This window comes from Rhodospirillum rubrum ATCC 11170 (assembly GCF_000013085.1).
Lineage (GTDB): Bacteria > Pseudomonadota > Alphaproteobacteria > Rhodospirillales > Rhodospirillaceae > Rhodospirillum > Rhodospirillum rubrum.
This window is the reverse complement of the sequence record NC_007641.1, coordinates 1-53732: the sequence shown is the minus strand read 5'-3', so window position 1 is coordinate 53732 and position 53732 is coordinate 1. Positions and strand designations below refer to the sequence as shown.

The following is a 53732-nucleotide window of genomic DNA, read 5'->3' as shown; positions in this document are numbered from 1 at the left end:
TCCATAAAGGGAACATGCCTTTGATAGCGCCTTGAAAGAGAGTAGAGGACATGACGGCGGGCGCCATGATAGGCCTTGATTGGCTTGGGGGACTTGGTGCAAGACAGACGATCAATCCGCTAAATTCATGTTCTGGAAGGGCTAAGCCGTGAAGATTCTTGTCACAGGAGGCGCGGGCTTCATCGGTTCGGCAGTTGTGCACCACCTTATGAGCGCCACCGATGCGTCCGTCGTCAACGTGGATGCCCTGACCTATGCGGCTAATCTGGCCTCTCTGGCGGAGGTTGCCGGAAGTTCCCGGTACCAGTTTGAGAAGGCGGATATCCGGGACGCGGCGGCCCTTGATCGCCTCTTCGCCACCCATCAGCCCGATGCCGTCATGCATCTTGCCGCGGAGAGCCATGTCGATCGCTCGATCGATGGTCCCGCGGCCTTCATCGAAACCAACCTTCTCGGAACCTATACTCTTTTGGAAGCCGCCCGCCGCTATTGGTCGGCGCTGTCTGCCGAGCGCAAGGCGGCCTTTCGCTTTCACCATATTTCTACGGACGAAGTCTACGGCTCGCTCGGCGAGATCGGGGCTTTCACCGAAGCCACACCTTATTCGCCGAACTCGCCCTATTCCGCTTCGAAGGCGGGATCGGATCACTTGGTCAATGCCTGGCACCATACCTACGGGCTGCCCACGGTGATCAGCAATTGCTCCAACAATTATGGTCCCCGTCAGTTTCCCGAGAAATTGATCCCGCTGATGATCCTCAACGGACTGGAAGGGAAGCCGCTTCCCGTCTATGGCCAGGGCCAGAACATCCGGGATTGGCTTCATGTCGAAGACCATGCCAGAGCCCTGTGGGCGGTGCTGACCAAAGGCCAGCCCGGGGAGAGTTACAATGTGGGGGGAGCGGCAGAGCGCCGGAACATCGATATCGTGACGACCGTGTGCGATTTGCTTGATGAGCTTGTGCCCGCTGAGAAGCCGCGGCGCGCGCTGATCACCTATGTCCAGGACCGGCCGGGGCATGATTTCCGCTATGCCATCGATGCCTCGAGGATTCATGGCGAATTGGGCTGGCAGCCCGTGGAAACCTTTGAAACCGGTATCCGCAAGACCATTCAATGGTATCTCGACAACGAGGCATGGTGGCGCCCCTTGCGGGACCAGGTCTACGATGGCGGTCGGCTCGGCACCTTGGCAGCCCGATAAAAATGACCGATCTCGGGCGCAGCCGACCGGTTCTCATTCTCGGTACCGGGCAGGTGGGAAGCGAGCTGGCGGCCGCCAAGTGGCCCTCCGGGCTTGTCCCCGTCGTCCGTGACCGCAAGCGGATCGATTTGAGCAATCAAGGATCCGTGAGCGCCGGCGTTGCCGATCAGCCTTGGGCTTTCGTCATAAACGCCGCAGCCTATACGGCTGTTGATAAAGCCGAGACCGATCCCGAGGCCGCCTTTGCGGTGAATCGGGATGGACCCCGGTGGTTGGCGGAGGCCTGTGCTCGGGCTCACATCCCCCTTCTTCATCTCTCTACGGACTATGTGTTCGACGGACAAAAGCAAGAGCCCTACCGGGAGACCGATCCCGTCGCTCCCCTTGGAGTCTATGGGGCGAGCAAGGAAGCGGGGGAAGCGGCCCTGCGCGCGGTTTGGGAGCGTCATATTATCTTGCGCACCGCCTGGGTCTTTTCAGCCCATGGTCACAATTTCGTAAAAACAATGCTCCGTCTTGGCCGAGAGCGTGACGAGCTGCGCGTGGTCGCTGATCAGTATGGGTGTCCAACCGCGGCCTCCGATATCGCCACATCCATCATCGACATCGTTCGCCAGCTTACCGATGACAAACCTCGCGGAGGCGGACAGCGCGAAGGCTGGGGCACTTACCACTTTGTCGGAGCCGGTCCCACCACGTGGTATGGCTTGGCCGATGCGGTGATGGCTGGGCTGGCCAAGCAAGAAGGGCGACGGCCCGTCGTCCTGCCGATCACAACGGCCCAGTATCCCACGCCGGCCCGTCGGCCAGTCAATTCGGTTTTGGATTGTACCCAGATCGAAGCGGTCTTTGGCATTCGTCCCCGTTCTTGGCGGGAAGGCTTGGACGAGGTGCTGCAGACACTCGGAACCTCAGGAAAAAGAGAGTCACGATGAAGGGAATTATTCTGGCCGGGGGGTCTGGTACGCGTCTCTATCCGATGACGCATGCCGTCTGTAAGCAGCTTCTGCCAATCTATAACAAACCAATGATCTATTATCCTTTGGCTGTTCTGATGATGGCGGGAATTCGCGATGTCCTGATCATTTCAACGCCCACCGACCTTCCGCGTTTTATCGAAATGTTGAAAGACGGTAGCCAATGGGGCCTGAACCTCTCCTATGCGGAGCAAGCCGAGCCTCGAGGACTGGCCGAGGCCTTCCTGATTGGTGCGGACTTCGTTGGCGGGGAGCCTTGTGCGCTGGTTCTCGGGGATAACATTTTTCATGGCCACGACCTGCCGATGATATTGCGGCGGGCCGCTGCACGGACCTCCGGAGCGACGGTATTTGGTTATCATGTCCAAGATCCGGAACGTTACGGCGTTGTGGACTTTGATAGTGATGGAAATGCTCTTTCCATTGAAGAAAAGCCAAAAAACCCAAAGTCAAACTATGCGGTCACTGGTCTGTATTTCTATGATGATAAAGTTGTAGATTATGCCAGGGACGTTAAGCCCTCGCCACGCGGTGAGTTGGAAATAACAGATATTAATAATATGTATCTAAAAGAAAAAAGCCTTCGCGTCGAAGTCATGGGAAGAGGCTTCGCTTGGCTTGATACGGGAACGTATGACAGCCTGCTTGAGGCCGCGACTTTTGTCCGAACGGTGGAAAGCCGTCAGGGTCTCATGGTGGCATGCCCCGAGGAAATTTCCTGGAGATTAGGCTATATCAGCGATGATCAGCTTGAAAAGCTGACCTATAATTTACGTAAAACATCTTATGGACAATATTTATTGCAAGTTCTGAAAACAGAAAAGGGGCATATTTCTTAATAAAATAGGTCTTTTTTTATAACGCGATCGTGGTCTCTCTCTGTCATCTGGGCAATGAGATCTTCAAAGCCCATTCTTTGCCGCCATCCCAGCACGGAATGGGCTTTTTCTGCGACCCCGGTTAGCAGCTCTTTTTCTATGGGGCGGAAAAAAGCCGGATCGACGACGACAATTTTTCGGCCGGACGATCGTTCGATGCCGACCATTTCAGCGCCGGTCCCTTCCCAGAGAAGATCCATTCCCAAAGCGCCGGCCGCGAGATCGACGACGTCCCGCACAGAACGGGGTTTTCCCGTCGCCAAAATATAATCGCTGGGAATCTCGTGCTGAAGCATCCGCCACATCCCCTCGACATAATCTCCAGCGAAACCCCAGTCCCGTTGGGCCTCCAGATTGCCAAGTCTTAGAATATCCTGCTGCCCTTCTTTGATGCACGATAGTCCCAGGCTGATTTTTCTTGTGACGAAATCCCTGCCGCGCAAGGGCGATTCATGGTTAAACAGAATGCCGGAGCATGCGAAGAGGTTGTGGGAGTCACGGTAGTTCACCGTCATCCAGTGGCCATATAACTTGGCCACTCCATAGGGATTTCTGGGATAGAAGGGCGTGGTTTCCGTCTGCGGGGTGGTCTGCGCCTTGCCAAACATTTCTGACGTTGAGGCTTGATAAAAGCGGATGTCAGGATCGGCTGCCAAAATAGCCGCGAGAAGGCGCGTGACAGCCAATCCTCCGGCATTTCCAGCATAAATTGGATGTTCAAAAGAAGTTCCGACGAAGCTGGGAGAGGCAAGATTATAGATTTCATCCGGATTAGTCGTCTTGATGGCATCGTAGATGCTGTCATAATTTAAAAGATCTATTTCAATTAGATTTGTTTTATCCAGAATTTCAAGCTCTCTCAATCGCCATATATTAGCGGTAGCCAAGTGGCGTACTGTTCCGTAGACACGATATCCTTTTGAAATCAGAAGCTGAGAAAGATAGGCGCCATCTTGCCCGGTGATGCCTGTGATAAGGGCACATTTACTCATACAGACTTCTCCGGGAGATTGGATGTAAATAACAGGAAATTATTATTCTGTTTTATTTTCTAGAGAAATAAGAGGCGGCTCTTTCTGTGGGAGAGTTCTCCCATAACCATCTTCGAAGCGAACGATATCGTCTTCTCCCAGATATCCACCCGACTGCACCTCGATCAAATGCAAGGGGACCTTGCCCGGATTTTCCAAACGATGGGTTTGGCCAGCCCGAATATAGGTGGATTCATTTTCGTGAAGCAGGAAGGTTTCCGCCCCACGGGTTACAAGGGCGGTTCCAGTGACGACGATCCAATGTTCGGCCCGGTGATGGTGCATCTGCAACGAGAGCCGCTCACCGGGTTGGACGACGATGCGTTTCACCTGAAAGCGCTCACCGCGATCGATGCCGCGATAATGTCCCCAAGGACGATGGACGGTACTGTGCAGCGCGTGCTCGTCCCGGTTCGCTTTTTTAAGGCGTTCGACGATCTGTTTGACGTCCTGGACCTTGCCGCGATCAATCACCAGGACCGCATCGTCCGTCGCGACCACCACGACATTGCACAACCCCGCCACGGCCACGAGACGGTGATCGGAGCGAATATAGGACCCTTCGACGTCCTGGAGCAGAACGTCGCCAAGAGCCACGTTGTCCTGCGCGTCCTTGGGGCCGATTTCCCACAAGGCCGACCAGGCTCCCAGATCACTCCACCCCATCTCGACGGGAAAGACGGCGGCATTGGCCGTTTTTTCCATGACGGCATAATCGATGGAATCCGCTGGAGAAGCGGCGAAGGCCGCCGCATCAAGCCGGCAAAAGCTCAAATCCCGCTGACCCTGGGCAAGAGCTTGGCTGCAGGCTTCGATAATTTTGGAGTTCGTGCGCCCCAATTCGGCGAGATAGGCCTTGGCGGAAAACAGAAAGATGCCGCTGTTCCAGAGATAGGACCCTTCGGCCAGATAGCTTTCCGCCGTCTGCAGATTGGGCTTCTCGACGAACCGCTCGACCCTGAGCACGCCGGTGAAAGGGGCGAAAGATCCGCCGGCTTTGATATAGCCATAGCCGGTTTCCGGGGCGTTGGGAGTGATCCCGAAGGTCACCAAGGCTCCGGCGCGCGCCGCCGGCGCCGCTTGATCAATGGCGGCGAGGAAAGCGTCGGCGTTCTGGATGACATGATCGGAAGGCATCACCAACATGATGGGATCGCTGGCGCTTTCCAAAAGTTTGAGCGCCGCCACCGCCACTGCCGGAGCGGTGTTGCGGCCGACGGGTTCGAGAATGATCGCCGTAGGCTGACAGGCCGCGGCCCGCAATTGTTCGGCCACGATGAAGCGATGCTCATCGTTGCAAATGACCAGAGGGGCGGTAAACCGCTCGCCAGAGGCCCGAAGGGCGGTCTCCTGGATCATCGTCAGTTCGCTGACCAGGGGTAGGAACTGTTTGGGGTAGAGGGCACGCGACAAGGGCCATAGGCGACTGCCCGAGCCCCCCGACAAGATCACCGGGGTTATCGGCGCGCTGGCGGACTGAGAAGCCATGGTCGTTCCCTTCTCCTGATCATCCTGATCCATCATCTTAGCCGTGGGACGTCGGGGTGGTCATCAGGTCTGGTGGTGTCAGGCCGGCGTCGACCAGATAGTCGGCCAGGTCTTTGGTCAGGATCGTCAGGTCGGTCTCCGTTTTGGCCTCGGCGCGGGCCACCAGAACCGCCTGGGTATTCGATGCGCGCAAAAGCCACCAGCCCTGGGGGCGCAGAACCCGCACGCCATCGACTTCGGACATCTCGGCGCCTTCTTTCTTCAAGCGGGCGCGCACCGTTTCGATCACCCCGACCTTGGCGTCATCGGCGCACTCAAAACGCAATTCCGGGGTATTGACCAAGCGGGGCAGGGTGTCGAACCACTCGCCCAGGGTTCCCGGCAAGCGGGCGACGATCGACAGCAGGCGGGTTGCGGCATAAAGGGCATCGTCGAAGCCGTAATAGCGATCGGCGAAGAAGATGTGACCGCTCATCTCGCCGGCGAGGGGCGAGCCGATTTCGGCCATCAGGGTCTTGATCAGGGAATGACCGGTGCGCCCGACAACCGGGCGGCCCCCCATCGCCGCGATCTGATCAAACAGCAGCTGGCTGGCTTTGACGTCGGCGATGATCGGAGCGCCCGGATGGGCGGCCAAAACCTCTTTGGCCAGCAGAACCATGAACTGGTCACCCCACAGAATGCGCCCACGGTCATCGACCACGCCCAGGCGGTCGCCGTCGCCGTCGAAGGCGATGCCAAGGGCGGCTTTTTCGCTGGCGACGGCCTCTTGCAGTTGAACCAGGGTATGGGGGTCGGTGGGATCGGGATGATGGTTGGGGAAGTGGCCATCAATGGCGGCATTGATCACCACATGGCGTCCGGGCAGCCGGGCGACCAGCGCTTGAAGCATATCCCCGGCAGCCCCGTTGCCCGGGTCCCAGACCACGGTCAGATCCTTGCCGCCGGCGGAAAAGCCGCCCAGCAGGGCTTTCAAATAATCGGCGCGGACGTCAACCGTCTGGACCGTGGCCGAGCCGGAGGCCCAGGACCCGCTCGCGGCCATCTCCCCCAGGGCACGGATGCCGTCCCCGAAGAACGGCTTGCCGCCCTTCATCATCTTGAAGCCATTGTGATTGGGCGGATTATGCGAGCCGGTGATCTGGATAGCGCCCGCCGTGCCCAAGGTTTTTTGGGCGAAATAGAGCATCGGCGTGGGGCCAAGGCCGATCCGGATCACGGCGGTTCCAGAGGCCAGGAGCCCCTCCACCACGGCTTCTTCCAGTTCAGGCGATGACAATCTGCCATCACGACCCACGCAAACCCGCGTTTCTCGTCCTTCTTCGCGCACCATCGTGCCAAAGGCTTGTCCGATGGCGCGGGCATCGGCCGTCGACAGGGTTTCGCCGATGATTCCCCGGATATCGTATTCCCGCAGAATGGATGGGTGGAACTGGTGCACGGGGTCGTCCTTTCGTGACGAAGAGGGCGCGGGCCAGATCTTTGCCCCTGAAAAGTCCTACCCCTTAATTAGGCGCTTCAACCGTTCCTGGAAAGAAACCGGAATACGACTGACCAAAGGGAAGAGGCTGGGGTGGGCCAAAAGGGTAATCAAAGAGCGCCAGATCCGTTGCCGCACGACTTTCAGATCGCCCCAACACTGTAGGCGTCGCCGGCGCGCCCCGGCGCGATCGAGGGCTTGCCCAATAAGCTCGCCGATTTCCCGCTCTGGAAGGCGCGCGCGTGCTTTCTCCGGAAAAACCTCGGCAAGATAGCCTTCGCGATAAAAATCCACCCGGGGCGTGCTTTGCGGCGAGAGGGCAGGGGCCTCCGGGGAGGCGGGGATTTCCCCGGCGCGCAGCCTCCCGAAGAACGCCGCCGCTGTGGAAGCATCGACGTTCCAGGGCAGAACCCAGGACAAAGGGCGGCCGAGGATGCGCTCTGGTGGGGCGCCAAGATCGCTGACCACCACCGGCAATCCGGCGGCCATGACCTCGCTCAAAGTGTAGCTGTAGGTTTCCGGCCAACCGGCCGGCAGCCAAGCCACATGGGGAGCGATGCGCTCCAAATGCCCGGCGATCTCCTCGGGGTGGTAGCGGCCATGGGCGGTCAGTCGCCCCCGCGCGCGATGCAGCGGTCGGTAGCCATAGCCGAGAAGGTGGATTTCCAAGGGAAGATCGCCCCGGGCCGCCTCGCGTGCCGTCGCTTCGACCAGATCGGCGCCCTTGGCCCGGCTCAGGGCGCCAAGCACCAGGATACGCAAGGGTTCGGTCGTCCCACAGGGACGCAGGAGAGGGGGCGGCGCGTTGGTGGCGAGGCCCTGGGCGTCGGGATGGGGGATGGCGCGAAAGGAGAGGGCGGGCAGCATCCGCTTCAGGCGGTTCGCGGTATCGGCGCTGGGCGCGAACAACCGCTCGGCCCGGCTCAAACGGGCGACCATCGCCGCGCGCCAAGACGTGATATCGCCGGCTTCGGTCTTCGGCGCCTGGGCCAGACAAGCATCGCAGAGCGCCCGCTCTTCGGGCTGGCCGCAATAGCGGGAGCCTGGACCGCAGAGCATGACCCGCGGACAGCCAGCGTGAAAATCATGGGCGGTGAAGTCAAAGGGAATGGAAAGCTGTTCGGGCAGATCCAAAAGCCGTTCGGGAACGCCCAGCATATGGTGAAGATGCAGGCGGTTCACCCCCGCATAGCGCAACAGATCAAGCAGCCCGTCCCAGTCTTGCTCCAGATCGAAGGGCAGGGCGTCGCCGCCCAGGGAAGCGGGTAAGGTCACAACGGCGGTATTACGCGGCCCCGGCGTCAGCAAAAGCCCCCAGGCCCGCCCTTCAAGGGCCTTCGCCAGTTCGTGGACATGGCTCAGGGTGCCGCCGCCATGGTTATGGGTAACGAACAGCAGCACCGGCAAGGCGCTTTGGCGCAGGATGCCGAGGGCGGCGCGCCAGCGCATGTTTTGGGCCGGATCCTGGTTGATATGGAGCTGGACCACCCGGCGATAATCGGGATGAAGGGCCAGCAACTGGCGCATGGCGCTATCCAGACGCTCCTGATTGACCCCGAAACTGACGTTGCCCGAGTGATAAACGAAGGTGTCGGCGGCGAGCACGTTGCGCCACCCCCGGTGATGGGCCCGGCGGCAGAAGTCGTTTTCCTCGCCATAGCCCTTGCCGAAGGCCTCGGCATTGAACAGGCCGACCTCATCAAGGCAATCGCGGCGGATGTAAAAGGCGAAGCCCACCCCGGTTGGAATATCGATGCTCAGTCCGGGATTGGCGGCGGCGAAGGCCCTGTCGACCCCGGCCACGTCCAGCCCGGGGGGCAAAGGATTGTCCTGGCAGAACCGGGGCCAGCTGCAGATCGTCGCGTTATTGGAAAAGGGCGTGACCGTGCCGATCCGCCGATCGGCATAGGCCGCCGCGCGCAGCCGCGCCACCCAGTCGCCGGCAACCTCGGTATCGCTGTTGAGCAGCAGGACGTCGCGCTCGGGCTCCAACGCCATGCCCCGGTTGACGGTGCCGACGAAACCAAGGTTTTCGGGGTTGTGGAGCAGTCTTATCCGCCGATCGCCGGCCGCGCGGTCCTTCAGATAGGCGACCAGGGCGGGGTCGGGGCTGTGGTCATCGATAACGATGAGACCGTCGGCGGCGGGAAGCGTCGCCAGAACGCTCTCCAGGCACAGCCTGGTTTCCTCCAGCCCCTTATAGACCGGAATGATGATATCGACGGGGCGGGGGCGCGGCGGGGTGGGGAGAGTGGACATGACGAAGGTTTGGCCCGCGCCGGGCCAAGAATCAATGGTCTCGTCGCCTTCGCCCCGCGTTAGACGAGCGCCGCCAGATCGTCAAAGCCGATGCCGATCAGCTTAATCGAGGAATCCACCCCGAAACTCAAAAGGATATCGCCGTCCGTGGTTTCGGAGATTTGGGCATTGGTCACGTTGATGGTGTCGGCGACAACGATGGAATCCGTGCCCACCTGATAGCCGGTCAAGGCGATATGGCCGCCGGTGTATTGGACGACTTCGGTCAGGCTGGCCGACAAGGTGGTCAGAGGGCCATTGACGGTTACGCTATGGGAGGCACTTTCCGATGCCGGCGTCAGGGAGGTTTCCGGGACGGTCAGTCCCGACTCCGTCGCTTTATCTTCAACGGGTTTGGTGGTGACAAGGCTGTCGGAGTCCGACGGGCCCTTCAGGAAAGTCAGCTTGAGAACGGCCAAGTCCTTTGCTTCGGCCGCATTGGCCAGGGTCAGCGAGGAGGCGGCCGTCGTCGAACTGACCTGCTCGGTAACGCCCGAGGCGACCACCGCCACGCCGGCCGTCTGGGCGGCGCTGGCTTCGGCGCGGGCCGGCGTCGCGGTACTGGTGGCGGTGGCTTCCCCTGTTTGGGCGACCTTGCCTTGCGGATCTCCCGGATGGGGCTCGCCGGGGATGGGGGTCTGCTCGAGGGCGGCCAACTCGCTCAGGGTCATCATCGGGTGGTTCTGGAAGGTCTCGGTCCGCTCCAGGGAGACGGTCTGGATCTCGGTGCTGACCGGAACGCCATGGCTGGGGACGGGGTGATCGGTTTGGGCGTCGTTATGGGCAAGCACCGTCTTCAGCGCCTCGGTCTTCAAGGGCGCGTTCGCCTGCCCGTAAAGGTCGTCGCTCCCGTCGAACCCGGTCTTCTGATCGTTGATCTGGGCCAGCGGCGTGATCTCGTGGTGCGTGGGATCCTGGCTGGGCGGCGCGGCAGGGGCGGCGGTTTTTTTCGGCCAGGGAATGGGCTAGGTCGGGGGCGCGATCCTCGCTCAGGCCGATCTTTTCCAGGAAGGACGGATCGGATTGCGCGGCGACCATGGCGAAGGCCAGGGCCGAGGCCATGCTGGTGGCCTGGAACAAGAAACCGCTGCCGCCGCCTTGATGGCCGGCGTCCGTCGCCTGCCCCGAGCCCTCCGAGCCCCGACCGCGACCATCGGATTTGTGGTCGCCATCGCCGTCATGGCCGCCGTCGGCCAAGGCCTTGCGACTGTGCAGCAAAGCCGTGGCGATAAAGGCGGTGAGGACGATCGAGGGGTGGAGGTGGAGCTTGCGGACATTGCCCGGGCGCTCGGGCTTGGGGAAGACCAGCGGCTGGCTTTCGACGATCTGATCGATCAGATGGCGGAAATCGCGGCCGCGCAAGGTGGTGCCGGCGGCCGAGGCGACGACCACGAACAGGCCATCGATGCGGGCGAAATGGGCGATGACATCGCCGCTTTCGGGATCGTAGAAGACGAACCACGGCTCGCCCTCGTCGGACAGCCCCATATCGGTCGCCACCGACATGCCCGAGCGGCCGAGAAGATCGGTGATCCGATACAGCTCGGCCAGCTGCTGATTCGTCCAGCCTTCGACCTTGACGGTCTTTTCCGCCCGGTGGGCCCGGCCGAAGGAAAGAATCCGCGACGCCATGATGGCACCCTCACCTTATGTCGGACAGGCGGTCTTAACGCTGATGATCGATCCGGCCGAACAAGATGTCATAGGTGACGGGATCATAAAAGCTCATCATTTTCTTGACGAAGGGAATGACGTCTAGATTGAGAGCTTTCGCCCAGGATTCATAACGGTCCGGCGGCACGCGGCCGCGACCGGCCTCTACCTGGGAAATAAAGGTGTAATAATCAACGCTGATGCGTTTGGCCAATTCCCGTTGAGAGATGCCGTGAGTCTCGCGCATCGTCTTCAACCAACGACCAGCTTCCTGACGCAACTTCAGGGCCTCAGGGCCACCGCCTTGTTGTGGATGGGAATACATGGTGACTCACCCGAAAGGCCAAAGGAGCTATCTTTTTTGGGGGAAAGGGCGCCGGAGCGCCCCAAGATTACTAGGATACTAGTTGCTGTACCCCGGGAAGTCGAGCCCATTCTTGCCATAATCGAGTCCACGACCATGCTGGCCGGCTTACTCCTCGATCAAACCGTGGAACAGGGCGTCTTCCAGGGGCTTGAGGAAGTAGTGAAGAACGGTGCGCTCGCCGGTTTTGATCATCACGTCGACGGGCATGCCGGCGCGCAGGGCCAGTCCGCCCAGCTTGGCCAGTTCCTCGTCCGAGACCTCGATCCGCGCCTTGTAATAAGATGAGCTATCGCGCTCGTTGACGAAACGGTCGGCCGAAACCTGGGACAGCACCCCGTCGATGATCGGGATGGTGCGGGAATTGAAGGCCGAGAACCGCACTTCGGTGTCCATGCCGGGAACGACATTGTCGATGTCGCGCGGCGAAATCTGGGCCTCGATGACTAGGCGATCGTCTTCGGGCACGATCTCCATCAGCGTTTCACCGGGTTTGATGATGCCGCCCAGGGTATGAACCGCGAGGTTCTGGATCACCCCTGCCTGCGAGGCGAGGAGGACGGTTCGGCTCAGCACATCGGTCGCCACCGTGCCGCGTTCGCGCAGTTCCGACAGTTTGGTCTGGACCTCGCGCAGCTGGCCGACGACGTCTTCGCGGAATTGCTGGCGGGTCTGGATGATCTGCAGTTCCGCTTCGCCAACCGCTTGTTCGGCTCGCGCCATCGACGAGGTATCGGTGCCGACCTCGCCTTCCAGCCGGGTCATTTCCCGTTCCATCGCCAGGATGCGGGTGCGCGGGGTATAGCCCTTGGCCAGCAATTCGCGCAGGCCGACGATTTCGTCTTGGAAGATTTCAAGCTGGCGCTTCTTGGATTGGCGCTGAACCTTCAGCCCTTCGATCTCCTGGCGGCTTTGGGCGATGCGCTTTTGCAAGATGGCGACTTGGCCTTCGATCGACTTATGGCGCTCATCGAACTGCTGCTGCTGGGCCTGAAGGATTTCCGCCGTTTCCGGCTTGAGCTTGGCGACGGCGATCAGATCGGGGGGGAAGGTGATGGTCTTTTGCTCGTCGCGTTCGGCGACAAGGCGGGCCTCCAGGGCCTGATAGGTTTCAAACTGATTGCTGACCACCGCCGCGCTGGCCAGGGCCTGGGTGGTTTCCAGGCGGATCAGCGGATCGCCCTGGTGCACCCGGTCGCCTTCCTTGACCAGAATTTCCTTGATGATGCCGCCTTCAAGGTGCTGAACGGTCTTGCGGTTGCTTTCAACAACGATGGTGCCCGGGGCGCCCACGGCGCTTGACAGCGGCGCCGTCGCCGCCCACAGCCCGAGGCCGCCAAAGGCGACCAGGATGATCAACCAGCCCGCCCTGATCGTCTGGCGCGAATCGGTCACGACCTTGGGAATGGACAGCATCCCCTCGGTCCAGCGCGCCGGCGTGGTGTCGCCCGGCATCTTGGCCGATGCCTTGGCCGGCGTTTGGGCCGGCGCCGTCGTCGACGGGGCGGGGGGCGCCGGGGGCTCGGCCGGCGGCCGGGCCTCGGGCGGGGGGACGATGGCTTGGGGGGTGAGGCTAGACGAGGTCATGGTCGCTTAAATCCCCGGCGTGGCGGTGATCTGAACGGGAGCGTCCTGGCTGGCCACCGCCCGCGGTCGGGCGAATTTCGACAGCACATCGGCGCGCGGCCCCTTCATTTCAACCAGCCCGCCCTTGAGCACGAGCACCGTATCGACGGCATTGAGCAGGGTCGGCTTATGGGTGATCACCACCACCGTCTGGCCGGCCGCCCGCATGCCGTCAATGGCCACCATCAGGGCGGCTTCGCCATCGGCATCAAGGCTGGCGTTGGGTTCGTCAAGCACCACCAGCACCGGATCGTTATAGACCGCCCGGGCCAGGGCGATGCGCTGGCGCTGGCCGCCCGACAGGGCCTGACCGCCGACGCCGATCTTGGTGTCATAGCCTTCGGGCAGCTTCTGCACCATGTCGTGGACCCCCGCCTTGCGGGCGGCGGCGATCACCTTGTCGGGGTCGATATCGCCGAAGCGGGCGATGTTTTCGGCGACGCTGCCGTCGAACAATTCCACATCCTGGGGCAGATAGCCAAGATGGGGGCCGATCTCCTCGGATTTCCAATGGCGCAGGTCGTTGCCGTCCAGGCGGACGATCCCCTGAACGGGCGGCCAGACCCCGACCAGGGCGCGGGCCAGGGTCGATTTTCCCGCCGCGCTGGGGCCGATGACGCCGAGAACCTCGCCCGGGGCGATATCCAAGGTCACGCCGCGCAAAGCCGGAACGCTGCTGCCCGGCGGCACGATCACCACCTGCTGCAGGCTCACCCGCCCTTCGGGGCGGGGCAGGGTCATGGTGTCCTTGCCGGCGGCGTTATTGGCCAAAAGATCTGTCAGCCGCTCATAGGCGCCGCGCGCGGCGACCAGCCCCTTCCATTGGCCGACGGCCATTTCAACGGGCTGCAGCGCCCGGCCCATGATGATCGAGGCGGCGATCATCGTGCCCGGCGAGATTTCGCTGTGGATGGCCAGATAGGCGCCGGTGCCGAGAATGGCCACCTGCAGCCCCATGCGGAAGGATTTCGACGCCGCCATCACCGCCGAGGCGCGGTCCGAGGCCTTGGCCTGCAGGCCGATCACCGCGTCGTGCCGCTCGCTCCACCGCCGCTGGATGTTGGACATCATGCCCATGGCTTCCAACACTTCGGCATTGCGCAAGCTGGAGCTGACATAGTTGTTGGCGTGCATCGACACCGTGCCGGCGTCTTTGAGCAAGCCGCGGGTGCCCAGGTTGTTCACGATCGCCAGGGCGAAAACCACGATGGCGCCAAACAGCGACACCAGACCCAGCAGCGGGTGCAAAACGAAGCCCAAGGCGATGAACAGCGGCGCCCAGGGGGCGTCGCAAAACACGATCAGCCCCGATCCGGTCAGGAATTCGCGCAAGGTGTCCAAATCGCGCAGGGCCTGGGTATAGCCCGCCGCCGGCCGCCTCACCGCCTGCTGGAAGACCGAACTAAACACCCGGGTGTTGAGCTCGGTATCGATCAGGGCGCCGGTGCGCACCAGGATGCGCGAGCGCACCGCCTCGATCAGCCCAAGCACGATCAGGGCGCCGACGGCGGCGAGGGTCAACACCACCAGGGTCGAATTCGAGCGGCTGGTCAGCACCCGATCGTAAACCTGCAGCATGTAAAGCGGCGAAACGAACAACAGAAGATTGATAAAGAAACTGAACGCCATGGTCGACACGAAGCCGCCGCGGGCCTTTTTCAAGGCCTCCTGCAGTTCGGTGACGACCTTTTGGCTTTGCGGTTTCGCCTTGGGAACGAGAGCCACCTCTGCCGATCCCTTCTTTCTTAGCCGATGTCATGGGGAAGGCCACACTTGTGTGGCGTCGGCCGCACCCTATCAGTCCGCGTAAAACGGCGCGAGCGATATTTGCCCCACCCCCTTGCCGCTTAAGGATAGGTGAAATAAGCCGGCAGATCGGCCAATACCGGCTGGCGGGCGTCCTTGTCCGACAGGATCGCCGCCCCTGGGCTGACCGGCCATTCGATGCCGAGCGCCGGATCGTTCCACAAAAGCCCCTTGTCATGATCGGGGGAATAGGGGGCGCTGACCTTATACAGCACCTCGGTATCGGGCTCGATCGTGCACAGGCCATGGGCGAAGCCGGCCGGAATCAGGATCTGGTTCCAGGCCGCCGCCGAGATCACCGCCGAGACGGACTGGCCGTAAGTCGGCGAGCCCACCCGCAAATCCACCGCGACATCGAAGAGGGCGCCGCGCACGACGCGGATCAGCTTGTCCTGGGCGAAGGGCGGGGTTTGGAAATGCAGGCCGCGCACCGTGCCGGCCTTCGCCGAAAAGGAATGGTTGTCCTGGATGAACTCCAGGGTGATGCCAACCTCGGCCAGGGCGACCTTGTTATAGGTTTCGGAAAAGAACCCGCGATCATCGCCGAATTTGGCGGGGCGGAGGATCTTGACCTCGGCGATATCCAGATGGGTGACCTCGACGGCCATGCGAGCCTCCTGCAGCGGCGGAAAACGGAACTGCGGCTGGCCTAACCGAGAGCCGGCTCAAAGGCAATAAAAAGCAAGACAGGGGGATAAAAGGGGTCAGACCCCAAATTTAAGGGGTCAGACCCCTTTTATCCCCTTTTTATCCGGCCGGCTTTTACCCCATTGGTCAAAGCCTTGCCGGGCCGGAAAATCCCTTGGGAAAAAGAAGATGTCGTCCTTTGTTCACGCAAAAAGGGTTTGTGAGCCCCCCTCTTGTGTGATAGTTACCAGTGTGTCAGTTGCTATACGGGCTCTGGCAGCCACGGGTCCATAGTACCCCAGGACCTGCTCGGGGTCGACCTTTTCGGCAGCGTGGGGTTCCCCGCTATCGAAGTGGTTGATCCCACTTCGGAAAGGTCCTGATCTGTCCTTTCCTTTGGTTTAGAGATCTCAACCAAACTCTGGAGCATATCCAATGTCTCTCGCTTTTAACGCCACCTACTACCTGACGGCCTATCCGGACGTCGCCAAGGCGGTGTCGCTGGGCCAGTTCGCCAGCGCCGAGGCCCATTACAACCTGTTCGGCGCCAAGGAACTGCGCAACCCCAACAGCTATTTCGACGCCAACTACTACGCCGCCCAGAACCCCGACGTTCTGAACGCCGTGTCCAATGGCGCCTTCCCCAGCGTTTGGGCCCACTTCCTCGCCTACGGCGCCGCCGAAGAGCGCGCCCCCTCGACCGCCCTCGCTGCTTTCAACGAGACCAGCTATCTGGCCGCCAACCCTGACGTCGCCGCCGCCGTGACCGCCGGCAGCATGCCGTCGGCCCTCTACCACTTCCTGGCTTTCGGCGTCGACGAAGGCCGTAGCGGCTCGGGCGTGACCATTGGCGAGAACGTGGGCCAGACTTACACCCTTACGACGGGTGTGGATGCTCTGACCGGCACCGCCAATAACGACACATTCAATGGCTATGTGAACGTCACTGCGAACTCTACTAACAGCACCTTTACTGCTTCTGATTCGATCGACGGCGGTGCCGGCAAGGACAGCCTGCATATCACGGTCGAAGGGAATGCCGCTGGATCGCTTCCCGCCGCGACCATCACTTCGGTTGAAAATTTCTTCGTCCGTGAAGTTGGCGGTACGGCTGGTTCCTACGATTTTGGCACGGTTCTCGGTGAGGAGCAGGTTTGGTCGGATCGTTCGACCGACGCCGTTACCTTCGCCAACCTTGCCGCCGGAACGACTGTCGGCCTCAAGGGCGACGGCGCAACGGTTCTTGGCAATGTGACCTTCGAGCAGGTGACGGCTGCCGCGGCTGTCAACATTGCGATCGATGGCGTAGGCACGACCGGTGCGCCGACGATCACCAATGGCGTTGCCGCCAATGCGATCACCACCAACCCGACTGTAGCCACCATCACCTCGACGGGTGTTGCGAACACGGTTGGTGCTATTGATCTGACGGAGACCGCTGGCTCTGCTACGGCCGGTATCGCCACGCTCAACATCAATGCGGAGACCAATCTGACCGCCACGCTCGTGGCGGCTGATTTCAACACCACCGGGGCCGCTCTGAAGGTTGCTGGGCTTGCTTCGAGCGTTGATGTTGGCTCGTTGGGTGTGTTCAAGACCATTGATGCAAGCGGTCTGACTGCCGGCGGTGTGACCGTTGGCCTCAACGCTGTGACGACCAGCTTCGCGGGTGGCGCGGGCAACGATGTCGTTACTACGGCGGCTCTTGCTGCGACGGTTGCTGCCTCGGCGATCAATGCGGGTGCTGGTACTGCGGATCGCCTTGTGGTGAATGCTACCACTGATGTGGATACTGCTGCTGAGGCCCAGCACTACGCTGGCTTCGAGGTTCTGCAGGTCGGGGCTGGCGTCACGGCGGATGCGAGCCTTTTCACCAACTCCGCCATCAACGCTGTCCGCTTTACGGGCTCGGGTACCATCAATGGTCTGAATGCCACACAGGCCGCTAACGTGACGGTGACCGCTAACGCGACCCCGGTGATTGGCATTACGGGGGCATCCGACGTTGGTCAGATTGACACCGTAAAGATCACGGCTGACGATGGTGCCGCCGCCGTCAGCACTATCACACTCGCCAACGTTAATGCGGCTGGTGTTGAGAACCTTCAGTTCGTTGCCACTGACGCGATTACCGTTAGCTCTCTGACAAGTTCTGCGGCCGTGACCGGCATCACCGTCACCGGGGCGCACGATGTCTCGATCACGACCGGGGCGCTTGGTGTAAACGTGAACACGGCCATTGATGCTTCGGCCTTGACTGGTGCGTTCACGCTTGATGCTTCGGCGGCAACTGGGGCAAATGGCTTGTCTGTTACCAGCGGAACTGGCAACGACACCATCACCGGAACGGCCAACGCTGATATCATCCGGGTTGGTGCGGGCAACGATACGGTCACTGCGGGTGCGGGAATCGATAGGATCGATCTCGGCGCTGGCAATGACACGGTCGTCTTCGGCGAAGCCTTCGCGGCTGGCAACGCCAACCACGATGTCGTCACTGGGTTCACTTTCGGCGCTGCGTCGGAGGACAAGTACGACATCGGCTTTACCGTTGCGAACGGTACGACCAACGCGACTGCTAACCTTGCCGCGCTTGCGCCGGTGGCTGTTGCCGACAACGGTTCGGCTTCCGCCAATGACGTGATCTTCACGTTCAGCGGTGCTAATGATAAGCTCGCCGCGAATACGACCGCGACTACCGCTGTCGCTAATGCAGTGACCGCCCTGACCAGCGGTGGTGATTTCGCTGCGTCGAATGTTACTGCCGGTGATAGCCTTGTGCTTGTGCTGGATAATGGAACCGACTCGTTCATCTTCCATTATGTCGCTGATGCGACTCCGGCTACGACGTCGGCTGCCGATCTTGAGTTGATCGGAGTGGTTACGGGGCAGCTTGCCAGCCAGGTTGTCACGGGCGACTTCATCTAATATTGGACCATTTTAGGCCTGCCCTTTTGCGGCAGGCCTACCACTTTCTTAAAATGGCAGGAGGTCTATACAGACCTCCTGCCATTTTTATGATAGAAAGAGGGAATAAAAAGGGGTCTGACCCTTTTTTATTCGATGAATCCCGGTTCCACGTGGTCTAAACTGGGCTCTCGCACTCGCCTTGATCCTTTCTAGCCGGACCCCGCGTCGTGACCTTTGCTGAGCCGGATGCCAAGCCCCGATCGGGGGCCCGGCGGCTTTTGCCCAATGAACCCCGCATCCTCCATCCCGTTGCCCAGGCGGCATTGACCGCCCGCCACCTGCTGCCGGTTCTCGACGCGGTGGAGGCCTGCCTGCTGGCCGTGCGCGGCGACTTGGATAGCCAATTGCGTCGCCTGCAACCGATGAAACTGGGCAAATCCTATCCGCTGGGCCAATGCCTGGAGATCGCCCAGGCTGTTCATCACCGCCTGCGTCGCCTGGACGAGGCTGGGCTATCGGCCGAGGCGATAACGGGCCTGCGCGCGCTGCGCGCCTTTCAGCGGGCCGGCGGCGCCTTTCGCCAAGTGTGGGGTGATTTGCGCGGCGAGTATTTCCAGAACGCCTTTCAGGTCGGCACGCTTTATATCGACGTGGCCAACGACACGGTGACGCCGACCAAGCCCAAGGTGGAAATCCTGCCGTTTGAAGCGGCGCGCTTCATCCCGATCACGGATTTCCGCCATTTTGAACGGATCGCCCGCCGCTACTGGCAAGGCGAGATTTACCCCAACCATCTGCTGCCCACCCTGGCGCCCCATTGCCCGCTGATCCATGTCGGCCCGACGGGCCGGATCATGCTGCATGACGTCACAGACTATATGTTGGCGCTGACGCGCGCCCAGGGGTTCGCCCCCAGCGCGGCCGTGTTGGCCGATACGCCAATGCCGCTTGAGCTGTTCGAGCCCCTTCGCCAGATCCTGGGTGCGGCTTTGGCCGGCCCTTTGCGCGGGATGGGCCACCGGCTTGCCCTCAGCCCCGAGCAGGGCCGCCGGCAGGCCCTGGACGCCTGCCGCCACGCCCGCGCCAAGCGCTGGCACCACGCGCCGCAGATCCTGGCGGAGAGTGTGGAAAGCGCCCAGCGGGTCAACCGCTGCCTGGCCCAGGCGCCGCGCTTGCCGTTGGCTCTTTCGCCGACCCCTTCGCCAAGCCCCCTGTCCCCTCCCGTCAAGGATACCCCCATGCCCACCCTGCGCATCGATGACCGCGACTACGACCTCGACAGCCTGTCGGCGGAAGCTAAGGCGCATGTGGCCGGCATCCAGTTCGTCGACCAGGAGCTGGCCCGCCTGCAGGCCCATGCCACCGCCCTGCAAACCGCCCGCGCCGCCTATGTGGGCGCCCTGAAAGCCGCCTTGCCAAAAACAACCAAGATAAACGGGGTCTGACCCCTTTTAAGCTTTATAAGCGCCCCTGTCAGGAAACGAGATGCTGGCGGAACCACGCCGCCACGTCTTCTTCGGAAAGACTACCACCAGCGATCGCTTCGACAATTCGCACAGCTTCCCGCTTGTCGACCCCCTGCAGGCGGTAGCCATTATCGACAAGGAAAAGCCGGGCGACCACCCAGGCCGTTCGCTTGTTGCCATCGGCAAAGCCGTGATTGCGCGCCAGTCCATAAGCATAGGCGGCGGCGAGGGTCGCCGCGTCGGGAGAGTTATAGGCCGCCCGGTTGCGGGGTCGGGCCAAAGCCGACTCCACCGCGCCCTGGTCGCGAAGGCCATCGAGCCCTCCATGCTCGGCAAGCTGCCGATCATGCACGGCGTAAACGGTTTTCAGGCCAACCCAGCGCCAGATCGTCATTTCGCCAGAGCGCGCAAAATATCGCGGTCGTCGTGCATGATCTCTTCCGCCAGGGCCATCTGGCGCTCGAAATCGGGATCGCAAGCCGTCAGGCGATACCCCCCATCGGGGGCTTCGGTGAGGTAGAGCGTGTCACCCTTCTGGACTTTCAGACGGGCCAGGGCTTCCTTGGTCAGGATGACGCCGGCCGAGGCTCCGACCGTGGTGACCTTGAAGGTGAGCATGGCGTTCTCTCCTGTGATTATAAGGAATATTATATAGGGGGAGGAGATCAATCGCCACTAAGCTTAAAAGGGGTCAGACCCCTTCTCTTTTGACCGATTTGGCCGTAGACTGGCGATCATGCCCAGACGCCCCCGCCTTGATCTTCCCGGTGTTCCCCAGCACGTTGTTCAGCGTGGGGTCGACCGTCAACCGGTGTTCTTTTGCGAGGAGGACCGGGCGGTTTTCCTGCACTGGCTGGGCGCCGCCCTGGCCCGGCGCGGCCTGGACCTGCACGCCTATTGCCTGATGACCAACCACATCCACCTGCTGGTCTCGGCCCCCTCCTCGGCCGATCTGGGGGCGGTGATGCAGGACATGGGGCGGCGCTACGGGCAATACGTCAACCGCCAGCGCCAGCGCTTTGGCGGCCTGTGGCAGGGGCGCTACAAGGCCGGCTATATCCAGGACGAGGCCTATCTGCTGGCCTGCATGCGCTATATCGAGCTTAATCCTGTGCGCGCCGGCATGGTCGCGGACCCGGCCGCTTATCGCTGGAGCAGCTACCGCGCCAACGCCCTGGGCGCGGCGAACGCGTTGGTCACCCCCCATGAGGTCTACCGCCAGTTGGCCGCCGACGCCGACGGCCGCGCCCGGGCCTATCGCGCCCTGGTCTCCGATGGGGTGGCGGACGATCCGGCTTGGGATCTGATCCGCCTGGCGACGGGGCAAGGGGCCCTGATCGGCGAGGCCGGCTTCGCCGAGCGGATCGGCCGCGACCTTGGCCACTCCGTCACCCCCCGCCCGCGCGGCCGGCCGCGCAAGGATAAAACGAGTAAAACGGAGTAAAACGGGGTCTGACCCCTTTTAAAGAAAGAGGGTGTCGCGTTTCCCGACGCGGGCTCACGCGTTACACTCCTTCCTCCCCTCGTTCTTCCTGGAGACCGTACCATGCGCCTGTGTCTTGCGGCTTTTCTCCTGGCCGTCCCGGTCCTGCCGGCCGCGGCCGCCGAATGCTCCTTTCCCGATCGGCCGCCGGCGGCGGCGATGGCTGGGCAAACCCGTTTCGTCAATGACTGCGGCCAGCCTTACGAGATCGGCTATTGGCTGGAGGGGACCACCCTGTCGTTTCCCGGCGGCGGCAGCCATAGCATCAGCGACGCCAGCCCCGAGGCGGCCGAGCGGCTGCTGCGCGAGGCCTATGGGCTGATCGGCGAACCCGACCATCTCATTCGGACGAAGTGGCCAAGCTGAGCCATCGCCCGCCTTTTATCGATCGCCCCCGCCACTCCTCCCCCTTATGATCTTTGCACCTTAAGGTGGAGGATAGGGGCGGATGAGCGACTGGACGGACGGATATGTTGCGGAAATCGACTATACCCATGGCTTCTATCGCGAGCTGACACCGGCGCATCTGCGCTTTTGTCTGCTCAGCCGGGGCTTGCGGGCGCCCGAGGAGGACGCCGGGGTTTCCTATTGCGAACTGGGCTTTGGTCAGGGGGTGACCCTGAACATCGTGGCGGCGACCCATCCTCTGGCCAGCGTCTGGGGAACCGACTTCAACCCCAGCCACGCCGCCGCCGCCCGCCAGCTTTCCCTGGACGGGGGAACCGCCAACACCGCCTTTGGCGATGACAGCTTCGAAGAGTTCCTGGCGCGCGAGGACCTGCCGACCTTCGATTTCATCGTTCTCCACGGCATCTATTCCTGGATCAGCGCCGAGAACCGCGCGGTGATCGGCCGCTTCCTCCGCCGCCGGTTGAAGGTGGGGGGCGTGGTTTACATCAGCTACAACACCCTGCCCGGCTGGGCGGCGATCATGCCGTTGCGCGCCCTGATGATCGACCATGCCAAAGCCGAGCGCGCCGGCATGACCGAGCGGGTGGACAAGGCCTTGGCCTTCGCCCGCACCCTGGCCGAGGGCAAGGCCGGCTATTTCACCGCCAATCCCGCCGTGGCGCCCCGGCTGGAGAAGATGGCGACGATGTCGCGCAACTATCTGGCCCATGAGTATTTCAATCGCGACTGGACACCGCTTTATCACGCCGATGTGGTGCGTGAGCTGACGGCGGCCAAGCTGAGCTTCGCCGCCTCGGCCCATGTCACCGATCTGATCGATGTCGTCGCCCTCTCCGCTCCGGGCCGCGAGATGCTGGCCGCTGTCAACGATCCGCTGTTTCGCGAAACCTTGCGCGATTACATCGTCAACCAGCAGTTCCGCCGCGATATCTTCACCCGTGGCGCCCTGCGCCTGACGCCGTTGGAGCAGATCGAAGGCCTGCGCGCCCAGCGTTTGGCCCTGATCGTGCCGCGCGCGACCATCCCCGAGAAGGCCACCTTCCCCATCGGGACGACCGACCTCAAGCCCGAGATCTACGGGCCGTTCTTCGATCGCCTGGACAAGGGGCCGATCACCCTGGCCGATCTGGCCGCCGCCGAGCCGGCCCTCGCCCCTCTGCCGCTGGCCACCTTGCATCAGGCGGCCCTGGTGGCGATCTCCCAGGGCTGGGTGGCCCCTTGCCCGGAGGCCGCCGGCGAGGGCGCTAGGCGCAAGGCGACCAAACGCTTCAACGCCGCCGTTCTCGAGCGGGCGCGGCGATCGGCCGATTTGACCGTTCTCGCCTCACCGGTTCTGGGCGGCGGCCTGGGGGTAGATCGCATCCAGCAGTTGTTCTTGCTGGCCCGGGCGGAAAAGCACCCCGACCCGGCGAGCTTCGTTTGGGGCATCTTGTCGAGTCAGGGCCAGCGGCTGGTCAAGGAGGGCAAGCCCCTGGAGGACGTCGACCAGAACATGGCCGAGCTCCGCCTGCGCGCTCAGACCTTCACCGACAGCTTTTTGCCGCTCTACGACCGCCTGGGCATCGTCTGACATTGCGGTCGGCCGGTCACTCAATGGTAAGAAAGATCCGGTAAATCTGTGCGGTTGTTCATCACGATATCGGGATAGTCGCCATGGCTAGTAATGTCGGTAGTTTTTTCAACGAAGAGTTTTATCTGCGCGTTTACAGCGATGTTGCCGAGGCTGTCAAACAAGGCGCCATCTCTTCAGGGTATGAGCATTTCCTGCGCTACGGCATGGCCGAAGGGCGCAATCCCAACCGGTTTTTCGATACGGCTTACTATCTCAACCAAAACCCCGATGTGGCCTCGGTGGTAAAGACGGGATCCATCACCGCCTATAGCCATTTCGTCGACAATGGCAATGTCGAGCTGCGTAGTCCCACGGCGTTCTTCGACGTCGATTGGTATCTGACCAATAACAACGATGTGGCGGTGAAGGTTTATCGCGGCGAGTTGACCGCCTATGGCCATTTCTTTGCCAATGGCGCCGATGAGCTGCGGCAGGCGACGCCGTTCTTTTCCCCCCTCGACTATATGGCGGCCAATCCCGATGTGACCTCGTCGCCGCTGCGCCATTTCGCCGAATTCGGCATCGCCGAAAACCGCGATCTGGGCAATGGCCTCAAGATGACCTACTTCGCTCAGGATACGATTTTCACCGACGCGCTGTTCACCGGAAATTTCGCCGCCGCCTTCGCTCGCGTCGCGCAAATCGCCCCCTTCCTCCCCTCCTTCGAGAAGCCGGCGACCTATCTCTATTCCTCCGATCTGGAAGCTCCGACGGATTTCGTCTCCAGTAGCGTTTTCCTGGCCGTTCCAACCGGTCTCTCTGGGGTAACCGCACCGGCGACCTCGTCTTCCTTCTCCCAATTGACCATCGGCCAAGCCAGCGACGGAACCCTCACCCTGAGCGGAACTGGAGCCAAGGCGGGGGTCACCATCGACCTCGCCAACAACCAAATCCTCGATGGCGGCAAGACCTTGCTCCTGCGCACCGACAGCGTTCACTCCACCGTCGATGCCAGCGGGGTCAAAATCGCCAGTGTCACCCTGACCGGAACATCACGGGTGGAAACCCTGACCGGCAGCGCCCAGGCCGACACCCTGTCGGGCGGCGCCGGAATGGATACCCTGACCGGCGGAGCGGGGGCCGATACCTTCATTCTCGCCTCAAGCTCGGCCAATGACGCCGACACCATCACCGATTTCGTCTCGGGTACCGACAAGATCCAGCTTAGCGACGCCGTCTATTCCCTGACGGGCAGCCGCGGCGCCGCCCTGGCCGCCACCGATTATCATGAGGTCGCCACGGTGACCGCCTTGACGGGGGGAACCCTGGCCCTGGCGACGAATGCTGAGAAAATCATCGTCGTGGCCGACAGTGGCGAGATCTATTTCAACGACGATGGCGCGACCGCTGGCGGTCTGACCCTGATCGGGGTTCTCAAGAACGCCGGAGCCGCCGTCGATCCGGCGATCGGAGACTTCGTCCTCGGCTAGAACGTCGCCCGACTCGGAGTCGCGGGGGGACTCCGAGTCGGGAAAAGTTATCCACAGAATTGAGAGTTATCCCCTTGGACTCTACTCACACCCTTTTTTTTGGGGAAAGTTATCCACAGCTTGACACGAGTCGGATTTGGACTCTACGCACAGCCAAATTGGACTCTACTCACGCGACTCGGGGTTATCCACTGGACCCTACGCACACAACCAAATAAGAAGACTCAAATAACTAACAAATAGCTTGTGTGAGTAGAGTCCAACTGGCTTTCAGATTTCCGAACCGGCATGCTGCTGCCAGCTTTGATGGTAGGAAATCCCCATGGCAGAAATCCATGATCTGATCATCCGGGACGGCCGCAATGCCATTCAAGCAACGGTAACCAGCACTCTCACGCGTCAAGAACTCGATATCGCCGCCGAGGTCTTGGGCGATGAGGAAACCAATCTTGGGATTACCCATGCGGGCTTCGCCCTGACATGCCTTCCCCATAAAAAAACCGATGCGGAAGTTTGGCGGCGGGAAAACGGCCGGGTGACGCTCCTGGTCAAACCCGGCTTCGATCGCATGGGCAGTCCAGTTGGGCTTCCCTATGGCTCGCGCGCCCGCATGATCTTGCTTTACCTGCAAACGGAAGCGATCAAGACCAACTCCCCGGAAGTGGAACTTGGCAGTTCCATGGCGGCCTGGATGACGCGAATGGGGGTGAGCGTCGGTGGAAAAAGCTATCGCTTGATCGATGAGCAAGCCACCAGGCTTTCCCTGTGCTCCCTGACCTTCTTTTGGGACGAAAAAAGGGGAGAAGCCTTCAGGAACAGTACTTTCGTTGAAGGCGGCCTGTGCTTGACGGAACTTGGCGAAAACGGTCGTCAAAAGCGGCTATGGACCGAGACCGCCCGTCTTTCCGATGACTTCTTCCGCAGCCTGCAAAACCACGCGGTTCCCGTTCTCGAAGCCGCGGTTCGCGCCCTGGCCAATCGCTCCCTGGCGCTTGATATCTATGTCTGGCTGGCTTACCGGCTTCATGTGCTGAACAAAGCGGTTCCGGTCAGTTGGCCCGCCCTCCGCGGGCAGTTCGGCGCCGGCTTCGATGACAAGGCGCCGATGAGCCAATTCCGGCGCACCTTTCTAGAAAGCCTCCGCTTGGCTCTTGCCGCTTATCCGGAAGCCAAGGTCAGCGTGGACGGGGCCACGGGGATCACTCTTCATCCTAGCCGCCCCCCGATTTCCCCGCGTTTGGGACAAGGCGCCTCCCATCAGGGTGTGAGTAGAGTCCAATCGGCCTTTCCGTTTCCCGCCGGGGTGTGAGTAGAGTCCAATGTCAGTCGACGATCCCGACCTTGTCCATGGACGAAGACGGGGAAGCAACCGGGTCGTGGCATTCAAACCGAACCTCGAACATGGGAATGCCGACCAGCCCCGCCGTCGCATGCGAGACGTGGGATTTGACCATCACCGCGTCATGAAGCCAATGATGCTGGACGTGATCGGTCTGGGTGCCATCGGCGACGGCAACGGCGATCGAATAGGTTCCAGGGGGTAGGATCGGCATGGGAAAGCGGAAGTTTGCTTCCAGGATTTGACCAGGCAGCGCCGGTTTCGATAATTTCTTCTCGTTCATGAAGGTGTTATCGCCAAACAGCGTTTGGCCCAGACGGTCCTTCACGAAAAAGCCGATGATCGGACTGCGCAACTCATCGCGAACACGGACCGTCACCCGCAAACGCGTTGGCTCGCCCCCGACGATCCAGGCATAGGGGTGGCCATCGTCATCGGTCAGGCGGACATCCTCGATCTCCGCGCCACCGGCGCCGAAATCGGTGCCCGAGGGATCGAAGGTGAAAACCTCGATGTCATTGCGCAGCGAAGAGTGGTTGATCCATTCGCGCCGACCATCCACCCAATCCTCGGCCCGGACCTTAGGCCGCGGTCCTTCGGGGGCGGGAGATGGCGTAATCGCCTCCACGGTTTTCTCGGGGGGCGTCTCCACCGTTCCCCCGAAAAGATGACCGTAATAGGCCTCGCAAACGGTTTTGGCATCGCCTTCGATGATCATCTTGCCGCGATCAAGCCAAACAGCCCGGTCGCAGAGCCCGATCACGGCCGCCGTGTCATGGCTGACGAAGAGAATGGTTCCCGTCTCGCGAAAGCGGCGGAGGAAGCGCATGCACTTTTGCCCAAAGGCGGCGTCTCCCACGGCCAGGGCCTCGTCGATGATCAGAATCTCCGCATCGACATGAGCCATCACCGCAAAGGCCAAACGGACGAACATGCCGCTTGAATAGGTCTTCACCGGGTGATCGATGAAATCGCCGATCTCGGCAAAGGCCAGAATATCATCCATGCGCTCATCGACCGCCGCCGTGGTCAGACCCAGCAGCGTGGCGTTCATATAGACGTTTTCACGGCCGGTGAAATCCGGATTGAACCCTGCTCCCAGTTCAAGCAAAGCAGCCACTCGGCCCGAACAGGAGACCTTGCCTGCCGTGGGATGAAGGATGCCGCAGATCATCTGCAGCAGGGTTGATTTCCCCGATCCGTTGCGACCGATGATGCCAACGGCCTGACCTTTTTGGACCGTGAAAGAGACATCGTCGAGCGCCTGGAACTCGCGATAAAACTTGCGCTTACCGGGCAGGATGAGCTGCAGGATGCGGTCACGGGGACGCTCGTAAATACGGAAGACCTTCTTTAAGCCCTCAACGGTGATCGCGGCTCCGGAAGTGGGGTCAGAGGACATCGGCAAAGCCCTTGCGCATCGCTGAAAACGCCCAGTATCCGACCAGCGCGACACCGATGGCGATCGCGGTGTATAGGCCCAGGCCCTGCCAATCAGGGGACAAACCATAAAAAACCACGGCCCGCGATTGTTCGATAACGAAAGTCAGCGGATTTAAATGAAACAGGGGAAGCAGCTCCGCTGGGATCATCGAAGCCGGATAGAGAACGGGAGAAAGGAACATGAGGACGGTTGAGCCAAGTCCCATTAATTGGGCAACATCCCGGTAATAAACTCCCGCTGCGGCAACGAACCAGCAGAATCCCGTCGTCATGACGACGAAAGGCAACAAAATCAGGGGAAGCCACAGAATCCCTGGATGAAGGGTATGTTTAACAGCAAAGAAAAACAAAAGAAAAACAGTGAAGCTGATAAAAAAGTGAAATAGCGCCGATAAAACTGTCATCAAAGGAAGTATATCAAGAGGAAATACAACCCTTTTTACGAAATTCGTATTACTAATAATGATACTTGATGATCTAATGAGGCTCTCTGTTAAAAGAGAATGGGCCATTAATCCTATAAAAAGAAGCAAAGCGAAATCTAGTGTGTCTGGTGCTCCCCCATTAATCCCGCGCTCACTCCAGCGAGCCTGAAATATTCCACCAAAAACGAACGTGTAAATACTGAGCATTAATAAAGGGACCAGGAAAGCCCAGAATAACCCCATGGCTGATCCTCGGTAACGACCGAGAATGTCGCGTTTGATAAGCATGAAGGCGAGATCGAACCGCTGGGCCGCACCGGGTCCGGAGGGGGAGGGCTGAAGTGTCATGAAGCATGCATCCGTGTGATAGCCATCAGCCGCCCTAAGATCGAGCCGATCAGCAGCCCGGCATATGGGGCATTCCTGATCATTTCCCCTGGGCGGGGCCGATCAGGCATCAGGGGATCGGGCCGCTGTCCTTGTACCCATCCGGGGTCAAGAAGGGAAATCTCTTTGGGCCCAAGCCCTAGAATTGAAGAATGCTCTCGTCGCCGAAATCCAGCATATCATCGAGCTTTGGGCGGGCGGTCAACTGTTGGGCCAATTGGGCCTGAAGACCTGACAATTGACCCAGAAGGTCGGTGCGGTTTAGCGACAAAAGATGACCATAGACCAAAGGAAGAACGCCCGCCCGTCGCAATGCCAACCAAGTTTCATCATCGAGTTGATTTAACTTGGTTTCGTCGATGACATGAAAGCCTTCTATCGCCTTGGTTTGTTTTTGAATGACGACCTGAAGGCTCCAGGGAGTGAACAACTGAGCCTTCTCCAGAACGTCCACGCCTTTTTGTGTGGCTTCGCGATTACGCTCTGTCGCGGTCAGGAAGTCGATAATGCGCCGGGAAAAATCCGAGAGTTGTCCATCTTCGGAAAACAGCGGCTGCCCCTCGCTTTCCGACAACAATCCACAGTCTTCATCAAGGCAGGGAAGTCTTGTGTCGGCGTCTTCCTGGGAGCGGGCGAGCACAAAGGGATAAGCTCGCAGGGCGGCTGGAATATAATCTCCGAGCCAACGACCATCGGGGCTGACCAGCAGGTTCTGTCCGGGAGTTACCGATAGCAGTCCCACCATCTGGCAGGACGTTCCCCCAGCGTGAGCGGAGCGAAGGAAGGCGATCGGAAAGGCGTGGATAGCCTTGTGAATCTCGGCGCCAACCAAACCGATCACGGCTTCCTGAGCCGCAAAGCGATAATCCGAAACGGGCTTCAGGCGCAACTTCCCATGACGTGCAACGCTCAAGGGATGAATGGTCTTGAACATGCCTTCTTATGATCCTTTCAAAGGTTCGGCCGCACCGTAGCCTAAGGAAACCGGGGGTTCAATCGCTTCTCGGCCACCCTCTCTTATTGGAGAGGATCGGGTCTGCAGTCCAGGTTTCCGGGACGATATAATGCCGCTAAGCCGTCATTCACTCCCCCATTTGCCCGTGGCAAACAGGTCCAGGATGGACGCTCCTGTTAAGAGCGTCTATAGGGGGATCCCAAGGGGAAGAGAGGCAAAGAGGTTGTCCGTAGGCCGTTGCTTGCGGACTCCTGGTCTTCTTCCACTCCTTTCCGGAAAGAAAGGAGATTCCAAATCGTAAGAAAAGGGTTGAGCGGATGACAGAGACGATTGTCAGTGATCCTAAAATGGCTGCGCATCTTCACGACAGGATTTTTATGCCTGTTCTTCTTGAGGCGACACGCAAGGCCTTGGATGTAGAAAAGGCACAGATGATCGATACCATCAACGCCTTGGCCAATGCCTATACCGATATCCTGGCGGGAATGGTCGGACCAGAGCACGTGGCTGGTCTGATGCGCGAACACGCCGCTCATCTGGAAAAAGAGCAGCTAAAAAGCAAAAACTAAGCCTATCGAGGATGCGGGACGCTCACGTCCCGCCCTCACTTTACTTAAAAGCCGGTCTGCAGGATTCTTAATTGGCGTCTCTCGAACTGGGAGGCACCTGAAAATCGTCAAGCGTTCTGACAAAGGCAGACCCAGGATGCCCCTTCCTCCCTCGGATGATCCCGATCCCTTTGCCCGCCATAAGGCGGCCCTCAAGGCACGATCTCTGCGCAGCGCTCCGGCGGACGCCCAGGGCGATCTGTTCGTCCCGGCGCTGGTCGATATCGGCGCACGCGACGGCCGCTCAATCATGGACGTGGCGGTGTTCCGCCTGTCGAAGAAGGACCGCCGCGCCGGCGACGTGATCCGCTATGAACTGCCCGACGGCTATGTCCAGGTATCGGCGGGCCCGGCTGGTATGGCCTCCGTGTGGGATTATGACCTCGTCCTCATGGCCATATCCCATATCACCGAGGCGGCGAACCGCTGGCGGGCGGGGAAGGGCGAGAAGCCGGGGCGGTTGTTCCGGCCCCATATCTCCGAGGTGCTGAAGTTCTGCCGGCGGGACCTAGGGGGCAAGCAAAAGTCCAATCTGGTTGAGACTTGCTTGAGGTTGAGTACCACCCACGTTGCAATGCGGCGATCCCGAACGACCGAGAGCGGGAAGGTGGTTACGGTGTCGGAGGGGGAATCCCTCATCAGTTGGTACAAGGTGGTCGAGAGCGGGAATGGAAACCCCGAGTACCTTGAAATCGAAATCGCAAAATGGATGTATAAGGAGGTCATCGACGGGAAGAACCCAGACGTTCTGACCGTTCACCCGGACTATTTTCTGATAGACCTCGGCATAGGTCGCTTTATTTACCGCCTCGCGCGCCGGGCGGCCGGGAAAGGCGAGGCGCGATGGGCGTTCCAAACGCTGTTCGAGCGGAGCGGCAGCGCGGGATCATCCCGGGAATTTGCCCGGCTGTTGCGCAAGGTGATCGCAGCCAATGACCTGCCTGAATATGCGCTATCCGAGGAGACGGGGCAGAGCGGGGCCATTCTTGTCATGCGCAATCGGGCGGGCCTTCCTCCCCCCTGTGTGTAAAGTACGACCTTAGAGGCGACGAGCCCCCTATAGGGGCGGCTGGGCACCGCTTCGAACGGTCAGGCTGTGGGCAAGTCGTACTTTACACACAGAACCTCGTACTTTGCACACGGCAGATCGTACTTTACACACACGACTCCGTACTTTACACACAGGTCGATCTCGCAACGCCTTGAAACGAAAGGAGAAATCGGAACTTTTTCACCCTAAATCTTTAAATCTAGATTCTAAAACTCTAAAACCGCTTTTGCCTGTGGATAATTTTCCAAAGAAAGAAATCAAAAAAGATGGGGCTTTACCGAAGCCGCAGGAGCCTTCTTGCTGACGGGTCCGAGGTGGCGGTGCGAGCTGCGTGTTGGTCCGGCCGGCTTTGCTGAGGTGATGGGGTCATCGCAGAATTTTCCCAAAATCCTACGCTAAGGAACACGACGTAAGCTGACGCCCCTTCTGCCACCCTGAGAGCCCATCAGGCGGCGTCGAGGATGGATGCGTTTGGATGCGGCCTCGTCCCGGGCGCGGGCCGCTGCGACACTGGCCCGCACGGCGGTGCGCCGGATCGTTGGGCCATCGTTGGAGACGCCGACGAAGCCCCGCACCGCCGCCGTGAGGCGGACGCGGTAGGTGGAACTGTCGTAATCGGGCAGCGTGTCGAGCACCTCGCAAAGATCGGCGACGGTGGCCAGATGGTCGCGGATTGCGGGCGGCACCTGCCCCAGAGCGACGAAGTAGCCCAGGTGCTGATAGGTTTTGAGCAGAACGAGCAAGGCAAGCCGCGGGCCCGCCCGCCGGGTGCGGCCACCGACGAAGGCCATCTCTGCCGCTGTCGGCGTGAAGCCGGCCAGTTCCGCCATGCCGGGCGATGCCGTCAGGCGCGGATAGGCGGTGTCCTGGATCAGGGGCATCGCGGGAAATCCAAGGTCGCGGGTCCAGAGGTGTCATCGGCTGACCCGGCCTGTCACTTATCGCATTCACGGACCGTTTGCATGTCATAGTCTGCGAGACGGGTTGCGTGACCATTCGGCGCCGGCCGACGCCGCCAGTTTCCGGTGTCACGCAATCGGCCGTTGGTGTGACGGGAGGGATCATGCTGCTGGGCTACATGCGGGTCTCGAAGGCGGACGGGTCGCAGCTCCTCGATCTGCAGCGCGACGCCTTGCTCGGCGCCGGCCTCGATCCTCGACACCTCTACGAGGACCTGGGCTCGGGCCGTCGCGACGATCGGCCGGGACTGGTGACGTGCCTCAAGGCGTTGCGCTCTGGCGAGACCCTGGTGGTGTGGAAGCTCGACCGACTGGGCCGCGACCTGCGCCATCTAATCAACACGGTGCACGATTTGACGGGGCGCGGGGTTGGACTGTCGGTGCTGACCGGCCACGGTGGCGCCATCGACACGACGACGGCGTCGGGCAAGCTGGTGTTCGGCATCTTCGCGGCCTTGGCCGAGTTCGAACGCGAACTGATTGCTGAGCGGACCAGGGCTTGCTGAGCGGACCAGGGCTGGCCTCGCCGCCGCCCGTGCCCGCGGCCGGGTGGGTGGGCGGCCATTCAAGATGACCGCGGCAAAGGTGCGTCTCGCCATGGCGGCCATGGGCAAGCCGGAAACGAAGGTGAACGAGTTGTGCCGGGAATTGGGCATCACCCGGCAGACACTTTATCGGCATGTCGGACCCGACGGCGCCTTGCGAAAGGATGGTCGCAAGCTGCTCGAACGGCGGAACGGATGATGGAACGGCCTTGAATGCCCGCGTTTTAGCTTCCGCTGGCCACCCAAAAGGCCACCGAGTGGACAGCCCACCCCCTGTGTGAACTTTACGCAGCTTTGGTTACCGTCCCCCAACCTGCAATTATCAGCCTCTGGCCCCGACTTCGTGAGACAGGCAATTCTATCGCCGCATCAGCACCTTGGCCGGGATCACGGCGATGAGCGAAAAGATGGAGCATAGTGAAGAATCCTGACGCTGATTTCAGGACGAGTTTCCGGCCACACATTGGCCACTCCAAAGCCTTGGAAACAAACAGTCAAGAAAACGGTCGTTTTCCGAACGAACCGCGTCTCACATAATCCGGGCCAAGCCCGATGATTGCGGGTTCGTCTCACACAATGTGGGTTCAATCTCAGGCAATTCGGGTTTCCATAGCCCGATAGTCTCACCGAATGTAGATAGATTTTGACCGATGAAATCAGGTCCGGTCGCCGATGAGTGCGGGCCGTTACAGGTAGGGGGCGCAGGACACGGAAGTGCGTTCTACGCACGCCAGCCCAGAACGGAATGGAAACTATGCGGCGAGCAGAGAAGGCGCGCGGCGGAGGGGCCTGATTTGGCCGAGGTGAATTATCACTTTTCGGCCGATCCTGCGGAGGCCGGATACCAAAGCACCGCCAACACAGCAGCGACCGCCAGAACCAGCATCACCGTGAGCAGCGATTGTGCCATTGCGCCGGAGAAGGCTTGACGTACGACCTGTACCGTCTGATTGGCCGCCGTTCCTGGCAGGGATTCTGCATAGGCCAGTGCGGCGCCGACCGACCGTTGCACAGCGCCATGAGCCTGCGCCAGGGTGTCGGGCAAACGCGACGGGAAGCTGCTCCCCAGCAGGCTGCCAAACAGAGCAACGCCCAAAGCGCCGCCGATTTCACGCGTGAAGCTGTTGATGCCGGAGCCGACACCTGCCTGATGCGGCGGCAGCGCACCGATGATCGCGGTCGACAGGACAGGATTGGACAGCGCCGAGCCGATGCCGATAACGCCGATGCTCGCGGCATAGAACCAGTAGGACGTATCCGCGCCGCAAAGCCGCAGAAGGCCCAGCCCGACGATGAGCATTGCCAGGCCGACGGCGACCACCGGCCGCGCACCGAAGCGACGGGCGAGCTGGACGCTGCGCGGTGACAGCCAGAACAGGACGACCACCAGCGGCAGGGTGCATATGCCGGCCAGAGCCGGCGGATAGCCCTTCACGCTCATCAGGTATTGGCCGTTCAGATAGAACAGCGAATACATGGCGATGAAGGATGCGGTGATGCCGAGCATGCCGGCGCAGAGGCCGCGGGCACGGAAGATGCGCGGATCGACGAGGGGGTGCTTCCGCCTCGCCGCGGTGGTGAGGAATACTGCGAGGAGCGCCGCCGCGGCGCATAAGGCGCCGATCACCTCCGTCGAGGCCCAGCCCAGCTCCTGGCCTTCGATCAGTCCCGTCAACAGGGCGAATATGCTCAGCATGAGAATGCCGGCGCCGACGAGGTCGAGCGGATGCTCGTGTCCCGCTTGCCGTGGCGCCAGCCACGCCGTCAGCGCGAGGCCTGCAAGGGCCAACGGCACCGCAACGGTGAAGATCGCCTGCCATTCGGCGAACTGCAGCACAAGCCCGCCGAGGATATTCCCGAGCGCGCCGCCCAGGCCGGTCATGCCGGTCCATACAGCGATGGCATGGGATTTCTGGTCGGCCGGATAGACCTGGACGACCAGCGCGAGGCTGTTCGGCAGGATCAGTGCCGCGCCCGCGCCGGCGACTGCTCGGCCGGCCAGCAGCACGGGCACGGTGGCCGCAACGGCGGACAGCAGGGAGCCAACAGCCAGGAACGTGAGACCCGCCAGCATGGCCTGCTTGCGGCCATAGCGATCCCCGATGGCCCCGGCCGGAATCAGCAGGCAACCGAAGACCACGAGATATGTGTCGACGATCCACAGCACCGCCGTGGCGGAAGGATGGAGCGGGCTGGTGGCGATACGCCCGACCGCTAGGTTCAGGCTGGCGCCCAGGCCAAAGACCAGAGCGGCGCAGCCGACCATGACCGCGAGGATCGCTTGGCGACGGGCGGGGGTGTCGGGCGAGGCGAACGGCGCATCCGCCGCTGGAATCCGGGGAGTGGATACGCCCGACATCACGGACGCCCCGCGAAGCAGGACTGCTCGAAGCCCTGATAGTCCGTGAAGGTCACGGAGCTGTAGCCGTTGGCCTGATCGCGGACATAGGCGAGATAGGCCTTGGCGCCGCTACCCGCGCCGAACTTGCCGACATCGTCGGCCTGGATGAGGGCGCCGGGGCGGAGATTGCGCTCGACCGCCTGCAGGACGTCGAGATAATGGTCCGTCCAGCCGTCGAGATAGAGCAGGTCGACATCGGGGACGGTGCCGAGCGTCTCGCTCGCATCGCCTTCCAGAACCTCGACCCAGTCGGCGAGTCCGGCCTCGGCCAGATTGGTGCGGGCGGCCTGGACCTTTGCCGGGTGCATCTCCGATCCATAGAGATGGCCTTCGCCATTGTCGCGGAGCGCGGCCGCGATGTGGAGCGTCGAGAAGCCGTGGGCCGTGCCAAACTCCAGCACGACTTTCGGCCGGATGGCCCGCACCAGCGCGTACAGGGTGCGCCCGATCTCGGGCGGGCAGGCGAAGGAGCCGGCGGCGCACGCCGCGACGATTTCGCGATGCGTGAAAGGCGTCGTGCGCCGCGCCATGTCGGCCCGCACCACGGCTTCACCGACCGGATTGATCTCGGCCTGCAAGGCCCAGACCCGCTCGATGACGGCGCTGACCTTGGGATCGAGCAGGGAGTTGCGAACTGCGGATGTCATGATGATTTCCTCATGGAGGTTGCTGAAGAGATGCCAGCCAAAATGGCTGATCTCCAGTGCAATCGGACTATTGATAGAGTGCAGGGAATGCACTGATCGGGAGCGGTGGCGCGACCGTCAGATCGCCAACGATTCCTGCAGCGCCTCACGCGGCGGTAGGCCGAAATTCCTGAGATGCAGGAGCCGGGCGTTGGCCCACATCATCGGCTGGATGAGGCCGTTGACGCCGAGGAGGAATGTGATTGTCCCGATCCCGACCGGGCCGCCCATCAGCCAGCCCGATGCCAGCAACAAGACCTCCAGCGCGCCCTTGGTGAACCAGAAGGGCAAGCCCCAGTGCCCGGTCATCTCGATGGCGAGCAGGTCCATGCCGCGGATGCCGAAGCCGCTCATGATGATCAGCGAGGAGCCATAGGCACAGAGCAGCGTGCCCAGCAGCATCGCCGGCATCGGCACCATGCCGAGAAGATCCGCAGGCTGGAGGAGCCGCAGCATATCGATCAGGCTGCCACAGAAGAAGAAGGTGAAGATCGGCGACAGCAGCGGGCGCTGATGCGTCCAGAGGGCGACGGCGCCCAGGCAGATCACCGCGACGAGGGTTTGCGCGATGCCGATAGTGAGCGGTACATGCCGCAGGAGCCCGAGCGAGAAAACGTCCAGGGGATCGGTGCCCAGCCTGGAGTAGATGAACAGATAGGCGCCGACAGCGAAGACCACGCAGCCGGCGAGATAGACGGCGAGCCGGCCGAATCCGGGCAGGCCGGCGGCCTGGGAGGGAAGAGGTGAGGAATGCATGATGGTCTCCTTTCGGCAGGGACCATCTCGCTTATGAAGAATGCATTCCAGTGCGTATTACCTAGGTTATCAGTGCATCGCATGCACTTATATGGCGGCGCAAGCGGCGCGCACGCAGGTCCTGAGCCAGCGATGGGCGGCATCCTTCTCGAAGCGCGGATGCCAAGCGGCTGAGATCGGGAGGGCGTCGGTTGTCACCGGCAGGTCGAAGGAATGGAGGCCTTGGCGATGCCACGCGGTCACGCGGGCCGGCACCAGGACGATGTAGTCGGACTGGGCGGCGATGGAGAACCCGTCGGCGACGCTCGCCACGGCGACGGGGACAGTTCGACGTTTCCCCCGCAACGCCAACGCCGCGTCCACCGGCCCCTCGAACCGGCCACGCCGTGAAACGGAAACGTGCGGATAGGCGACAAAAGCTTCGACGGAGACCGTCTCCCGCGCGAGCGGATGATCGGGACGCACCACGCCGATGAAGCGGTCGTGGAACAGTGCCTGCAGACGGATCTCGGGACCCATCGCATCGATCACGCCGATGTCGAGGTCGACGCGCCCGTCGCGCAATGATTCGACGTCCTCGTTGCCCTCGGGGGCAAACCGCAGCCGGACCTTCGGGGCCTGCTCGACCGCCATCCTGGTGATTGCCGCACCAAAGGTGCCGACGAACCCGTCGTTGGCCCGGATGGTGAAGCTGTGGTCGATCCGCGCCGGATCGAAGTCGCCGCCACCGCGCACCAGGGCTTCCGCTTCCTGGATGAGTTGTCGCAACTGTCCGCGCAGGGCCTCGGCGCGTGGCGTGGGCACCAAGCCGCGGCCGGCGCGGACGAGCACCGGATCGCCCATGAGATGGCGGATGCGGGCAAGCTGCCGGCTCATGGCCGGCGGGCTGAGGTTCATCCGGTCCGCCGCGCCGGCGACGCTGCCCTCGGACAGCAGGGCATCCAAAGTCACAAGCAGATTGAGATCGGGGAACTGCCTGGGCGGCGGTTTCATGGGCCAGTGCTCGCAAATAGTGCGTACGATGCACTGATATAGCCATTAGATTGCACTGCATGCAAGAAGTCTGGACTGTTACTTTTCCGTGAGGACGAACAACCGCTCGGGCTCCGCCGGGAGCAGGAAGAGCGGTACTCCAAACCTTGCTGGTCACCATGACGGTACCGCGGGCGATCTGCTGGGGCATGGTCGCGCTCTCGCTCGTTTAGTGACCGCCATGGAGGCTGTCAGGGGAGACTGGGGCGCGGCCAGAGATTGTGTGCCCGCGCCCCAGAAACTTCCGTGGATCAGTGCGAGTGTGGGGGTCTACGCCCAAACCGTCGGAATTGTTCACTATCATTATATATCAACGTATTGCATGCAGGTCCCGGTTTCCCGGCAAAGACATCCAGCCATCAATCCATCCAGAAGGCATTGAAACGGTCCGGCGCGAGCTGCGTGTAATGGGTTGTATTCTGTATATTTTGTGCCAGAGGTAGAGCTGGATGGCGCGGGTGTCCTGACCATCGTTGGCGAGTTTGAACCCGGTCGAATGCCGCAGCATGTGCGGATGGATCGGCATGCCGAGCTTGGCTGCGTCGCCGGCGCGAGCGAGCAGCTTGCGGAAGGTTGCCGCGGTCATTGGCGCACCGCGTTCAGAGACAAAGACATAGGCGTTTTCTGGATACTCACGCAGCAGCTTGTTCAAAGCCCTGAGTTCCGGCCCGCGCAGAGGATGGGTGCTGGGCAGCCCGTTTTTGCGGCGGCGCACATGCAACAACCCTTGCCGCAGATCAACCTGCTCACGCCGTAGTTCGACCAGCTCCGAAACGCGGAGCCCGTGGCGGTAGGCAAGCAGAATCATCGTGGCATCGCGTTGGTCATGACGCCCGAGATGTTGGGCTGCGGCGATAAGCCGATCGATTTCTGCCAGCGTCAGGTATTCCCGGCTGCGCCGATCGGCGTTTGGGACCTTGGGAGGCGGGTTCATCGGGTCACGTCCCCCCGAGTGGTGTAACAGCGTGTGCCTGGGGATGATGGCGCAGGGCGCGGAGCGCCCGGAGGCATCATCCCCAGGCGGCCCAATTTCTGGGTGGTCATCGACGATCTTCGGTAAGGTTTGGTTGCGAACTTCAACCAGACCAAAGGAACCGACGATGACCAATGACATAATGAGCCTCCGCGGGCTGCTGGAAAAGAGCGCCGATGCCGATCTGCTGCGCGAGATGATCGGCTTCGCCGCCGAGCGGCTGATGGCGCTGGAGGTCGAAAGCCTGACCGGTGTCGGCCATGGCGAGCGCAATCCCGATCAGCGCCTCGTTCACCGCAACGGCTACCGCGAGCGCGACTGGGAGACCCGGGCCGGGACGGTGGAGTTGCGCATCCCGCGCCTGCGCAAGGGCAGATAGCTGCCCTGCTTCCTGGAACCGCGCCGCATGGCGGAAAAGGCGCTGACGGCGGTCATTCAGGAAGCCTACATCCAGGGCATCTCGACCCGTTCGGTCGACGACCTAGTCAAGGCCATGGGCATGAGCGGTATCTCCAAGAGCCAAGTCTCGCGGCTGTGCGCCGAGATCGACGGCAAGGTCGCCACCTTCCTCGACCGCCCGCTGGAGGGCGACTGGCCCTACATCTGGCTCGACGCCACCTATGTGAAGGTGCGCCAGGACGGCCGCATCGTCTCGGTGGCGGTGATCATCGCGGTGGGCGCCAACACCGCCGGGCGCCGCGAGGTGCTGGGCATGACCATCGGCCCCAGCGAGGCCGAGACCTTCTGGACCGAGTTCCTGCGCACGCTGGCAAGGCGTGGCCTGCGCGGCGTCAAGCTGGTGGTGTCCGACGCCCACGAAGGCATCAAGGCCGCCGTCTCCAAGGTGCTGTGCGCCACCTGGCAGCGGTGCCGCGTCCACTTCATGCGCAACGTGCTTGCCCATGCCGGCAAGTCGGGGCGCCGCGTCGTCTCGGCCTTCATCGGCACCGCTTTTGCCCAGGACACCGCCCAGGCCGCCAGCGCCCAATGGCGCCAAGTGGCCGACCAGCTCCGCCCCAGATCGCGGAAACTGGCCGAACTGATGGACGATGCCGAAACCGACGTCCTGGCCTACATGACTTTTCCGCCCGCCCACCGGACAAAACTACACTCGACCAACCCCATCGAGCGCCTCAACGGCGAGATCAAGCGCCGCACCGACGTGGTCGGCATCTTCCCCAACGAGGCCGCCATCACCCGCCTGATCGGGGCCATCCTCCTGGAGCAGAACGACGAATGGGCCGTCCAGCGATCCCGCTACATGACTCTAGAATCCGTCGCTCCCTTGGGCGATGATGCCCTCACTAGGCTGCCGCCCATTGCGGCAGCCTGATCAACCCGGCCAAGCCTGCCGGAGGTCAAACGGCGACGGCGCTGTTACACCAATCCAAGGGACACGATCGCGCTCAATGATGAGCGAACGTTCGAACTCGGCAATGCCAGCGAATACGGTCGACACCATGCCCCCCGCCGGCGTCGTCGTATCGGCCCACGGCTCGGCCAGACCGCGCAGGCCCACGCCGGCTTCCCGGATGCGTTCGGCGGTGGACAGGATCAAACGGCGGGACATGTGGTTTCTTTGTTCTTGAAAACGAAGGTTTGTGACAAGCCCGCCAAGGCAACCGGCGTGGCATGGGAAATCAAGGCGCTGCGGTTCTCGAAAATAGCTCTTGAAACTCTATTCTTGATTGCATACGCTCTCAATGAGTTTCGATAAGGAAGGGTGGCCTTGCGACCTTCTATTCTTCTTGAGATGAAGCGAAGCGCAGGGCGTGAAGCGGTAGGCCGCTTCCGCACGGCAAACCCGCGTGTCTTCGGTTCGGTGCTGCATGGCACCGACCGAGACGACAGCGATCTTGATCTGCTGGTCGATGCGCTGGCCGGCACTACGTTGTTGGACCTGGGCGATCTGGAAGACGAACTGAAATCGCTGCTTGGCGTTGATGTCAATTTGCTGACCCCCGGCGACCTGCCGCCGAAGTTCCGGGCCAAGGTGCTCGCTGAGACGCAGTTGGTATGAGCGAGAACCACCGATTACCTCGACCTCGTCCAGCAGGCTGCGACCGATGCGCGCAGCTTCGTGGAAGGCCTAGCCAAGGATGACTTCCTGGACGACAAGCGCACCCAGCAAGCCGTTATTATGAGCCTCATCATCGGCAAGGCCGCCACGAAGGTGATGGACGGCTATGCCGAGTTCACCAAGGCGCACGCCAATGTGCCGTGGCGCAACATGCGCAACATGCGTAATCGCATGGCTCACGGCTATTTCGACATCAACCTCAATGTGGTGTGGGAAATGGCACAGGAATGGCTACCGGCGCTGCTCAAGCAACTGCCTGCCAGTGCGTCAGAATGCCGACTGGGATGGAACCATGACTGACGACAACAAGCCATGTTGATCGGCTATGCGCGTGTCTCGACGCAGGATCAGAATCTTGAGCTGCAACGCGAATCCTTGTCCAAGGCCGGCTGTCAAAAGGTCTTCGAGGATAAGGTGAGCGGCACGCGGGCGGACCGTCCGGGCTTGGCCAAGGCGCTCGAAATGCTACGTGAGGACGACACCTTGGTTGTCTGGAAGCTCGACCGGCTGGGCCGGTCGGTCAAGCAATTGGTCGATCTCGTTGGCGACCTGCACAAGCAAGGCATCCAGTTCAGGAGTCTCACCGACTCTATCGACACCGGCACGCCGTCCGGCCGGTTCTTCTTCCACGTCATGGCCAGCCTCGCCGAGATGGAGCGCGAGTTGACCGTCGAGCGTACCCGCGCCGGGTTGGAAGTCGCCAAGCAACTCGGCCGCAAAGGCGGCCGTAAGCCCAAGATGACCGATAGCAAGATCGCGTCGGCCAAGAAGCTTCTGGCTAGCGGCGTCCCGCCTAAGGACGTGGCCAAGAACCTCGGGGTGTCCATTCCTACGCTGTACCGCTGGGTGCCAGCCTCCTCGCACGCTTAGCGTACGATTTTTTCGGTTTTCTGAGACAGCCCCTTTTTGGTGCCCGTGGCTCCTTTGTCGCGGCAGCGGCCGTAAGCCTCGCAGAGCAGGATGCCGTCGAACCCCAGGTGAGTAAGGGGCGGTGTTGGACTGGTGCGGGCTTGCCCGTACCGGTACAACACACATCCTGCCCGCCTGTAGTATGCAAATTTATGCAACAAAAAGCCACAGAATGACTACCTGGGCAGGATCTAGAGTGGAAATGAACCAAAAATAAATAAAATTGCATATCGTTGCAGATAATTACACATGTTTGCATATAATTTCAGATAATTGCAGACTGTTAAAAGGGCGGGCTATTATACCGCGAGCCGCTCGTGATTCGCGGCTAATAAGGAGGACCAATGACCAATCCGACCGGTAAAGCACGCAAGAAGGGTGCAGGCCGCGTCTCCTTCCTCGCCCGCGCAGATGAATTTCAGAGGCTGTTAAATGCCGGACACACACAACGGTCGATCTATGACGATCATGGTGCGAATCTCGGCATCAGCTATCCGCAATATCGCGATCAACGCCAAGGGTCGGCGTGAAGTGTTGTGGAGCTATGGGGGAAACTGGGTGATGATGGCCTGAAGAAGGCGGCGTATTCGGGAAAGTCGGTGCGATGAACGATCGTGTCCCTTGGATTGGTGTAACAGCGCCGTCGCCGTTTGACCTCCGGCAGGCTTGGCCGGGTTGATCAGGCTGCCGCAATGGGCGGCAGCCTAGTGAGGGCATCATCGCCCAAGGGAGCGACGGATTCTAGAGTCATGTAGCGGGATCGCTGGACGGCCCATTCGTCGTTCTGCTCCAGGAGGATGGCCCCGATCAGGCGGGTGATGGCGGCCTCGTTGGGGAAGATGCCGACCACGTCGGTGCGGCGCTTGATCTCGCCGTTGAGGCGCTCGATGGGGTTGGTCGAGTGTAGTTTTGTCCGGTGGGCGGGCGGAAAAGTCATGTAGGCCAGGACGTCGGTTTCGGCATCGTCCATCAGTTCGGCCAGTTTCCGCGATCTGGGGCGGAGCTGGTCGGCCACTTGGCGCCATTGGGCGCTGGCGGCCTGGGCGGTGTCCTGGGCAAAAGCGGTGCCGATGAAGGCCGAGACGACGCGGCGCCCCGACTTGCCGGCATGGGCAAGCACGTTGCGCATGAAGTGGACGCGGCACCGCTGCCAGGTGGCGCACAGCACCTTGGAGACGGCGGCCTTGATGCCTTCGTGGGCGTCGGACACCACCAGCTTGACGCCGCGCAGGCCACGCCTTGCCAGCGTGCGCAGGAACTCGGTCCAGAAGGTCTCGGCCTCGCTGGGGCCGATGGTCATGCCCAGCACCTCGCGGCGCCCGGCGGTGTTGGCGCCCACCGCGATGATCACCGCCACCGAGACGATGCGGCCGTCCTGGCGCACCTTCACATAGGTGGCGTCGAGCCAGATGTAGGGCCAGTCGCCCTCCAGCGGGCGGTCGAGGAAGGTGGCGACCTTGCCGTCGATCTCGGCGCACAGCCGCGAGACTTGGCTCTTGGAGATACCGCTCATGCCCATGGCCTTGACTAGGTCGTCGACCGAACGGGTCGAGATGCCCTGGATGTAGGCTTCCTGAATGACCGCCGTCAGCGCCTTTTCCGCCATGCGGCGCGGTTCCAGGAAGCAGGGCAGCTATCTGCCCTTGCGCAGGCGCGGGATGCGCAACTCCACCGTCCCGGCCCGGGTCTCCCAGTCGCGCTCGCGGTAGCCGTTGCGGTGAACGAGGCGCTGATCGGGATTGCGCTCGCCATGGCCGACACCGGTCAGGCTTTCGACCTCCAGCGCCATCAGCCGCTCGGCGGCGAAGCCGATCATCTCGCGCAGCAGATCGGCATCGGCGCTCTTTTCCAGCAGCCCGCGGAGGCTCATTATGTCATTGGTCATCGTCGGTTCCTTTGGTCTGGTTGAAGTTCGCAACCAAACCTTACCGAAGATCGTCGATGACCACCCAGAAATTGGGCCGCCTGGGGATGATGCCTCCGGGCGCTCCGCGCCCTGCGCCATCATCCCCAGGCACACGCTGTTACACCACTCGGGGGGACGTGACCTTGAGCGCACCAGGAATCGAACACGCGCGCGAGCTGATCGACCAGGAGGGCGCACGGTCAAGAGTGCGGCTGCCCTGTTGGGAGTTCATCGCTCGACCCTATATCGCGCCCTTGAGAAGGGATCGGCCCTGTCTCTGCCCATGAAAACGAAGATCCGGGAAATTTAGCGGCAAAGAAGGGTAAGCTTGGCCCAGGATATCAATGAACATTAACCCATGGTCGGCGGCTCGTCGCGAGTGGCGCGATCCGCGAGCAGGGAGGGCTGTCGGGCAACAAGCGCTTGCCCCGGCTGAGGGAGGGTGTCAGGTTCCCGGACGGGCCGAGACGACTGATCCCCAGTAACCCGCCCCGTCTGATGATCCCGTCCCCTAAAAGCGGGCGTCGCTCTTGATCGGAGAATCCTGCGGATTCCTTCGAGCATTTAGTTACCGTTACGCGTTCCCTTCGTCCTTTTAATGTTCCACCGCGCGAGCGCCTTCATGACCGATATCACCCCCATTGCTCCTGCCATTTCCTCTGCCTCGGATCCCGTATGGCGACAGGCCGGATTGGAAACGCTGGTGCCGCGGCGATTGGTGCAACCGGATTCCTGGGCGGGTCACATTCCTTTTGCCTTTTGGGTCATCGCCCAGCACCGCCCCCGCCAGTGTGTCGAACTGGGTGTCCATACCGGCAATTCCTACTGCGCCTTCGCGCAAGCGGTTGAGCATCTTGGTCTTGAGACCAAGTGTGTGGGGGTGGATCATTGGTTTGGTGATCCGCAGGCTGGATATTATGGCGAGGACGTCTACGCCGATCTTAAAGCCCATCACGATCCCCTTTATGGCCATTTCTCCCGTCTTCTCCGCATGAGCTTTGAAGACGGCCGAGCCTATGTGGCCGACGGCTCCGTCGATCTTCTGCATATCGATGGATTGCATACCTACGAAGCGGTTCGCGAAGATTTCGAGACGTGGCATTCGAAGATGAGCGAGAGGGGTATCGTTCTTTTCCATGACACCGATGTTCGGACCGATGACTTCGGAGTTTGGCGGTTTTGGGCGGAAATCGCCGAGCGGTTTCCATCTTTTGAATTTGATCACAGCAATGGGCTTGGCGTCGCCTATGTCGGTACCCGCCCCATAGAGGCGCCTGGTCTGGCCGAGCTCTTCGCCGCCGGATCTGATCCCCAGGCCAGGGATCTTCCGCGACGGTATTTCGCCCGGATGGGGGAAGGCTGGATCAACCGGGTGCGGCTCGATCTGGCGACCGAGCAATGGAATGCCACCACAAACGCCTTGAATCATCTGCAGGCTAGGATCGATGAAATCGAGCGTGATCGCCTGGGGCTGCGTCGGGAACGCGAGATTTTGCTTCAGCGCTTGATCAAAGTCGATCAATGGGATGCTCTTGCTCTGCAGTGCCGCGATGGCCTGGATATTGATCTCGACGCGCTTGCCGAAGCGATCGGCGGTTTGTACAACGCCGATCAGCCGCAGGCGATCGAGGCCCGGGCGACGTTGCATCGGGTGTTGCGACATCTGATCGAGGAGGGGACTTGCGGGTCCGTCCCTGGGGATGTCAGCCGACGGCTGATGCGCCTTTCCAAAAAGGCGGGCGCGCGGGTTGTTGCGCCTTTCAAAGCTCCTGCGAAAAAGCAAGAGCGTCCCTTGGATTTCCTTCGGGAAAGCGGCTTCTTTGATGAGTCTTTTTATGCTCTGAGCTCGGAGGCCCTCGCCGAGGGTCGCGATCCTTTGGAACATTACCTCACGGTAGGGGAAGCGATGGGCGTTGCTCCTTCGCGTTCTTTCGAGCCCGAGTACTATGCCCGCCGTCATCCCGATGTCCTGGCCTCTGGCATGGGGCTTTTGCGCCATTATGCCAGATTCGGTGCGCAGGAGGGCCGGCAGGGATTATCTCCCGCTCGTCGTCTGGCCCTTCCCGATCTTTCTGCAGCCACGCGGGAAAAAGTTGTTCTCCTCCTCCAGGACGCTTCGGGGAGTGATGTCTCCCTCTATGGCTTGTTCCTCGCCAGGGCCTTACAAGACCTACATGAGGTGATCGTCTTTCTCAAAGAAGATGGCCCGCTTCGTTCGGCTTTTAAGGAGAGTGGGATCACGCTTATCGATATGCCTTCGGAGACCGAGCTTTTCCGATGCGATATCAATGCCGTGGCCAAGCGCCTCGTAGAAGCCCTTCAGCCAGCTTATGTGATCGCCAATAGCGCAGAAACGCGCAGTTTCGTCCCCCCTATCGTTCAGGCTGGTTTTGGTGTTGTCGCCCTGGTCCAAGACTTTGCCTTCAGCGTTTATCCAAAAAATGAAATTTATGAAATATTCGCCTGGGCTCATCATTTGGTCTTTCCCGCAAGGGCGATTATGGAATCCTTTGTCGAGGATCATCCCTTCCTGGGGCAAAGACGATACGAGATCCTTCCTCAAGGGATTCCCGCTCTTCCTGAGCTAGACGCCCGCCTGCCTTCGAAACAGGGATCAGCGCTCCGGCCTGCCGGGCATGAGGACGATTTCGTTGTCGTTGGTATCGGACCGCTTCGGTTTGAGAAAGGCGCCGATCTTTTCGTTTCAGTCGCAACGGCTGCGTTGCAGGAGCGTCCAGACGCCAATCTTCGTTTTGTGTGGATTGATCAAACGCCGTCCTTCGATGAGCAAGCGGAGTTCTCAAAATACCTTCAAGAGCAGATCTTGCGGGCGGGTTTGAGCGAGCATTTCTCCGTTCTTGGCGCTCTTGATGGGACCGATGTTTACGAACAGGCCGATCTTCTGGCTCTGACATCGCGATTGGATCCGATGCCCCGGGTCTATGTCGAGGCCCTCACCCAGGGAAAGCCCGTGGCTTGCTTCGAACATGCCAGTGGCCTTGCCGAAGTTTTGGCAGGCAACGAGGAAACCCGCAGCCTTGTCGTTCCCTATCTCGACACGACGGCCATGGCGAAGGCGATTTTGGCCTTTTATGACGACCCTGTTCGCCAGGAATCCCTGGTGCCTACTTTGCGTGACAAAGCCAGAGAGACCTTCTGCATGGCCTCATACCTGTCCCGGGTTGAAGCTTTGGGCCAGCAAGCCAGTAGGGAGGCCAAGGGGATCAGTCATGACTATGAAAAGATCTCTGCCAGCGGCTTGTTCAAAGCGAGCTTTTTGACGCCATCGGTATCTGAAGAAACGACGGAAGAAACTCTTAAAGGATATCTTGTCCGTAATAGAATTGGCGCTTCAAAATCTCAATCCGATAACTGGATTGATCTTAGGAGGCCGGTCATTGGGTTTAATCCCCTTGTCTATGCAGAAAATATATCAGGATTAAATGGTCATAAAGATCCTCTGGCTGATTGGATAGAACGGGGATCTCCAAAGGGAAATTGGACTCACCCGGTTATTGATCTAGAAACCTCGTTACCGTCCCCTATTGAAGGGGGGAAGGTCCTTTTGCATGGTCATTTTTATTATGTTGATCTTATAGATGATTTTTTGAAGAAAATTATCATAAATGATTTTAGTTGTGATTTGATAATCACAACGACTGATGAAGACCGCGCCGTCTTCTTAAGAAAAAAGCTAGAAGAATATAAAAATGGATCTGTCGAAGTCCGTGTCGTTCCGAACATAGGGCGGGATGTCGGGGCTTTTTTTACCGGACTTTCTGACCTGAAAAATAGTGACTACGATGTGGTTGGTCACATTCATGGTAAAAAATCGATTCATCTCTCAGATGGAACAGGAAATAAATGGAGAAACTTCCTATGGGAACATCTGATCGGTGGAGAAAAGAAAGCGGCCGCTATAGCGGTATCGGCGCTTATCAGAAACCCTGATATCGGGTTGGTCTTTGCGGAAGAACCTTTTCTTTTCGGATGGGATAAGAATAAAGAATTAGCAAATGATCTCGCAAAAAAAATGGGAATAGAGAAATCTCTTCCACGGTTTTTTGATTGGCCGATTGGAACGATGTTCTGGGCAAAAAGAAAGGCATTAGAGCCCATTTTTGATCTAAATCTTAGATGGGAGGATTATCCCCCGGAGCCTATCCCGGTATATGGGACAATGCTGCACGCTCTTGAACGGCTGCTTCCTTTTGCCGTAGAGAAGGCAGGATTTTCTTTCGCAACGACATATCTGCCAAGCAACAGTGATAATATTTTTCGGACGCCTATCGATAAAGTTGGGAGCTGACATCTGATGACCCAGTACTTGATCCTTGGCGGATGTGGCTTCATCGGTCGCCACGTCGCCCTGGCCTTGGCCCGGCGGGGAGAGAGCGTGGTCGTAGCCGATGTCGCCGCCCCTCCTGCGGAATTGGCGAATGTGCCGGTCACCTTTCGCCAGGTCGTCCCGGGTCAAACCGATTGGCAGGCGCTGACCGAGGATTGTGACGTTATCCATCACTACGCTTGGAGCACGATTCCTCAAACCGCGAACGATGATCCCATTCGCGATCTGGATGATAATGTCCGCACTACCTTGGGTCTTCTCGATGTGTTGCGCCATCAAGGGAAGAAGCGCCTGATTTTCGCGAGTTCCGGCGGCACGGTTTATGGTCGGCTCAAGCGTATTCCGGCCGAAGAGCACCATTCCCTGGCCCCGATCACCGCCTACGGCGCTTCGAAAGCCTGTGTTGAGTTGTATCTGGGGTTTTATCGAGCCCATCACGGGATGGATTGCCGGGTGGCTCGAATCTCCAATCCTTTCGGGGCGGGGCAAGACGCTCGCCGAAAGCAGCAGGGGGCGGCGAGCGCCTTTTTGTTCAAAGCCCTGGCTGGCGAAGAAATTACAATCTGGGGCGATGGAAGCGTTATCCGCGATTACATCCATATTGCCGATCTGACCCGCGGCTTGATCGCCTTATCTGATGCTTCCCTCGCAGATCATCATGATCTTCCCATCTATAACCTGGGGAGCGGGGTCGGGATTTCACTTAATGAAATCGTTGAAACTCTGAGAAATCGCTTAGGTCTTACAGCAACGGTTAATTATCTGCCGTCGCGTAATTTTGATATTCCGGCTAGTATACTTGATATCAGAAAGTCGAAAGACTTGCTTGAGTGGTCTCCGCAGATGTCTTTTGCTGAAGGATATTCATTGATGTTCGATGATTTAAGAAAAAACAAAAAATATTTTTCTACACTTCCAATTTCTTAATATCCGATAGAAAGCTCAAAAATTCAGACTTTGTCTGTCTGGTGTTTATAATTCAGAGGAAAATAATTCATGCAATCTCCGCCCCTCGTATCCGTTGTTATGCCTGTCTATAATCATGAGCGATATGTCGGAGAGGCAATCGATTCCGTATTCTCTCAAACATATCGGCCAATAGAACTCATCATTATCGATGACGGCTCGACGGATAAGAGCGCAGAGACGGTAAGGCAGCATCTTGCGGCTAAGCCGGCCCCTGAAGGCATAATCGTTGACTTTGTTTCGCGCCCCAACAAAGGAGCGCATACGACGATTAACGAGGGCTTGGCCAAATCTAGCGGAAGCTATCTGGCTATCCTCAATTCAGACGATGCTTATATGCCTAAGCGGCTGGCGCGGTGCATCGCGACTGCCCAGGAGCATGAGGCCCGTATGATCTTCACCTATGTCGAACCTATCGGAGATGATGGGGTTGACCTGGATGTGGGGCATCCTTGGCGGCATTGGTATGCTGATGTCATGCTGAATGAGCTGGATATATCACCGAATATATCATCTCTTCTTTTGCAATATAATATTGGTGTTTCGACAGGAAATTTCTTGTTTCATCGCTCTCTTTTTGAAGAGGTCGGACCCTTTCATGATTTTAGATATACACATGATATTGATTTTTTGCTGAGAGCGAGCCTGATCGAAGAGCCTGTTCTTGTTAGAGAAAGACTCTATCGTTATCGTCTCCATGGTCATAACACGATCTCAGAGAACGATCGGAAAATCAGCGAAGAATACCAAGAAATTGTCCTTCGTTATTTCCGAGAAACTCTAATCAAGAGACCTGCGAATATCTTTGCCCCTAGTTTTGATAACTGGGTGTTTTCCATGGTCGGATCGCCGTGGTTGCCGCATATGGCGCGGGCGATCGAGCAACTGCTCAAAACGCCTGAGGCTGCTCTTTCGGCGCCAACGGAGACCAAACAACCCGTTCTGCCGGGCCTGGACGGCCGCCATGTCACCCTTGTCAGTCACGAACTGAGCTATACCGGTGCGCCCGTCCTTTTGCGCGACGTGGCCCTCGCCTTGCGTCGTGAAGGGGTTTCAAGCAACGTCATCAGTCTTTCTTCTGGACCCTTGGCCAAGGAATTCATCGAGGCAGGCTGTCAGGTAACGACGGAAGGACGGCTTCCGGCCTTTCTTTCCCGCTTAAGCCGCGTTTCGGAGCGTTTTTCTCATAACGGCCGGTTCCCTGCGGTCTTTAGAAAACTCTTCGGGAAGATGAGTTGGCTTTCGGGAGGGATTAGTCATCGTCTTCGGTTAAGGGATTATGTGAAGACGATAAAAGGTCCTGTTCTTATTAATTCCTTTGCTTCTTGGCCAATCGCTTTGGGGCTTTTGGAAAAAAGGCAAGGGCCGGCTTTTTGGTATATTCACGAGACTTATGATCCCCGCATGCTTATGCGCGGATTGGCTCATTATCGTCGTTTACGCGCGCTCGTCGATGGCGGGGCGGTGACATTGTTGTTCGGTTCGGAGGCGACGCGCTCCGTGTGGGCGGAGGCCGGCTTCGATGGACTCGTCCGCTATTGGAGCGGTCTTGATCCCATGCCCAAGTCCACTCTTCCGACCAAAAAAGCCAAGCGTGTCGTCCTGTCCGTGCAAGCGAGCGGCACTCGAAAAGGAACGCGCGTTCTCCTGGAAGCTTTCGCTTTTGCCCGCCGGGAAGGCCTGATCGGCGATGATGTGGAACTCCGGATTATCGGCTGTCATGCTCCGTCGTGGAATTACCTCTCGCGCGATCTCATTCGGAGGATTTGTGAGCCGGATTTGATTGGGGCGGTCCGCTTGATTGGCTCTCTAGAGCCGGCCATGTTGGAAGCTCACTATCAGGAGGCCGACGTTTATGTACAGTCCTCGATTATGGAGTGTTTGCCGCTAGCCTTGCTGACGGCAATGGCCCATAGCCTTCCCATCGTTTGTAGTGATGCGGATGGATGTCGCGAAGCTATCCTCGACGAGCGGACGGGACGACTGGTTCCCCCTCGCCAAGTGAAGAAGATGGGGTATGCTCTGGCTGATTTATTGGGAGATCGGGCAAAGGCCAATAAGCTGGGTATGGCAGCGGGCGCTCACTTCGCCGAAAACTTCGCCTTGAGGGTTACTGTGCCGAAGCTTCTTGATACGCTTTTCACCGAGCGTTCATAGAAGAGGCCGTTTCCCGACCGCCCCGTTTAGGTTATTCCTTGTTGAAAGAGAAGGATGCCCCCGATCTTAAGTCTCGATCAATGGATCATGCTGGCCAAAGCGATTAATCCAGATGCTCCTGAGGCTAAGAGGGCATTGGTGAAGCTGATGCGCCATCATGGCGTGACTCTCGATCCCCGGGAGGAGGAGAGCCCTCCGATCTATACGGATTTTTCCGCTCTTCCCCTTCCTCCTGCGGAATTATCCGATGAGAGGGGAGAGGATCTTCTGTCTTATGCATCCCCTCTTTCTGAACTTCGCTGGGAGATGGTGACGACGCGGGAAGAATTGACGCTCGCTGTCAAAAACGTTGGATTGGACCTGAACGCCGTCCGGCCTACTCTCGAAGGAATGGACGAGGAGGCGATGCTCATTCAGCCATCGCCTTTTTGCCTCCAGGCACAAGACTTTCTTGGAGTACTGGCGGTTCTTCTCCGTCGGAGAGTGCCTTTGCGTATCTATCGGGTTCGCCGAAGCGCCTTCGAGGCGCCAGCCATTGTTTTAATGCGTCTTTTCCCGGAGCCGAGCGCCGAGACATTCGCTATTCTGGATCAATTTCATCCTGATGCGGCTCCAAAAATACGAGATCTATCAAGAAGAATTTCAGAGGCACTTCATTTTATAGAAAATGGAGAAAATATTTAAATTCTTAGTCTAAGAACGCATGGGGGAATCTTTTAGTATATCGGAAAGTTTTTTTATTTGTGATTCTAGACTGTAGGATTCTTCCACTTCCTCTCTCGCTAAAAGTCCCATTTGCTCTCGTTGACCGAGATCGTTTTTTAGGCAATCGAGAGCGCGAACCCATTCTTCGGTGGTCGTTGCCAGAAATCCTGTTTTTCCAGGGGAAACAATGTCGACATTGGCCCCCACGGGCGAAGCCACGACCGGTCTGCCGGCCGCCATATATTGAATGAGTTTGTAACCGCACTTGCCCCGTTCCCAAGGGCCGTCGGGAAGGGGCATGATGCCTACGTGGATGTCACTTAATAAGTCGGCTTCGGTCTCCTCCGACCATGGGAGGGCTTCGACATCCACGCCCTCGAGCCTGAATCCCGGGACTCCGATGACGCGCAGGCGAACGCCTCCTTGGGCGCAAAGCTGACGTAAGGCATCGTGGACAAGCGCCAAGTAAGCGGCCGTCACCGGCGTGCCAACCCAACCAATGGTGAAGGGGGCTTGGGTGACGGGGCTTATTTTATAGCGGGTGGTATCGACAACCGTTGGAATTTGGACGACGCGCCGAGCCCCAAGGCTAAGCGCCCAGGTTTCCAGGGTTGCGTTGCCAGCGATGACACAAGCCGCTTTTCTAATCGTACCGTTGAATTTGCGGCCAAGGAGCCACCGAACCAGGGCGAGGGGATGGTTTTGATAGCGAAGGAACCAAGCGTCGTCGAAATCCACCACATAGGGCGTACGGGCGAAAGCGCCCCACTCAAGAAGGTGGGGGATCCACGGCAAAAATTCTTTCTCCAACCAAATCAGGTCGTAATCCCCTGCCCTGCGCATAGCCAGCAAGCGGTGGGCATAGGAGCGCACGATCGCCTTTGCATCCGGACGATAGCCCTTGTAGAGGCGCGGAAGATAATCACTATTAAAAAATGATTGAACGTCGATTACAAAGCCGCGTTTGCGGAGCTCTGAAAGAAATAGAAAGCAACGCTGTCGACTGCTAGCGCCTGTTTCATCATATTTAGTGAGAAGAAGAATTCTTATCACTTTTTCGTCCCATAAATTCAAAGGTGAATTTTTTCTTGAGGGAAATTGCTATCTTTTTTCTTTAATAAAAGACATGCAAATCAGACTCTATCGAGTTTTTCCGCAATGGCGGCTTTAATCCAGGCTCCTCGGGTTGGCTTATCCAGCCGGGCCATTCGGTTCTGATCGAGCCGTTCGAGGAGATCGCGCGGCAAGCGCAAGGACACCATATGGTCGGCCTTTGGGCGCACTGGTTCGCCTATCGGAGTGTCCGATCCCGCTTCTCCCACCCAGGCGTCAAGATCTTTTGGGAGTGAGGGAGGGGTCTGAGGCTTTCGTGCGATGGCCATTGCCGTATCCTTGTATCACAAACTGATAATTTTTGACAAATAAAGTATCACATAATGCACTTTTAGTAAAACTAATTAAGCTTATTGTAAAGCAGTTCCGCCAGATAGCCGACCTCGCCGCAGGCTTTTGAATCACGAGAGGACCCTGTCATTTCCAAAACGCCAAGACCCGCCGCCGCGGCGTTGCGCATCGCTTTCCGTCGCACCAGAGACGCCCGCAGATAGACAAGAGCGGAGGTTTCCGTCAGCAGCCCGGCGGCGTCCGCATTATCCCCGCCGGCCGGATCGGCCATGTTGAGCACGCTGAAAGCCCGCAGGGTCGGATTAAATCCCCGGGCCTCTTCGATCAGGCGGCCGATGTCTTCCGCCGCCCAGATATCAAATGTTCCCACGGCGAAGGGAACGAGCGCGATGTCGCTGATGGCCAGGGCCCCGCGCAAGGCGCTCGTATCACGCCCCCCGACATCGATGATCACTTCATCGTATTTCGGAGCGAGATTTCGCCCCTGCTGATGGACGGCCGATCCCGAAAGCTCAATGCAGGTGTAGCCCGTTTGCCCATGGAGGCTTTCCCGAAGAGCGGAGAAGGCCGAAGACGTTCGCTGATTGTCCGCGTCGATCAGCAGCACGTCCTTTCCCGCCAAAAAGCGCTCCACGGCGAGATTAACCGCGAGGGTGGTTTTTCCTACCCCGCCCTTGGTATTTCCAACGGTCAAAATCATGACCACCCCGTCTCACGTTTCAATCTGTTTAGTATCACATAATGCGTATAAAAGATCTATAAGTGATATTAAAATATATGTTTTGTATCACAAAAAGCTGATTTTGTTTCCCGCGGTTCGGGGTGCGCGAGAGGAGGGCAATCCGTTCCAGGTCGCACGCGCAAGGGGCGCCCTCCTCAGCTTCCTTGCCTATCGGCAGGCTCCGTCGTTCCGATTAAGGACAGAGGCGTTCAGCCCAAGGCTCTGGCGCTCT

The 53732-nt window shown here is 59.8% G+C and carries 44 protein-coding genes and 5 pseudogenes; 23 read left to right on the top strand and 26 right to left on the bottom strand.

The window, feature by feature from the left end:
- Nucleotides 1-148: 148 nt before the first annotated feature.
- The 3 genes from rfbB to rfbA are packed head-to-tail and all read left to right on the top strand — an operon-like array spanning nucleotide 149 to nucleotide 3020.
- A complete protein-coding gene (gene rfbB, locus RRU_RS19850; protein WP_011387761.1) occupies nucleotides 149-1204 on the top strand; it encodes a dTDP-glucose 4,6-dehydratase in 1056 nt (351 codons plus the stop codon).
- Nucleotides 1205-1206: 2 nt separating this feature from the next.
- Nucleotides 1207-2139, top strand: a complete 933-nt coding sequence (gene rfbD, locus RRU_RS19845) for a dTDP-4-dehydrorhamnose reductase (RefSeq protein WP_011387760.1) — start codon at nucleotides 1207-1209, stop codon at nucleotides 2137-2139.
- The gene (gene rfbA, locus RRU_RS19840) at nucleotides 2136-3020 is read left to right on the top strand and encodes a glucose-1-phosphate thymidylyltransferase RfbA (protein ID WP_011387759.1); all 885 of its coding nucleotides are present in this window, start codon (nucleotides 2136-2138) and stop codon (nucleotides 3018-3020) included. The genes rfbD and rfbA overlap by 4 nt, the downstream gene beginning before the upstream one ends.
- Here the strand turns inward: rfbA and RRU_RS19835 are convergent.
- The 10 genes from RRU_RS19835 to rfbC all read right to left on the bottom strand — a co-directional run bounded on the left by RRU_RS19835 (nucleotide 3017) and on the right by rfbC (nucleotide 15413).
- A complete protein-coding gene (locus tag RRU_RS19835) occupies nucleotides 3017-4051 on the bottom strand; it encodes a GDP-mannose 4,6-dehydratase (protein ID WP_011387758.1) in 1035 nt (344 codons plus the stop codon). The genes rfbA and RRU_RS19835 overlap by 4 nt on opposite strands.
- 42 nt (nucleotides 4052-4093) lie before the next feature.
- Nucleotides 4094-5578, bottom strand: a complete 1485-nt coding sequence (locus RRU_RS19830; protein WP_011387757.1) for a mannose-1-phosphate guanylyltransferase/mannose-6-phosphate isomerase — start codon at nucleotides 5576-5578, stop codon at nucleotides 4094-4096.
- 37 nt (nucleotides 5579-5615) lie between these two features.
- The gene (gene pgmG / locus RRU_RS19825) at nucleotides 5616-7019 is read right to left on the bottom strand and encodes a phosphoglucomutase/phosphomannomutase PgmG (RefSeq protein ID WP_011387756.1); all 1404 of its coding nucleotides are present in this window, start codon (nucleotides 7017-7019) and stop codon (nucleotides 5616-5618) included.
- Between the two features lie 57 nt (nucleotides 7020-7076).
- On the bottom strand, nucleotides 7077-9317 hold the full coding sequence (locus RRU_RS19820) for a glycosyltransferase (protein WP_011387755.1): 2241 nt from the start codon (nucleotides 9315-9317) through the stop codon (nucleotides 7077-7079).
- A gap of 59 nt (nucleotides 9318-9376) precedes the next feature.
- Nucleotides 9377-10171 (bottom strand): hypothetical protein, encoded by a 795-nt coding sequence (locus tag RRU_RS19815; protein ID WP_164922612.1) that lies wholly within the window; start codon nucleotides 10169-10171, stop codon nucleotides 9377-9379.
- Nucleotides 10134-10988 (bottom strand): hypothetical protein, encoded by an 855-nt coding sequence (locus RRU_RS19810; RefSeq protein ID WP_011387753.1) that lies wholly within the window; start codon nucleotides 10986-10988, stop codon nucleotides 10134-10136. The genes RRU_RS19815 and RRU_RS19810 overlap by 38 nt, the downstream gene beginning before the upstream one ends.
- 34 nt (nucleotides 10989-11022) lie before the next feature.
- Nucleotides 11023-11334, bottom strand: coding sequence for a helix-turn-helix domain-containing protein (locus tag RRU_RS19805; RefSeq protein ID WP_011387752.1), 312 nt, complete (start codon nucleotides 11332-11334; stop codon nucleotides 11023-11025).
- A gap of 147 nt (nucleotides 11335-11481) precedes the next feature.
- Nucleotides 11482-12960, bottom strand: coding sequence for an HlyD family type I secretion periplasmic adaptor subunit (locus RRU_RS19800; protein WP_011387751.1), 1479 nt, complete (start codon nucleotides 12958-12960; stop codon nucleotides 11482-11484).
- A 6-nt stretch (nucleotides 12961-12966) separates the two neighbouring features.
- Nucleotides 12967-14724 (bottom strand): type I secretion system permease/ATPase, encoded by a 1758-nt coding sequence (locus RRU_RS19795; RefSeq protein ID WP_011387750.1) that lies wholly within the window; start codon nucleotides 14722-14724, stop codon nucleotides 12967-12969.
- Between the two features lie 122 nt (nucleotides 14725-14846).
- Nucleotides 14847-15413: a dTDP-4-dehydrorhamnose 3,5-epimerase gene (gene rfbC, locus RRU_RS19790; protein ID WP_011387749.1), complete on the bottom strand. Its 567-nt coding sequence runs from the start codon at nucleotides 15411-15413 to the stop codon at nucleotides 14847-14849.
- Nucleotides 15414-15867: 454 nt separating this feature from the next.
- On the opposite strand from rfbC, the gene RRU_RS19785 reads away from it, so the two are divergent.
- The gene (locus RRU_RS19785) at nucleotides 15868-18360 is read left to right on the top strand and encodes a beta strand repeat-containing protein (protein WP_011387748.1); all 2493 of its coding nucleotides are present in this window, start codon (nucleotides 15868-15870) and stop codon (nucleotides 18358-18360) included.
- A gap of 209 nt (nucleotides 18361-18569) precedes the next feature.
- A complete protein-coding gene (locus tag RRU_RS20095; protein WP_242601299.1) occupies nucleotides 18570-19787 on the top strand; it encodes a DUF6447 family protein in 1218 nt (405 codons plus the stop codon).
- A gap of 28 nt (nucleotides 19788-19815) precedes the next feature.
- On the opposite strand, the gene RRU_RS19775 is transcribed toward RRU_RS20095, so the two are convergent.
- Nucleotides 19816-20202 (bottom strand): type II toxin-antitoxin system death-on-curing family toxin, encoded by a 387-nt coding sequence (locus tag RRU_RS19775; RefSeq protein WP_011387746.1) that lies wholly within the window; start codon nucleotides 20200-20202, stop codon nucleotides 19816-19818.
- Complete coding sequence (locus tag RRU_RS19770) at nucleotides 20199-20426, bottom strand: transcriptional regulator (RefSeq protein ID WP_011387745.1); 228 nt, start codon at nucleotides 20424-20426, stop codon at nucleotides 20199-20201. Before RRU_RS19770 ends, RRU_RS19775 begins: the two co-directional genes overlap by 4 nt.
- Nucleotides 20427-20544: 118 nt before the next feature.
- Here RRU_RS19770 and RRU_RS19765 point away from each other — a divergent pair, with 118 nt between their 5' ends.
- From RRU_RS19765 to RRU_RS19745, 5 genes are all read left to right on the top strand, one after another.
- The gene (locus tag RRU_RS19765; protein WP_011387744.1) at nucleotides 20545-21252 is read left to right on the top strand and encodes a transposase; all 708 of its coding nucleotides are present in this window, start codon (nucleotides 20545-20547) and stop codon (nucleotides 21250-21252) included.
- Between the two features lie 102 nt (nucleotides 21253-21354).
- Nucleotides 21355-21657 carry a hypothetical protein gene (locus RRU_RS19760; protein WP_011387743.1) on the top strand — a complete coding sequence of 101 codons (303 nt, stop codon included), beginning with the start codon at nucleotides 21355-21357 and terminating at the stop codon, nucleotides 21655-21657.
- A gap of 82 nt (nucleotides 21658-21739) precedes the next feature.
- Nucleotides 21740-23272: a methyltransferase regulatory domain-containing protein gene (locus tag RRU_RS19755; protein ID WP_011387742.1), complete on the top strand. Its 1533-nt coding sequence runs from the start codon at nucleotides 21740-21742 to the stop codon at nucleotides 23270-23272.
- An 83-nt stretch (nucleotides 23273-23355) separates the two neighbouring features.
- A complete protein-coding gene (locus tag RRU_RS20165) occupies nucleotides 23356-24744 on the top strand; it encodes a M10 family metallopeptidase C-terminal domain-containing protein (protein WP_011387741.1) in 1389 nt (462 codons plus the stop codon).
- Between the two features lie 322 nt (nucleotides 24745-25066).
- The gene (locus tag RRU_RS19745) at nucleotides 25067-26053 is read left to right on the top strand and encodes a replication protein RepA (protein ID WP_011387740.1); all 987 of its coding nucleotides are present in this window, start codon (nucleotides 25067-25069) and stop codon (nucleotides 26051-26053) included.
- Between the two features lie 13 nt (nucleotides 26054-26066).
- Here the strand turns inward: RRU_RS19745 and RRU_RS19740 are convergent, their stop codons facing one another.
- From RRU_RS19740 to RRU_RS19730, 3 genes are all read right to left on the bottom strand, one after another.
- On the bottom strand, nucleotides 26067-27485 hold the full coding sequence (locus tag RRU_RS19740) for an ABC transporter ATP-binding protein (protein ID WP_011387739.1): 1419 nt from the start codon (nucleotides 27483-27485) through the stop codon (nucleotides 26067-26069).
- Nucleotides 27475-28299, bottom strand: a complete 825-nt coding sequence (locus RRU_RS19735) for an ABC transporter permease (protein ID WP_200290406.1) — start codon at nucleotides 28297-28299, stop codon at nucleotides 27475-27477. The genes RRU_RS19740 and RRU_RS19735 overlap by 11 nt, the downstream gene beginning before the upstream one ends.
- A 178-nt stretch (nucleotides 28300-28477) precedes the next feature.
- A complete protein-coding gene (locus tag RRU_RS19730) occupies nucleotides 28478-29272 on the bottom strand; it encodes a SapC family protein (RefSeq protein ID WP_011387737.1) in 795 nt (264 codons plus the stop codon).
- A gap of 338 nt (nucleotides 29273-29610) precedes the next feature.
- Here RRU_RS19730 and RRU_RS19725 point away from each other — a divergent pair, with 338 nt between their 5' ends.
- The gene (locus RRU_RS19725) at nucleotides 29611-29862 is read left to right on the top strand and encodes a hypothetical protein (RefSeq protein ID WP_011387736.1); all 252 of its coding nucleotides are present in this window, start codon (nucleotides 29611-29613) and stop codon (nucleotides 29860-29862) included.
- 136 nt (nucleotides 29863-29998) lie between these two features.
- Nucleotides 29999-30931, top strand: coding sequence for a replication initiator protein A (locus RRU_RS19720; RefSeq protein WP_011387735.1), 933 nt, complete (start codon nucleotides 29999-30001; stop codon nucleotides 30929-30931).
- 416 nt (nucleotides 30932-31347) lie between these two features.
- On the opposite strand, the gene RRU_RS19715 is transcribed toward RRU_RS19720, so the two are convergent.
- Nucleotides 31348-31833 carry a DUF4158 domain-containing protein gene (locus RRU_RS19715; RefSeq protein ID WP_011387734.1) on the bottom strand — a complete coding sequence of 162 codons (486 nt, stop codon included), beginning with the start codon at nucleotides 31831-31833 and terminating at the stop codon, nucleotides 31348-31350.
- Between the two features lie 182 nt (nucleotides 31834-32015).
- On the opposite strand from RRU_RS19715, the pseudogene RRU_RS19710 reads away from it, so the two are divergent.
- A pseudogene (locus RRU_RS19710) lies at nucleotides 32016-32655 on the top strand (recombinase family protein).
- 612 nt (nucleotides 32656-33267) lie between these two features.
- Here the strand turns inward: RRU_RS19710 and RRU_RS19705 are convergent.
- The 5 genes from RRU_RS19705 to RRU_RS19685 all read right to left on the bottom strand — a co-directional run bounded on the left by RRU_RS19705 (nucleotide 33268) and on the right by RRU_RS19685 (nucleotide 38445).
- Nucleotides 33268-34815, bottom strand: a complete 1548-nt coding sequence (locus tag RRU_RS19705) for an MFS transporter (protein WP_011387731.1) — start codon at nucleotides 34813-34815, stop codon at nucleotides 33268-33270.
- Entirely contained in the window at nucleotides 34815-35504 is a 690-nt protein-coding gene (locus RRU_RS19700; RefSeq protein WP_011387730.1) for an O-methyltransferase, read from the bottom strand. Before RRU_RS19700 ends, RRU_RS19705 begins: the two co-directional genes overlap by 1 nt.
- A 117-nt stretch (nucleotides 35505-35621) precedes the next feature.
- Nucleotides 35622-36299: a YczE/YyaS/YitT family protein gene (locus RRU_RS19695; protein WP_011387729.1), complete on the bottom strand. Its 678-nt coding sequence runs from the start codon at nucleotides 36297-36299 to the stop codon at nucleotides 35622-35624.
- Between the two features lie 87 nt (nucleotides 36300-36386).
- Nucleotides 36387-37292, bottom strand: a complete 906-nt coding sequence (locus tag RRU_RS19690; RefSeq protein ID WP_011387728.1) for a LysR family transcriptional regulator — start codon at nucleotides 37290-37292, stop codon at nucleotides 36387-36389.
- A 349-nt stretch (nucleotides 37293-37641) separates the two neighbouring features.
- A complete protein-coding gene (locus RRU_RS19685) occupies nucleotides 37642-38445 on the bottom strand; it encodes a tyrosine-type recombinase/integrase (protein ID WP_338053245.1) in 804 nt (267 codons plus the stop codon).
- Between RRU_RS19685 and RRU_RS19680 the strand changes: the two are divergent.
- Nucleotides 38432-39637, top strand: a pseudogene (locus RRU_RS19680) (IS256-like element ISRhru4 family transposase). The gene RRU_RS19685 and the pseudogene RRU_RS19680 overlap by 14 nt on opposite strands.
- 63 nt (nucleotides 39638-39700) lie before the next feature.
- Here RRU_RS19680 and RRU_RS19675 read toward each other — a convergent pair.
- Nucleotides 39701-39919 (bottom strand): annotated as a pseudogene (locus tag RRU_RS19675) (recombinase family protein); the annotation flags it as partial.
- A 114-nt stretch (nucleotides 39920-40033) separates the two neighbouring features.
- Between RRU_RS19675 and RRU_RS19670 the strand changes: the two are divergent.
- From RRU_RS19670 to RRU_RS19655, 4 genes and pseudogenes are all read left to right on the top strand, one after another.
- Nucleotides 40034-40324, top strand: a complete 291-nt coding sequence (locus tag RRU_RS19670; RefSeq protein ID WP_164922610.1) for a nucleotidyltransferase family protein — start codon at nucleotides 40034-40036, stop codon at nucleotides 40322-40324.
- Nucleotides 40325-40327: 3 nt separating this feature from the next.
- Nucleotides 40328-40703: pseudogene (locus tag RRU_RS19665) on the top strand (DUF86 domain-containing protein); the annotation flags it as partial.
- A complete protein-coding gene (locus tag RRU_RS19660; protein ID WP_011387723.1) occupies nucleotides 40697-41254 on the top strand; it encodes a recombinase family protein in 558 nt (185 codons plus the stop codon). The pseudogene RRU_RS19665 and the gene RRU_RS19660, both read left to right, overlap by 7 nt.
- A 383-nt stretch (nucleotides 41255-41637) precedes the next feature.
- Entirely contained in the window at nucleotides 41638-41823 is a 186-nt protein-coding gene (locus RRU_RS19655; RefSeq protein ID WP_164922608.1) for a TraK family protein, read from the top strand.
- A gap of 149 nt (nucleotides 41824-41972) precedes the next feature.
- On the opposite strand, the pseudogene RRU_RS19650 reads toward RRU_RS19655, so the two are convergent.
- A pseudogene (locus tag RRU_RS19650) lies at nucleotides 41973-43178 on the bottom strand (IS256-like element ISRhru4 family transposase).
- On the opposite strand from RRU_RS19650, the gene RRU_RS20255 reads away from it, so the two are divergent.
- The 5 genes from RRU_RS20255 (at nucleotide 43165) to RRU_RS19625 (ending at nucleotide 51354) form a co-directional block, all read left to right on the top strand.
- A complete protein-coding gene (locus RRU_RS20255; RefSeq protein WP_244996920.1) occupies nucleotides 43165-43509 on the top strand; it encodes a helix-turn-helix domain-containing protein in 345 nt (114 codons plus the stop codon). The pseudogene RRU_RS19650 and the gene RRU_RS20255 overlap by 14 nt on opposite strands.
- A gap of 312 nt (nucleotides 43510-43821) precedes the next feature.
- Complete coding sequence (locus tag RRU_RS19640) at nucleotides 43822-47508, top strand: rhamnan synthesis F family protein (protein ID WP_242601300.1); 3687 nt, start codon at nucleotides 43822-43824, stop codon at nucleotides 47506-47508.
- A gap of 6 nt (nucleotides 47509-47514) precedes the next feature.
- Complete coding sequence (locus RRU_RS19635) at nucleotides 47515-48474, top strand: NAD-dependent epimerase/dehydratase family protein (RefSeq protein WP_011387719.1); 960 nt, start codon at nucleotides 47515-47517, stop codon at nucleotides 48472-48474.
- Between the two features lie 69 nt (nucleotides 48475-48543).
- Nucleotides 48544-50670: a glycosyltransferase gene (locus RRU_RS19630; RefSeq protein ID WP_011387718.1), complete on the top strand. Its 2127-nt coding sequence runs from the start codon at nucleotides 48544-48546 to the stop codon at nucleotides 50668-50670.
- 54 nt (nucleotides 50671-50724) lie between these two features.
- Nucleotides 50725-51354 carry a hypothetical protein gene (locus RRU_RS19625; protein ID WP_011387717.1) on the top strand — a complete coding sequence of 210 codons (630 nt, stop codon included), beginning with the start codon at nucleotides 50725-50727 and terminating at the stop codon, nucleotides 51352-51354.
- A 9-nt stretch (nucleotides 51355-51363) separates the two neighbouring features.
- Here the strand turns inward: RRU_RS19625 and RRU_RS19620 are convergent, their stop codons facing one another.
- The 3 genes from RRU_RS19620 to RRU_RS19610 form a co-directional block, all read right to left on the bottom strand.
- Entirely contained in the window at nucleotides 51364-52428 is a 1065-nt protein-coding gene (locus tag RRU_RS19620) for a glycosyltransferase family 4 protein (protein ID WP_011387716.1), read from the bottom strand.
- 80 nt (nucleotides 52429-52508) lie between these two features.
- The gene (locus tag RRU_RS20250) at nucleotides 52509-52637 is read right to left on the bottom strand and encodes a ribbon-helix-helix protein, CopG family (protein WP_274610468.1); all 129 of its coding nucleotides are present in this window, start codon (nucleotides 52635-52637) and stop codon (nucleotides 52509-52511) included.
- 191 nt (nucleotides 52638-52828) lie between these two features.
- The gene (locus RRU_RS19610) at nucleotides 52829-53479 is read right to left on the bottom strand and encodes an AAA family ATPase (protein ID WP_011387714.1); all 651 of its coding nucleotides are present in this window, start codon (nucleotides 53477-53479) and stop codon (nucleotides 52829-52831) included.
- Nucleotides 53480-53732: the final 253 nt, after the last annotated feature.

Bases quoted from the DNA above. Each gene is read 5' to 3' on its own strand.
- rfbD (WP_011387760.1), top strand. From the start codon at position 1,207: ATGACCGATCTCGGGCGCAGCCGACCGGTTCTCATTCTCGGTACCGGG.
- rfbA (WP_011387759.1), top strand. From the start codon at position 2,136: ATGAAGGGAATTATTCTGGCCGGGGGGTCTGGTACGCGTCTCTATCCG.
- RRU_RS19835 (WP_011387758.1), bottom strand. From the start codon at position 4,051: ATGAGTAAATGTGCCCTTATCACAGGCATCACCGGGCAAGATGGCGCC.
- RRU_RS19830 (WP_011387757.1), bottom strand. From the start codon at position 5,578: ATGGCTTCTCAGTCCGCCAGCGCGCCGATAACCCCGGTGATCTTGTCG.
- RRU_RS19820 (WP_011387755.1), bottom strand. From the start codon at position 9,317: ATGTCCACTCTCCCCACCCCGCCGCGCCCCCGCCCCGTCGATATCATC.
- RRU_RS19810 (WP_011387753.1), bottom strand. From the start codon at position 10,988: ATGGCGTCGCGGATTCTTTCCTTCGGCCGGGCCCACCGGGCGGAAAAG.
- RRU_RS19805 (WP_011387752.1), bottom strand. From the start codon at position 11,334: ATGTATTCCCATCCACAACAAGGCGGTGGCCCTGAGGCCCTGAAGTTG.
- RRU_RS19800 (WP_011387751.1), bottom strand. From the start codon at position 12,960: ATGACCTCGTCTAGCCTCACCCCCCAAGCCATCGTCCCCCCGCCCGAG.
- rfbC (WP_011387749.1), bottom strand. From the start codon at position 15,413: ATGGCCGTCGAGGTCACCCATCTGGATATCGCCGAGGTCAAGATCCTC.
- RRU_RS19785 (WP_011387748.1), top strand. From the start codon at position 15,868: ATGTCTCTCGCTTTTAACGCCACCTACTACCTGACGGCCTATCCGGAC.
- RRU_RS19775 (WP_011387746.1), bottom strand. From the start codon at position 20,202: ATGACGATCTGGCGCTGGGTTGGCCTGAAAACCGTTTACGCCGTGCAT.
- RRU_RS19770 (WP_011387745.1), bottom strand. From the start codon at position 20,426: ATGCTCACCTTCAAGGTCACCACGGTCGGAGCCTCGGCCGGCGTCATC.
- RRU_RS19765 (WP_011387744.1), top strand. From the start codon at position 20,545: ATGCCCAGACGCCCCCGCCTTGATCTTCCCGGTGTTCCCCAGCACGTT.
- RRU_RS19760 (WP_011387743.1), top strand. From the start codon at position 21,355: ATGCGCCTGTGTCTTGCGGCTTTTCTCCTGGCCGTCCCGGTCCTGCCG.
- RRU_RS19755 (WP_011387742.1), top strand. From the start codon at position 21,740: ATGAGCGACTGGACGGACGGATATGTTGCGGAAATCGACTATACCCAT.
- RRU_RS20165 (WP_011387741.1), top strand. From the start codon at position 23,356: ATGGCTAGTAATGTCGGTAGTTTTTTCAACGAAGAGTTTTATCTGCGC.
- RRU_RS19745 (WP_011387740.1), top strand. From the start codon at position 25,067: ATGGCAGAAATCCATGATCTGATCATCCGGGACGGCCGCAATGCCATT.
- RRU_RS19740 (WP_011387739.1), bottom strand. From the start codon at position 27,485: ATGTCCTCTGACCCCACTTCCGGAGCCGCGATCACCGTTGAGGGCTTA.
- RRU_RS19735 (WP_200290406.1), bottom strand. From the start codon at position 28,299: ATGACACTTCAGCCCTCCCCCTCCGGACCCGGTGCGGCCCAGCGGTTC.
- RRU_RS19730 (WP_011387737.1), bottom strand. From the start codon at position 29,272: ATGTTCAAGACCATTCATCCCTTGAGCGTTGCACGTCATGGGAAGTTG.
- RRU_RS19725 (WP_011387736.1), top strand. From the start codon at position 29,611: ATGACAGAGACGATTGTCAGTGATCCTAAAATGGCTGCGCATCTTCAC.
- RRU_RS19720 (WP_011387735.1), top strand. From the start codon at position 29,999: ATGCCCCTTCCTCCCTCGGATGATCCCGATCCCTTTGCCCGCCATAAG.
- RRU_RS19715 (WP_011387734.1), bottom strand. From the start codon at position 31,833: ATGCCCCTGATCCAGGACACCGCCTATCCGCGCCTGACGGCATCGCCC.
- RRU_RS19705 (WP_011387731.1), bottom strand. From the start codon at position 34,815: ATGTCGGGCGTATCCACTCCCCGGATTCCAGCGGCGGATGCGCCGTTC.
- RRU_RS19700 (WP_011387730.1), bottom strand. From the start codon at position 35,504: ATGACATCCGCAGTTCGCAACTCCCTGCTCGATCCCAAGGTCAGCGCC.
- RRU_RS19695 (WP_011387729.1), bottom strand. From the start codon at position 36,299: ATGCATTCCTCACCTCTTCCCTCCCAGGCCGCCGGCCTGCCCGGATTC.
- RRU_RS19690 (WP_011387728.1), bottom strand. From the start codon at position 37,292: ATGAAACCGCCGCCCAGGCAGTTCCCCGATCTCAATCTGCTTGTGACT.
- RRU_RS19685 (WP_338053245.1), bottom strand. From the start codon at position 38,445: ATGTCATTGGTCATCGTCGGTTCCTTTGGTCTGGTTGAAGTTCGCAAC.
- RRU_RS19660 (WP_011387723.1), top strand. From the start codon at position 40,697: ATGTTGATCGGCTATGCGCGTGTCTCGACGCAGGATCAGAATCTTGAG.
- RRU_RS19655 (WP_164922608.1), top strand. From the start codon at position 41,638: ATGACCAATCCGACCGGTAAAGCACGCAAGAAGGGTGCAGGCCGCGTC.
- RRU_RS20255 (WP_244996920.1), top strand. From the start codon at position 43,165: ATGTCATTGGTCATCGTCGGTTCCTTTGGTCTGGTTGAAGTTCGCAAC.
- RRU_RS19640 (WP_242601300.1), top strand. From the start codon at position 43,822: ATGACCGATATCACCCCCATTGCTCCTGCCATTTCCTCTGCCTCGGAT.
- RRU_RS19635 (WP_011387719.1), top strand. From the start codon at position 47,515: ATGACCCAGTACTTGATCCTTGGCGGATGTGGCTTCATCGGTCGCCAC.
- RRU_RS19630 (WP_011387718.1), top strand. From the start codon at position 48,544: ATGCAATCTCCGCCCCTCGTATCCGTTGTTATGCCTGTCTATAATCAT.
- RRU_RS19625 (WP_011387717.1), top strand. From the start codon at position 50,725: ATGCCCCCGATCTTAAGTCTCGATCAATGGATCATGCTGGCCAAAGCG.
- RRU_RS20250 (WP_274610468.1), bottom strand. From the start codon at position 52,637: ATGGTGTCCTTGCGCTTGCCGCGCGATCTCCTCGAACGGCTCGATCAG.
- RRU_RS19610 (WP_011387714.1), bottom strand. From the start codon at position 53,479: ATGATTTTGACCGTTGGAAATACCAAGGGCGGGGTAGGAAAAACCACC.